Origin of the sequence: Pseudomonas fluorescens (genome assembly GCF_001307155.1) — a bacterium.
GTDB lineage: Bacteria > Pseudomonadota > Gammaproteobacteria > Pseudomonadales > Pseudomonadaceae > Aquipseudomonas > Aquipseudomonas helvetica.
Genome location: NZ_CP012830.1, coordinates 3120727 through 3176859, shown reverse-complemented (window position 1 = coordinate 3176859; position 56133 = coordinate 3120727). Strand labels below are relative to the sequence as shown.

Genomic DNA, 56133 nt, shown 5'->3' with positions numbered 1-56133 from the left:
GGGCTCACCACCGAAGCGATCCTGGTCGAAGACGACAAGCTCAGCGACGCCATCGAGAAATTCTTCGACAGCCACAGCACGGGCCTGGAAGACATGGCCGATATCGACCTCGGGGGCCCGGACATCGAAGCCGTCGACGACCAGCGCCAGGACGCTGTCACCGGCCAGGACTCCGACGATGCCCCGGTGGTGCGCTTCGTCAACAAGATGCTGCTAGACGCGATCAAGGGCGGCTCCTCGGACCTGCATTTCGAGCCCTACGAAAAAATCTATCGGGTGCGGGTACGGACCGACGGCATGCTGCGCGAAGTTGCCAGGCCGCCGACTCAATTGGCCAACCGCATCGCTGCCCGTCTCAAGGTGATGGCCAGCCTGGACATTTCTGAACGTCGAAAACCCCAGGACGGGCGGCTCAAGATGCACCTGTCGAAAAGCAAATCCATCGATTTTCGGGTCAACACCCTGCCAACGTTGTGGGGCGAAAAAATCGTGATCCGGATTCTCGACCCCTCCAGTGCACAGATGGGCATCGACGCGCTGGGTTACGAGCCCGATCAAAAAGACCTGTATATGGCGGCGCTCAAGCAACCTCAAGGGCTGATTCTGGTCACCGGGCCGACGGGTTCAGGGAAAACCGTGTCGCTGTACACCGGGTTGAATATCCTTAATACCGTCGACATCAACATCTCCACCGCCGAAGACCCGGTGGAAATCAACATGGAAGGCATCAACCAGGTCAACGTCAATCCCAGGCAGGGCCTGGATTTCGCTCAGGCGTTGCGCTCATTTCTGCGCCAGGACCCGGACGTGATCATGGTCGGCGAGATCCGCGATCTGGAAACCGCCGAAATCGCGATCAAGGCTGCGCAAACCGGACACCTGGTGCTTTCCACCCTGCACACCAACAGCGCGGCTGAAACCCTGACCCGGCTGCACAACATGGGCATCCCGGGGTTCAACATCGCCACGGCCGTGCACCTGATCATTGCCCAGCGCCTGGCCCGCAAGCTGTGCAGCCACTGCAAAAAAAACCTCTCGATTCCCGACGAAACCCTGATCAAGGAAGGCTTCCCACGGGAACGCATCGGCTCCTTCACGATCTACGAACCCGTCGGTTGCGATCTCTGCAACAACGGCTACAAAGGGCGAGTCGGAATCTATGAAGTGGTGAAAAACACCCCGCAGCTGCAACGGCTGATCATGGCTGAAGGCAATTCTCTGGAAATCGATACGCAAATGCGCAAGGACGGCTTCAACGACCTGCGCACCTCGGGCTTGCTCAAGGCCATGCAGGGCATCACCAGCCTCGAAGAAATCAACCGGGTCACCAAGGATTGAGTCATGGCGGTCAAAGCAATCAAGGTCAGCGTCTACGCCTGGGAAGGCACCGACAGGAAAGGCAGCAAGGTAACCGGCGAGCTGAGCGGTCATAACCCGGCCTTGATCAAGGCGCAGCTACGCAAACAAGGGATCAACCCGGGCAAAGTACGGAAAAAAACCGCTTCGCTGTTCAACCTCGGCAACCGTATCAAGCCGCTGGACATTGCTCTCTTCACCCGGCAAATGGCGACCATGATGAAAGCCGGTGTGCCGCTGCTGCAGTCGTTCGACATCATCGGCGAGGGCTTCGACAACCCGAACATGCGCAAGCTGGTGGACGAGGTGAAACAGGAAGTCGCCGCCGGCAACAGCTTCGCCACCGCACTGCGGAAAAAGCCGCAGTACTTCGATGAGCTCTACTGCAACCTGGTCGACGCGGGCGAGCAGGCCGGCGCGCTCGACACGCTGCTGGAGCGGATTGCGACCTACAAGGAAAAAAGCGAAAGCCTCAAGGCCAAGATCAAAAAAGCCATGACCTATCCGCTGGCCGTGGTCTTTGTCGCAATCATCGTCACCGGCATTCTGCTGGTCAAAGTGGTCCCGCAATTTCAGTCGGTGTTTTCCGGATTTGGTGCAGAACTCCCGGCCTTTACCCTGATGGTGATCGGTCTGTCCGAGTTCATGCAGGCGTGGTGGTGGCTGTTACTCGGCGGCCTGATCATCGGGGCCCTGAGCTTTCGCCATGCGCTCAAGCGCTCGCAACGCTTTTGCGATTGGCTGGATGCCAAACTGCTGAAAATGCCGATACTCGGCGCACTGCTCTACAAATCGGCGGTGGCGCGCTTTGCCCGTACCCTGTCGACCACCTTCGCCGCAGGCGTCCCCCTGGTCGAAGCTCTGGATTCGGTAGCAGGTGCTACTGGCAATATCGTGTTCAAACGGGCGGTTCTGCGCATCAAACAGGATGTCTCCACCGGCATGCAATTGAACTTCTCGATGCGCACCAGCAGGATTTTCCCCAACATGGCGATTCAAATGGCCGCCATTGGCGAGGAGTCTGGCGCACTCGACGATATGCTCGACAAAGTTGCGATCTACTATGAAGCTGAAGTCGACAATATGGTCGACAGCCTGACCAGCCTGTTGGAGCCGTTCATCATGGTGGTGCTCGGCGTCATTGTCGGCGGGCTGGTGGTTGCCATGTACCTGCCCATTTTCCAACTCGGTTCAGCGATTTGAACATGCCCTTGAGTGAATTCATGGCCGGTTACCCACTGGCATTCGTTGTCACTGCGCTAGTGCTTGGGCTGGTGATCGGTAGTTTTCTCAACGTGGTAGTCTGGCGCCTGCCGAAAATGCTTGAGGGCGACTGGCGGCAACAAGCCCTGGATGTACTCGGTTTACCCCCTGAAGCACCGGGCCCGACCTACAACCTGATGTTGCCGCATTCACACTGCCCGCAGTGCGCCCATCGAATCCGCGCCTGGGAAAACATTCCGCTGCTCAGTTACCTGGCACTGCGCGGCCGGTGCTCAAATTGCAAAGCGCCGATCAGCGCCCGCTATCCCTTGACCGAACTGGCCTGCGGCGTGCTGTCGGCGTTTGTCGCCTGGCACTTCGGCTTCGGTTGGACAGCTGCGTGGGTGCTGGTCCTGAGTTGGGGGTTATTGGCGATGTGCCTGATCGACGCCGACCACCAATTGCTGCCGGATGTGCTGGTGTTGCCGTTGTTGTGGCTGGGTCTGATCGTCAACAGCTTCGAGCTTTTCGTGCCTTTGCAGGCGGCGATGTGGGGGGCGGTGGCCGGCTATCTGCTGCTGTGGTCGGTGTATTGGCTGTTCAAACTGATAACCGGCAAGGAAGGTATCGGTCACGGCGACTTCAAGCTCCTGGCGCTGCTCGGTGCCTGGGGCGGTTGGCAGATTCTGCCGCTGACGGTCCTGCTTTCATCGCTGGTGGGTGCTGTGGGGGGAGTGATTTTACTGCGCCTGAAAGATACCAACACCTCGACGCCGATCCCCTTTGGACCCTATCTGGCAATTGCCGGCTGGATTGCCTTGCTCTGGGGTGGTCAAATAACCGGCTTCTATTGGCAGTTTGTCGGTTTCAAATGAATACCCCTGTGGAAAAACCCTGGATTCTCGGTCTGACCGGTGGCATCGGCAGCGGCAAAAGCGCGGCGGCCCAGCACTTCATTGATCTGGGTGTGCACGCGGTGGATGCCGATCATGCCGCGCGCTGGGTGGTCGAACCCGGTCGCCCGGCGCTGGCGCAGATTGCCGAGCACTTCGGTGTCGGCGTGCTGCAAGCCGATGGCCAATTGAATCGCGCGGCACTGCGCAAGCTGATCTTTGAAGTCCCCGAAGAACGCCGCTGGCTCGAAGCGTTGCTGCATCCGCTGATCGCTCAGGAAATCGCCGCTCACCTGGCACGCGCACAATCACCTTATGCGATTCTGGTGTCGCCGCTGTTGATCGAATCCGGGCAGTACAAAATGACCCAGCGAGTGCTGGTGATCGACGCACCGGAACACTTACAGATCGAACGAACCTTGCAGCGCGACCAGACTAGCGAACAGCAGGTCCAGGCGATCCTCAAGGCCCAGTCCAGCCGTCAGGACCGCCTCAGCCATGCCGACGATGTGGTGGTCAACGACCGCGACCTCGCCTGGCTGCACAGCGAGGTCGAACGCCTGCATCACTTTTACCTTACTTTGCGTGGAGGCCAGTCATGAGCCAACCCCCTGTCGTCGAATGTCCAACTTGCGGCGCCCCTGTTGAATGGAGCGCGACCAGCACCTTCCGGCCGTTTTGCTCGGACCGTTGCAAACTGATCGATCTGGGCGCCTGGGCCTCGGAAGAACACAAGATTCCGGTCAGCCCCGACTCTGAAGACGAGTTGTTCTCGGAAGATTTCGACCCGCGCCACTGATCCCGTCCCTCAGGGCCGCATGAACCCGTAGTCCTGGCTGTCGTCGAGATTCTCCGCCAGAAACTGCAACTCATCGGCCAGATCCTCGACACTGCGTACGCCCTTGCTCTGCTGCACCACCGCACTGAGCAAGGCACGCAGGCTCAACCCCGGTTCAAACCCCGCCTCATGCGCCGACTCGAGACTGTTGCGCAATTCCTGCCTTGCCCATTCGTAAACGCTCATGCCACTGCTCCTGAGGATTTTCCAGAGCATGGAATCGCAGCCGATTCGAACATTTGATATGGATCAAGGCTTGTCGTCGTCCTTCCACGGCGCCGACAAATAACGCGTGCGGTTGAAGGTCTCCAGCCACTCGGGACAGAACACCACCAGCGAACTGATCACCATGCCGTTGATAAACGCCTCGGGGAAAATGATCAGCCACAGGTAACCGACAAAATCCTCCAGCCATTCCGGCATCGCAAAACGCTCGTCGAACCACAATAGCCCCAGCGCCGCCAGCAGGCAGAGCAACGCCGAAAGCCCGGCGGCCAAAAAGCCCGAGCAAAAGATATACACAAAGGGATTACGCGGTTGCGCCCGCTCCACCAGGATCGCGCAGCCTTCGGTGACCAGCACCGGCAACAGAATCAGCAACGCACCATTGACCCCCATCGCGGCCAGGTCCTGACGCCCGAGCAGCACCAGCCCCGCCTGCGCCACCAGCCCGCCGACAATCGCCAGCGGCCAGTCCAGCAATAACGTCACCGCCGTCATGCCGATGATGTGATAAGACACGCCGGTGTCGAAGTCCCGTCGCACCAGCCAGAGGACGAACAACGCGAACACCGTACCGAACAGCAAATGCTGACGCCGACTGTCAGTGAACAACTCGACCCACGGTGCTCGGGCAACGGCCCAGATCAGCACTGGCACGTAGATCAGCCAGCCGACCGTGAGGGTTTCGGGCGAGAGCAATGCGGCACCGATCATCGCGGCAGGCACTCCCACGCCCACAACGGCACAAAACCCGGTAACCCTACTGAGCAGACCTTCACTCCAGACTCCTTCCTGAACCGAAACAAGCCTTGAGTCTACACCGCCCTGCGCGCGCCCTCAGATCTCAGGCCCAGTGGCGTGGATCGCTCATCACTGCCTCATGCTCGGCGAACAGGCGCGGTAACTCCGCCTTGAGAAAATCCACCCAGGTTCGGACCTTTGCATCGAGAAAGCGCCGCGACGGGTACAACGCGTAGACATTGCGCTCACGCGGGCGATAGCTCGGCAGCAGGCGCAGCAACGTGCCGTCGCTCAACGGCCGTGTCGCGGTATAAAACGGCAACAGACTGACCCCCATCCCCGCCTCGGAAGCCTTGACCATCGACTCGGCAACATTGCACTGAAAGGTCTTCGCCGGGCTGACGCGGTGCTCACCTTGCGCGTCATGGAACACCCATTGATCGCTGTACAACGGATCCAGCATGCGCAGGCAGCGATGATCGTTCAGGGCCAGCGGCTTGTCTGGCACCCCCTGGCGTTGCAGGTAGTCGGGGGAGGCGCAGGGCACGCTGTAGATCTGCCCGACGACCTGGGCGACAAACTGCGAGTCGGCCAGCTCATGGGCAATCGAAATCACCACGTCATGGCCTCCTTCCAGCGGATCCGGATTGCGTTGCGACAAGGTCAGCTCGAACACCACATCAGGATAGAGTTCGGTGTATCGAGCGATCAGCGGCGTGATCAGCACACCCAGGCCATGCATGCTGTGAACCCGCAACCGACCGCTGGGCTTGAGATGAGCGCCACGCGCTTCGGCCGTGGCCTCTTCCATCTCTTCGAGTATTTGCCGACTGCGCAGCAAAAAGCGCTCGCCGGCCTCGGTCAGGCTCAAACGCCGAGTGGTGCGTTGCAGCAGGCGCGCCTGCACATGTTGCTCCAGATCCGCGACCAGTCGGGACACTTGCGCGGTCGAGAGTTCGAGCGCGTCGGCGGCGGCGGTAAAGCTGCCGCTGTCCACCACGCGGACAAACACCCGCAAGTTATTGAGCAAATCCATAGGCCCTCCTCGGGCACTGACTGTTGCGTTTCACGTAAGGCTGCATCAGGCACTTGCCCCTTTATCGGTAGCGGGCAAGGCATAGACTTCAAGCATCGGAACCCACACGGAGTACACAAAAATGAAAACCTTGATCAGCCTGTTTCTGACCGTTGTCGCCACCTCCGCCATAGCCGCCGGCAACGAACCCGCCACTCCGTACAACCCGGCGCAACCGCTGGACATCGCCAAAGTGGTATCGGTGACAAACACCGCCACCGCCTGCGACGTGGTGCCGGCGACCATGGTCTACATCGATCATCAAGGTCAGACCCATCGCGTGACTTACCAGGTCATGGGCAGCTGCACGAGCGACCTGTGATCGCTGGCTCGCTGCACGACTCAAACGACCATCCGTTTCGCCTGCAAGGCCAGATCATGCAGCCCGGCCAAGCGCGCCATGATGCGCTCGACCACTTCGACCCGGGCCAGCGCACCACTTTGCAGTTCGCCCATCGAGTGCAGCGCCACTTCGGCCTTTTCCAGCCCCAGACGCGTTGAACCGGCCAACTGCTCGATACCTTGGCGCGCATGCTCGGCGGACTGTTCCAGGCCCGTCGCGATCTGCCTGATCTGCGCACTGGAATCCGCCGCCTGACGTGACAGATTGCGCACTTCGTCCGCCACCACCGCAAAGCCTCGACCATGGCTGCCCGCCCGCGCCGCCTCGATGGCTGCGTTCAACGCCAGCAGATTGGTCTGACGGGAAATGTCCTGAATGCTGCCGACAATTGCACCAATGCGCATCGACTGAGCGCCGAGTTCATCGAATACTTGATCGAGACGCTGCATATAGAGGTTCAGGTCCCCCAGCACACTGGCCGAAGACTGCATGCTCAGCGCACTCGCCTTCACCCGCTCACCGGCCGTGCGCGCCAGCTGATTGGCAAAACGCATGTCTTCCTCGGTTTGCAGCACCGACTCGGTCAATTGCTCCAGCGTGAGGTGCACAATCGCACCGGGCCATTCGCGCTCGGGTTGCACTGCCGGGGTCGGGGGCTCGATCAGCTCCACGCTCGGCACGGGAGTTTCAGACTCAAGCGGCAGCGTCACTGTCACCGGTGGCTGTCGACGATACAGCGCCGCAGCGAACAGCAATGCGAGGTTGATCCCTCCAGCCAGCAGCAGCTGCTCGTTATCGCCCCAGGCCAACATCACAGCGCCCACGCCAGCACTCATCAACAGTAAACCCGCACCGATCTTGCGCGGCCCGCGCTCTTGCGCGCCGGTCATAGCAGCGTCCAGGTGTAACTGAGGATCAAGCGGTTTTCGTCGATATCACTGCGGTAGTTGGAACGCGCCACGGCGTTGCGCACGCGTATCCCGAGACCTTTGAGGGTGCCGCTCTGCAGCACATAACCGAGATCGAGATCGCGTTCGCGGTCCTTGCCTTCGAAACCCTTGCCGGTGTCGACGTTGTTGCCGGTGATGTAACGCACAGTGCTGGTCAGCCCCGGCACCCCGAGAGCGGCGAAGTCGTAGTCATAGCGCGCCTGCCAGGAGCGTTCGTCGGTGTAGGCAAACTCGTAGGTCGGCACCTCGTTGCCCAGCGGCGAGATGTTGGCGAAGACTCGTGGGAAGGCACTATCACCATACATCCCCTGATAACCGACATAGAACGTATGGCCGCCATGCTTGGCCGACAGCAAGGAGAAGAACGCCCGGTTGTCGATGTTACCCAGCAATTTTTTGCCGTCCTCATGGGAGTCGTAGTAACCGAGGTTGGCGCCCAGGGTCCAGTCGCCCATCGGTTCGCTATGTTTGAGACCAAGGAAGCGCTGGTTGTAGATATCTTCCAGTTGCCCGTACCAGGCACTGACCGAGGTGCGTTTGTCATTGAAGGCGTAATCGGCGCCCGCAAAGTTGAAGCCGTCACTGCTGGCCTGGCGCTGCGGCACATGACCGAGCATGGCCTGCATCTTTTGCTCGCCGGACTCGTTGCGCAGACTGGTCGAACTCAAATGCCCTGCCTGCAAGGTCAGGCCGCTGATCTCGCTAGAGCTGATGCTCGCCCCTTGGTAGGTCGGCGGCAGCAAGCGAATATCGCTGAAGGCCAGCACCGGCAGGTTGGGTTGCAATTCACCGACCTTCAATTCGGTCTTTGAGTAACGCAGCTTCAACGCACCGGCCAGACGACTGTAATCATCCGCTGCGCGCCCATCACTCTGTACCGGCAACAGCCCGGTATTGACCCGGTCCGGGCTGCTGTCGAGCTTGAGGCCGAGCAAGCCGATGACATCCACACCGACACCGATAGTGCCTTGGGTGTAACCGGATTTGACGTTAAGGATGAAGCCTTGGGCCCACTCTTCGGCCTTCGACTGTTTGTTGGCCCCGACAATGTCGGAAAAGTCCCGGCTGAAGTAGTAATTGCGCGCCTGCAAGGTGGCGCTGGCGTCTTCGATAAAGCCGCCCTCGGCAGCCATCAGGCCACTGGAAAAACCCGAGACGACCGCCAGGGACACCGCTGAACCCAGTGTGGGGAGAATCTGTTTCATCGCTTTTCTCTTATTGTTATTGATCGACAGGTTGGTGTGCGCCACCCGTAGCCTTTCGACGCGGGTGGTGAAGCGCAATAGAGATGTGGAGTACAGTCGCCGACGAACTCAGCGCGCCACCTCCTGCGTATTGCTTGCCTGAGTGACAGTCACGGGACGCCGGACGCTCAACAACAGGTGCGTGAGCATGCCGAAAATCAGCCCCCAGAAAGCGGCGGACAAACCGCACAGCGACATGCCCGACGCAGTAGTGAGAAAGGTCACCAGTGCCGCCTCTCGGTCACCCGGCACCGCCATCGCGCTGGCCAAGGCCCCGGCAATCGCGGCGAATAACGCCAGCCCCGCCAGTGCCGCAATCAGCTCTTTGGGAAAGGCTGAAAACAGCGAAACCAGAGTGGCGCCAAAGATCCCCAACAGCAGGTAACAGAGCCCGCCCACGACCCCGGCGACGTAGCGTTTGCGCGGATCTTCGTGGGCCTCGCGCCCGGTGCAGATGGCCGCGGTAATCGCCGCCAGATTCAGTCCATGACAGCCAAACGGTGCCAATAACGCAGTACCCAGCGCACTGCTGGCAATAATCGGGCTCGCGGACGTGGCGTAACCGCTCGCGCGCAACACCGCCATGCCCGGAACGAACTGCCCGGTCAGCGCCACCATCACCAGCGGCAAGGCGATATTCAGGGTCGCGCTCAGACTGAACACCGGCGTGATCCACACCGGTGTCGCGAAACCGATCACCAACGCTTCGCGGTGCAAGTCACCCGCGAGCAAGGCGATCGAGCAACCGACCAGCAGCACCATCAACACCGCATAACGCGGCATCACCCGCTTGCAGACCAGGTAAGTGGCAAACATCGCCAGCACCAGCACCGGTTTACCCTGCAAGGACACAAACAGCCCGGTACCGAAACTGAACAGAATCCCTGCCAGCATCGCCGCTGCAATGGCTGCAGGCAGTCGGCTGATGATCCGGTCAAAGGCGCCCGACACTCCGACCAGAAATATGATCAGGCTACTGACCAGATAGGCACCTACCGCCTCATGCATGGAAATCCCCGGCAACAGCGCCACCAGCAACGCCGAGCCCGGCGCCGACCACGCAATAATCACCGGCACGCGGTAACGCAGGCTCAAGCCAATCCCCAGCACCGCGCTGCCGATGGAAATCGCCCAGACCCAGGACGACAGCACCTCCCGCGAGAGGTGCGAGGTCTCAGCGGCCTGGAAAATGATCACCAAGGGACCGGCATAGGAAATCACCGTGGCGATAAATCCGGCGACCGCAGCAGACAGGGAAAAGTCGTGGAACAACGCTTTCATGGAACCTCGCCGCAAGACTCATCAGGCGATCCGTGACACAGGGCCGGTCGCTGTTGTTCGGGGACATCAATGGGTTGGCAGGCACGCTGAATTCAGACGCTGGTCGGCACCAGTCTCGAGGCGACGCCTTTGCTGCTGCGTTGGCAGCTGATGGCGAACACGGCCATGGCGATGGCGGCGATCGCCCCCGGCAAGGCGAACGCCATGAAATTCAGTTGCAGCGGCAGACTGATTCCCAGCAACGCACCGCCCAGCAGCGGGCCGACGATGGCCCCGTTGCGGCCGATACCCGAGGCCCAGCCCAAACCGGTGGAACGAATGGCCATGGAGTAAAACTGCGCGGCGCAGGCATACAACAGGATCTGCGAGCCGATCGTGGTGGCACCGGCAATGGCGATCAGCAGGTAGAGCACCGGCGTCGGGCTGTTGAAGCCGAGCAAGGTGATGGATACGGCGGCGATGCTGAAGAACACCGCCAAGACCCTCGGCAGGTTGAGTTTGTCACCCAACACGCCGCCGCCGACCGCGCCGAAGATGGCCCCGAAGTTCAGTACCAGCAGGAATGACAGACTCGAACCCAGGCTATAACCGGCGTTGGCCATCAGTTTCGGCAGCCAGGAGCTCAAGGCATACACCGTCAACAGGCAGCAGAAAAACGCCAGCCACAACATCAACGTGCGCATCGCCCGGCCTTCACGAAACAGCTGTAAAACCGGGGTGCCGCTGCCCTTCACTTCGGTCATGTGCAGTTGATCGGTGGCTTGCGCAACATAAGCCGGGTCAACCCGTTGGAGCACCTTGCGCGCCTGTTCATTGCGACCCTGACGCAGCATGAAACCTACCGACTCGGGCAAGAAACACATGATCAGTGGCAACAGTAGCAACGGCACAATCGCCACATAAAACACCGACTGCCAGCCAAAGCTCGGGATCAGCACGATACCGAGCCCGGCCGAGAGCATGCCGCCCACCGAGTAGCCGCTGAACATGATCGCCACCAGGGTACTGCGGATCTTTTTCGGCGCGTACTCGTTCATCAGCGCCACCACGTTGGGCATCACCCCGCCAATCCCCAGCCCGGCGATGAACCGGCAAATGCCAAATTCAGTAGGGTTGCCGGCAAAACCATTGAGTACGGTAAAACCACTGAAAAGCATCACGCACAGGGTGATGGCTTTTTTGCGGCCGATCCTGTCCGACAGCGGGCCGAAAAACAGCGCCCCGAACATCATGCCAAACAGTGCATAACTGCCTAATGCACCTGCCTGCAGAGGACTCAGCCCCCAGTCCTTCATCAACATCGGCAGCACCACGCCGTAGATCACCAGATCGTAACCATCGAAGATGATGATCAGGGCACACCAGCACAGCACCCTCCAGTGAAAACGGTTGAAGCGTGCGTTGTCGATAACCTCATGTACGTCGATCGTGCGCATGGCATCTTTTCTCTTGTTGTTGTTTTTTTAAGAGCTTCGGTAACGCGGTAAACGTCCGTAAAGCCGAGGGTAGGGACGTCTGGCGCGCGGCAATATCCGCTTTGTGCAGATCGCTATCCGTTTTGTGCAGTGCCCTGGACCGGGCCTTGGAGGAAGATCGCTGGATGCTTGCAACGATGAAGGCTCGGGAAAGTTTTTCCTCTCCGACAAACTGTCTTCTTTGCGATCGCATTTGAACGCTAAGCTTGGCCTATGGATGACTCAGATTATTTGCGCCTGCTGACCATCGCGGCCGAGCAAGCCAACGCGTTCCTTTCCAATGCCCGCAAATGGGAGCGTGAGCGTTGGGTTTGCCAACGCCTGCTGCAAGGCTTGAACATTCCCTACCGCGTCGACGAATTCACCCCCGCCGGTGAGCCGCCGGATGTACTGTTTCGCGAGGCAAATTTCGAGGTGTTCTTCGTGCTCGACGAAGGTCGACGGTTGAATGACGAGTGGCGCGACGAGCTGCAACGCCGGCGCAGTGCATTCTCCCTGAGCCAACTGGTGCGCCGCGAAGCCAAGCCCAGGCGTATTCCAGCCAACGAGTTCTTGCTGAGACTGGCACCGACCTTGCGCAAAAAAGCCCATAACTACAAAGAACGCGGGATGGACCTGGGCGAACTGGACATCATCGCCTTCGCCAGCCTCAAGCGCGAAGTGCTCGACCTCAACAGCCATTTCCCGCCGCCCACCGAATACCTGCGCCAGGGGTGGCGCTCGTTGTCGCTGGTCGGCCCGACCTTCGCTCGAGTGCTGTTCGCTCACCCGGATGCACCGGACTTTTTGCGCGGTAACCTGGGACGCAGCATCCTCTTCGACGTCGGGATCAGCCTGTGAACTCACGACAGCAATTGTTGGCGCCCCCGCTGTAGCTTCTATACATTTAGCAACGTCTACCTGACGAGGCCTTATCATGACCAGCCGCCTGAAACCCGACGACCAGCAGCATGTCGAAGAGTATCTGCAACTGTCGCAGAACCGAGTCGAGCGCCGGCCTTTCCGGCCGTGGATGCTCCTCGTGGTGGTATTGGCAGTGACCATTGGCCTGGGCCTTGTGAGCCGACTTATCAGTTACCTGACGCTATGAGCAGCGTGGCGCTCGCTCGGGTAATTGCACCGATTTCCTTTAGCCTTGCGAGATATCCCCATGACTCATCGTATTGTCATCGTTGGCGGCGGCGCCGGCGGTCTGGAGTTGGCTACCCGTCTGGGTAAGACTCTGGGCAAGCGTGGCACGGCCAGTGTGATGCTGGTCGACGCGAACCTGACGCACATCTGGAAACCGCTGTTACATGAAGTGGCGGCAGGTTCGCTGAACTCTTCCGAAGACGAACTCAACTATGTTGCCCAGGCAAAATGGAACCACTTCGAGTTCCAGCTGGGGCGCATGAGCGGGCTCGATCGCGCACAGAAAAAAATCCAGCTGGCGGCTACCTACGATGAAAATGGCCGGGAACTGGTGCCGGCACGCGAAGTGGCTTACGACTCGCTGGTGATTTCGGTCGGCAGCACCACCAACGATTTCGGCACCCAGGGCGCGGCGCAACACTGCCTGTTCCTCGACACCCGTAAACAGGCCGAGCGCTTCCACCAGCAATTACTCAACCACTACCTGCGCGCCCACGCCGGGCAATCCGATGCGGTGCAACAGATCAGCGTGGCCATCGTCGGCGCGGGTGCCACCGGCGTCGAACTGGCGGCGGAACTGCACAACGCGGCCCACGAACTGGCGGCATACGGCCTGGACCGGATTCTTCCGGAAAACATGCACATCACCCTGATCGAAGCTGGCCCACGGGTGCTGCCTGCCCTGCCGGAGCGGATCGGCGGACCTGTGCATAAAACCCTGGAAAAACTCGGCGTCACGGTGCTGACTAACGCAGCCGTCAGTGAAGTCACCGCCGATGCGCTGATCACTGCCAGCGGCCAGGAGATCAAGGCCAGCCTGAAAGTCTGGGCAGCCGGGATCCGTGCGCCGGGTTTCCTCAAGGATATCGACGGCCTGGAAACCAACCGGATCAACCAGCTGCAAGTGCTGCCGACCCTGCAAACCACCCGCGACGAAAATATCTTTGCTTTCGGTGACTGCGCGGCCTGCCCACAACCGGGCACCGATCGCAACGTGCCGCCACGTGCGCAAGCCGCGCACCAACAAGCCTCGCTGCTGGCCAAATCGTTGAAACTGCGCATCGAAGGCAAGCCGTTGCCGACGTACAAGTACACCGATTACGGCTCCCTGATCTCGCTGTCGCGTTTTTCGGCAGTGGGTAACTTGATGGGCAACCTGACCGGCAGCGTAATGCTCGAAGGCTGGCTGGCGCGGATGTTTTACGTGTCGCTGTACCGCATGCACCAGGTCGCGTTGTACGGCCCGTTCCGCACAGCGATGCTGATGCTCGGCAGCAGGATTGGTCGCGGCACTGAACCGCGGCTCAAGCTGCATTAAGATCCTCTCGTCCGTTAATTGATCGTTCCTACGAGTGCGTGGGAACGATCATTTGTAGCGATACCGGATTTCAGCAGGCAAAAAAAATCCCCGTATCTTTCGATACGAGGATTTTTAATATGGTCGGGGTAAGGGGATTCGAACTCCTGACATCCTGCTCCCAAAGCAGGCGCGCTACCGGACTGCGCTATACCCCGGTAAAAAAAAGGCACCCTTTTAAAAGAGCGCCTTCTTCGATCAGCGCTTTTGGCCTCTGATCTTAAGATTCGATTCCAGCGCTAACTGGTTTCAAAAATGGTGGGTCGTGTGGGATTCGAACCTACGACCAATTGGTTAAAAGCCAACTGCTCTACCAACTGAGCTAACGACCCAAAAATGGTCGGGGTAAGGGGATTCGAACTCCTGACATCCTGCTCCCAAAGCAGGCGCGCTACCGGACTGCGCTATACCCCGGTTTGAAATTGGCTCCGTGACCAGGACTCGAACCTGGGACCCAATGATTAACAGTCATTTGCTCTACCGACTGAGCTATCACGGAACTACATATTTCAATTACAACTGTGAAGCTTGCTTCACCTCTTCGACCCGTTCGCATCGCTGCGTTCGTGTGTCTGAGGCGCGCTATTTTACAATCTTAAGCACCTCTGTCAACCCCCTAAATTGCTTTCAAGACAATGATTTGCAACTTATTTCAGATTTCTCCTTGGGGAGAAGAAACCGCTGGGGTGACTTACTGCGGGGCGCACTTTACAAGCCTTTTCCTTACAGTTCAACACCCTAAGAAAAAAAAGGCCCCGCGATGCGGGGCCTCCTTCATTACCGTGCAGCGAACGGTCAGTTGAAAACGATTTCGTCGTTCGCCACAGTGGCCGTCACAGTGGTGCCCGGCAGGAAGCTGCCGGCCAGAATCAGCTGTGCCAGCGGGTTTTCGATCCAGCGCTGGATCGCTCGTTTGAGCGGCCGTGCGCCATAAACCGGGTCGTAACCCACCGCAATCAACTTATCCAGTGCCTCGCTGCTCAGCGTCAGTTTCAGCTCGCGCTCGGCCAGACGGCTGCGCAGGCGACCCAACTGGATCTCGGTAATGCCGGCAATCTGATCCCGTGCCAATGGCTCGAAGATCACCACTTCGTCGATCCGGTTGATGAACTCCGGACGGAAGTGCGTCGACACTGCATCCATCACCGCAGCACGCTGCGCTTCACGATCACCGACCAGTTCCTGGATCTGCACCGAGCCCAGGTTGGAGGTCATGACGATCACCGTATTGCGGAAATCCACCGTACGCCCATGGCTGTCGGTCAGACGGCCATCTTCCAGCACTTGCAGCAGCACGTTGAACACGTCCGGGTGGGCCTTCTCGACCTCGTCCAGAAGGATCACCGAATACGGCTTGCGACGCACCGCCTCGGTCAGGTAACCGCCCTCCTCATAGCCCACGTAGCCTGGTGGCGCACCGATCAGTCGCGCCACGGAATGTTTCTCCATGAACTCGGACATGTCGATCCGCACCATCGCCTCTTCGGTATCAAAGAGGAATTCGGCCAAGGCTTTGCACAACTCGGTTTTACCGACACCGGTCGGGCCGAGGAACATGAACGAGCCGCTTGGGCGATTCGGGTCGGACAACCCGGCACGCGAACGGCGCACGGCGTTGGCCACCGCCACCACCGCTTCGTTCTGACCGATCACGCGCTGGTGCAACAGGCTTTCCATCTTCAGCAGCTTGTCGCGCTCGCCTTCGAGCATTTTCGACACCGGAATACCGGTCCATTTCGACACGACTTCGGCGATCTCTTCTTCAGTCACCTTGCTGCGCAGCAACTGGTTTTCGCTCTTGCCGTGCTGGTCGACCATTTGCAGGCTGCGTTCCAGATCCGGGATCACCCCGTACTGCAACTCGGCCATGCGGTTTAGGTCGCCTTTGCGGCGGGCAGCTTCCAGTTCCTGACGGGACTGTTCGATTTTCTGCTGGATCTGCGCAGAACCCTGCACTTCGGCTTTTTCCGAATTCCAGATTTCTTCGAGGTCCGAGTACTCGCGCTCGTGACGAACGATTTCTTCCTGAAGCTTTTCAAGACGCTTCTTCGCCGCTTCGTCGCTTTCTTTCTTCAGCGCCTGGGATTCAACCTTCAGTTGAATCAAACGCCGCTCCAGACGATCCAGCACTTCCGGCTTGGAGTCGATCTCCATGCGAATGCGGCTGGCCGCTTCGTCGATCAGGTCGATAGCCTTGTCCGGCAACTGACGGTCGGTAATGTAGCGATGGCTCAACTTGGCCGCCGCAATGATAGCGCCGTCGGTGATCGCCACCTTGTGGTGAACCTCGTAGCGCTCTTTCAGACCACGCAGGATCGCGATGGTGTCTTCTTCGCTCGGTTCATCCACCAAGACCTTCTGGAAGCGCCGCTCAAGGGCCGCATCCTTCTCGATATATTGGCGATACTCGTTGAGCGTGGTGGCGCCGACGCAATGCAGCTCGCCACGGGCCAGGGCCGGTTTGAGCATGTTGCCGGCGTCCATCGAGCCTTCGGCTTTACCGGCGCCGACCATGGTGTGCAGTTCGTCGATGAACAGGATGATCTGGCCTTCCTGCTTCGACAGCTCGTTGAGCAGGGATTTCAGGCGCTCTTCGAACTCGCCACGGTACTTGGCACCGGCAATCAGCGCGCCCATGTCCAGTGACAGCAGGCGTTTGCTTTTCAGGCCATCCGGCACTTCGCCGTTGATGATGCGCTGGGCCAGGCCTTCGGCGATGGCGGTTTTACCCACGCCAGGCTCGCCGATCAGCACCGGGTTGTTCTTGGTGCGACGCTGCAACACCTGGATGGTCCGGCGGATCTCGTCGTCACGACCGATCACCGGGTCGAGCTTGCCTTCTTCGGCGCGCTTGGTCAGGTCAATGGTGTATTTATCCAGCGCCTGACGCGACTCCTCGACGTTGGCGTCATTCACCGCTTCGCCGCCGCGCAGGTTGTTGATCGCGTTTTCCAGGGCTTTCTTGCTGACGCCCTGACCGAGCAGCAACTTGCCAAGCTTGCTGTTCTCGTCCATGGCGGCGAGCAGTACCAGCTCGCTGGAGATGAACTGGTCACCCTTTTGTTGAGCCAGGCGATCCGCCTGGTTGAGCAGACGTGCCAAGTCCTGCGACATGTTTACGTCGCCGGTGGGATTCTGGATTTTTGGTAGACGGTCGAGCTCTTTGCTCAACTCTTTGCGCAGGCTGTTGATGTCAAAACCGACTTGCATCAACAACGGCTTGATCGAGCCGCCCTGCTGCTCCAGCAGCGCTTGCATCAGGTGCGCAGGTTCAATACCCGGATGGTCGAGGCCGACAGCCAGGGATTGGGCGTCGGACAAGGCTAACTGCAACTTACTGGTTAAACGGTCTATACGCATTGGTCACCTTCCTTTGAGCAGGCCGGAGCGATGGACACACCTAAATAGAGAAACCTGCCAGATACCCCACTAGATGCGGTCAATTCTGGAGGATTCAAGCAGCGTTTGATTGATGCAGATCAGATAAGTCTAGCGTTCGAGCCAGACCAGGGAAGCAAACCGACCGGTGCGCGGACTGCGGCGGTAAGAGAAGAAGCGTGGATCGGTCACGGTGCAGAAGCCGCCACCGTAAACAGCAGTAACACCGCAGGCTGCCAGGCGCAGGCGCGCCAGCGTATAGATGTCGGCCATTAACTTGCCGGCGTTATGGCTCGGGACGAAGGCCTGATCGGTTTCCGCGAGTTGCCGGACAAAGGCTTCGCGAACTTCCGGGCCGACTTCGAACGCTTTCGGACCAATGGCCGGGCCGAGCCAGACCAGCACCTCGGCAGGGTCTACGGCCAGGCTTTCGACGGTGGCCTCCAGCACACCCGCCGCCAGACCGCGCCAACCGGCGTGAGCGGCAGCGACACGGGTGCCAGCGCGATCACAGAACAACGCTGGCAGACAATCCGCCGTCATTGCAGTACAGGCGATGCCCGGCGTGGCCGTCCAGCTGGCATCGGCCGTCGCCACTGCAGTCGGGTCGGCATAGGCCACGGTAACTCCGTGAACCTGTTGCAACCAGGCCGGTTGAATAGAGAAATGATCGGTGAGGCGACGGCGGTTCTCGGCAACCGCTTCAGGGTTGTCGTCGACGTGATCGCCCAGATTGAGGCTGTCGAACGGCGCCAGACTGACGCCGCCCGCCCGGGTGGTGACGCAGGCTTTTACCCCGGCCGGCGCGGGCCAGTCAGGAATCAGCCAGTCATTCATCCGATGAACGCCTCACGGTCTTGCTTGAGCAGCGACAGCAACCAGACGAAATCGTCCGGCAGTGGCGATTCCCAGCTCATGCGCTTACCGGTGGTCGGATGATCCAGTTCCAGGAAACGCGCATGCAGCGCCTGACGCGGGAAATGTTTCAGCGATTCAACCATGGTCACACTGGCTGCCGGCGGAATACGGAAGCGACCGCCGTAGGCAGGATCTCCGACCAACGGGAAGTTGATGTGGGCCATGTGCACGCGAATCTGGTGCGTACGACCGGTTTCCAGCTTGACCCGCACGTGAGTGTGGGAGCGGAAACGCTCGAGCACGCGGTAATGACTGACCGCCTGCTTGCCACCTTCCATCACCGCCATGCGCTGGCGTTGCTGGCCGTGACGACCGATCGGCGCGTTGATCTTGCCGCCGGCAGTGACCACGCCGATCACGATGCATTCGTAGATCCGGCTGACGCTGCGGCTCTGCAACTGCGTAACCAGCTGCGTCTGCGCCTGAATGGTCTTGGCCACCACCATCAGACCGGTGGTGTCCTTGTCCAGACGGTGCACGATACCGGCGCGCGGCACATTGATGATGTCCGGCACGTGGTGCAGCAAGGCGTTGAGCAAGGTGCCGTCGGCGTGACCGGCGGCAGGATGCACCACCAGGCCCGCAGGCTTGTTGATCACCAGGATGTCGTCATCTTCATAGACGATGTCCAGCTCGATGTCTTGAGCGATCCATTCGCCCTGAGCTTCCTGCTCGGCAGTGAGTTCAAGAATGGCGCCGCCGTGGACGATGTCTCGCGGGCGGATAACCGCTCCATCCACAGTCAGGCGGCCGTCTTTGATCCAGGCGGAAAGGCGCGAGCGCGAGTGCTCAGCGAATAATTGTGCGGCGACTTGATCGAGGCGTTGGCCGCCCAGTTCGGACGGCACCTCTGCGCGAAGTTCAATTTTATCGGACATGCTCAGACTAGGCGTCGGCTACAGCCTTTGGTTTCGGCTGCGCGCTTGTGGTTAAATACGGCGTCTTTTGCCCCGAGGCTTTTCAACGGGGCACTCATCATAACAGGACGGCCCCGCCCAAGACAGCGGCCGTCATAGGGACGCAAGCCGCCATGCAAGTGAAACACCTGCTGCTGATCGCCATCCTCGCATTGACCGCTGCTTGCTCATCGAAGGAAGTCGTCGACGAAAACCTGAGCGAGGTCGAGCTGTACCAGCAGGCCCAGCACGATCTGGATAACAATAGCTATACCAGCGCCACCGCCAAGTTGAAGGCTCTGGAATCGCGTTATCCGTTCGGCCGCTATGCTGATCAGGCTCAACTCGAACTGATTTATGCGAACTACAAGAACGCCGAGCCGGAGGCTGCCAAGTCTGCCGCCGAGCGTTTTATCCGCCTGCACCCGCAGCACCCGAACGTCGACTATGCGTACTACCTCAAGGGCCTGACCTCCTTTGACCAGGACGTCGGCCTGCTGGCGCGCTTCCTGCCGCTGGACATGACCAAGCGTGACCCGGGCGCCGCACGTGACTCCTACAACGAGTTCGCCCAGCTCACCAGCCGTTACCCGAACAGCCGCTACGCGCCAGACGCCAAGCAGCGCATGATTTATCTGCGCAACCTGCTGGCGTCCTACGAGATTCACGTAGCCGACTACTACCTGACCCGTCAGGCGTACGTTGCAGCAGCCAACCGTGGTCGTTATGTAGTGGAAAACTTCCAGGAAACCCCTTCGGTCGGTGACGGCCTGGCGGTGATGGTCGAGTCCTACCAGCGCCTGCACCTGGACGAACTGGCCAACACCAGCCTCGAAACCCTGAAGCTCAACTACCCGAACCACCCGACCCTGGTCGACGGTCAGTTCGTACCACGCGTTGCCGAAGCCGACAACCGTTCGTGGCTGAGCAAGGCCACTCTGGGCCTGATCGAGTCCCGCCCACCGCTGCCGCCGGGCGAAACCCGCGCCAACCAGGACGTGATGAAGCAGTTCCAGGATGCCAAGGACGCGATCCCTGCCGAGCTCAAGCCTAAAGAAGGCGATGCGGTTGAAGAACAGCCGCACGAGGCCGAAGGCAAAAGCAGCGACCGCTCATGGTTCAGCCGCCTGACCTTCGGTGTGTTCGACTGACACCTTGGGGCACCAAAAAGGGAGACTTTCGAGTCTCCCTTTTTTATGCCCGCGTTTTATTGCGCTGTGCGCTTCTCCAGTCCTTGGCTAAACTGCCGGATTATTCATTGCAAAGCGGTTCATCATGCTTCGTTTACTGTTCTGGATTGCCCTGATTGCTGCAGCAGTATGGTTCTGGCGCAAGTTCAAGCGCCCAGACGAAACCTCCCATACGTCCAGCGAACTCGATGCACCGCCCATGGTTCGCTGCGCCCATTGCGGCGTACACCTGCCACGCGACCGCGCGCTGAGCCTTCAACAACAGTGGTATTGCAGCCAGGCTCACCTCGAGCAAGGCCCGAGTTCACGTGATCGCTGAGATCTCGAGCCCTGGCGACAAACAGGCCCAGCGACTGCTGCGCCTCTATCATCTCTACCGTTTAAGCATCGGCCTCCTTCTGGTGCTGCTGATCTCCAGCAACATGGACAACCAGTTGCTGGAGTTCACCAACGACGACCTGCTGCGCAATGGCAGTTGGTTGTACCTGATTCTGAATATCCTGCTGGTGGTATTTGCGGGAAACCCCAGACAACCCGCACAGATCTTCGGCCTCACGCTGGTTGATATCCTGCTGTTATCAGTGCTGTTCTATGCCGCAGGTGGCGTCCCCAGCGCCATCGGCAATCTGCTGATCGTGTCCGTGGCGATCGGCAATACACTGCTGCGCCGGCGCATCGGCCTGCTGCTCGCGGCAGTCGCCGCCATCGGTATCATTTCCCTGACTTTCTCCCTGAGCGGCAGCCACCCGACTGGCGCCAATCACTACTTGCAAGCCGGCACCCTGGGCGCCCTGTGCTTTGCCGCAGCCTTGCTGGTGCAAGGCCTGACCCGACAACTGGAGGTCAGCGAGAGTCTGGCCCAGCAGCGCGCCAGCGAAGTGGTCAGCCTGGAAGCGCTCAATGCGCTGATCCTGCAACGCATGCGCACCGGCATCCTGGTACTCGACAGTGAGCGCCGGGTTCAGTTGGCCAATCACAGCGCCTTGAGTCTGTTTGGCCAGACACACCTCGACGGCCAACTCATCGACGATTATTCGACAGCCTTGGTCGAGCGCCTGCAACTCTGGTTCAACAACCCGACCTTGCGCCCACAAAGCCTGAAAGTCGCCCGCACTGGCCTGGAACTGCAACCGAGCTTCATCGCGCTGGGCCTGAACGAACAACGCCAGACCCTGGTATTTCTCGAAGACCTTGCCCAGGTCGCGCAACAAGCCCAGCAACTCAAGCTTGCAGCACTGGGGCGGCTGACCGCAGGCATTGCCCATGAAATCCGCAACCCATTGGGTGCCATCAGCCATGCGGCGCAGTTGCTGAACGAGTCTGAGGAACTGATCGGCGCCGACCGGCGTCTGACGCAGATTATTCAGGACCATTCTCAACGCATGAACCGAGTGATAGAAAACGTCCTGCAGCTTTCACGGCGCCAGCAAGTCGTACCGCAACGGCTCGACTTGAAGCAGTGGCTGGAGCAGTTCGTGTGCACGGTGCGCGAAGGAGCAACGGATCGCCAACAGATTCATCTGAACGCCGGACCAGGCCCCTTCACCACCTTGATAGACCCAGACCAACTGACTCAGGTGCTCGATAACCTGTTGCGCAATGCCTGGCGCCACAGCGCCCTTGCGCATGAACAGGCCGAAGTCTGGCTCACGCTGTTTATCGACCCCGACAGTCAGCTTCCAACCCTGGATGTGCTGGACAATGGGCCCGGCGTTTCAGCGGAGCAGCAAGCACATTTGTTCGAACCGTTCTTCACCACCAGTAGCCAGGGTACTGGCCTGGGTCTCTATCTGTCCCGTGAGCTGTGCGAAAGCAACCAGGCCCGCCTAGACTTCAAACCACGCCAAGGCGGCGGCTGCTTTCGCATCACCTTTGCTCACGGACGGAAACAAAGTTGAAGACAAGCCCACGGCAAAAAGTCCTGATCGTCGATGACGAACCGGATATTCGCGAACTTCTGGAAATCACCCTCGGCCGAATGAAACTCGATACGCTGAGCGCGCGTAATGTCGGCGAAGCGCGGTCGTTGCTGGCCCAGGAGCGGTTCGACCTGTGCCTGACCGATATGCGGTTGCCCGACGGTACCGGCCTGGAGCTGGTGCAGCACATTCAGCTGACCCATCCCTACGTGCCTGTGGCGATGATCACCGCTTATGGCAGCCTTGATACCGCCATCAACGCGCTGAAAGCCGGTGCCTTCGACTTCCTGACCAAACCGGTGAACCTCACCCGACTGCGCGAGCTGGTGGTCAGCGCCCTGCGCTTGCCGGTCGCGGGCGACGCTGCCAGTGCCATCGATCGCCGGCTGCTCGGCGACTCAGTGCCCATGCGCAACCTGCGCACACAAATCGACAAACTGGCGCGCAGCCAGGCACCGGTGTACATCAGCGGCGAATCCGGCAGTGGAAAGGAGCTGGTCGCCCGACTGATTCATGAACAAGGTCCACGCAGTGGCCAGCCATTTGTGCCGGTCAACTGCGGGGCAATTCCGTCCGAATTGATGGAAAGCGAGTTTTTCGGTCATCGCAAAGGCAGTTTCAGCGGCGCCATCGAAGACAAACCCGGGCTGTTCCAGGCGGCTAACGGTGGGACGTTGTTTCTCGATGAAGTGGCCGACTTGCCGCTGGCGATGCAGGTCAAGTTGCTGCGCGCGATTCAGGAGAAGGCGGTACGCAGCATCGGCGGACAGCAGGAAGCCATCATTAATGTGCGAATACTCTGTGCGACCCACAGGGATCTGGACGCCGAAGTGGCCGCTGGGCGCTTTCGGCAGGATTTGTACTATCGGCTGAATGTCATCGAGTTGCGCGTCCCGCCGCTACGCGAGCGCCGTGACGACATCGAGCTGCTGGCCAGTCATGTACTCAAGCGTCTCGCGGCAGGCAGCGGCTTGCCGGCCGTCCATCTCCAGCCGCAAGCCCTCGATGCACTCAAGCACTACCGTTTTCCGGGTAACGTCCGCGAGCTGGAAAACATGCTCGAACGCGCGTACACCCTGTGCGAAAACAAGCAGATCGAAGCCAGCGACCTGCGCCTGACTGATGGCAATTGCAGCGCCGATACGGGATTGCCGGACCTGACGAAAATCGACAACCTTGAGCAGTATCTGGAGAACGTCGAACGCAAACTGATTCTCCAGGCGCTCGAAGAAACCCGCTGGAACCGCACAGCGGCGGCCCAACGGCTGAACCTGTCGTTTCGGTCGATGCGTTACCGGCTGAAAAAGCTGGGGCTGGACTGAGGCCGTTTTATATAGACGACCCTCGCCACAGGCTGTGCTTTTGCCTGAAGGACTAGATTCGCCCGGTCGGTGCATAAGGCGCCGGATCGATAACCGGTTCGCGCCCCAGCATTACATCCGCAAATAACTGGCACGACGCCGGCGCCAGCACCAACCCGTTGCGGTAATGCCCGCAATTAAGCCATAACCCGGAAAATCCGGGCACTGCGCCAATGTACGGAATCCCTTCCGGCGAACCCGGCCGCAGCCCCGCCCAATGCCCGACCACTTCGGCCTCGGCCAGCGCCGGAATCAGCTCGACCGCCGAGGCCTTGAGGCTTTCCAGCGCGGACTCGGTCGGTGTCTTGTCGAACCCTTCATGTTCCAGTGTACTGCCGATCAGGATATGCCCGTCTCGGCGCGGAATGGCGTAACGGCCCTTGGCCAGAATCATGCTCGACAGGAAGTCAGACGCGCACTTGTAGAGAATCATCTGCCCCTTGACCGGCTCGACCGGTAGATCCAGGCCCAGGGTTTTCAGTAAATCACCGCTCCAGGCGCCAGCGGTCAGTACTACCTGATCGCCATGGATCGAGCCTTTTGAAGTCTCGACGCCCACTACCGCATCGCCTTCACGGATGAACGCGCTGACCTCGCACTGTTCGTGAATAGTCACGTTAGGCAGCGCCAGCAAGGCTGCCTTGAGCGACTTCACCAGTCGCGGGTTACGCACATTAGCGACATCGGCCATGTAGATTGCCCGCGAGAACCCCTGCCCCAATACCGGCACGGCATCGTGAGCAGCCGAAATATCCACAGGGCTCAGCGGACGATTTTCGCGTTTTGCCCAGGCCAGCGCCTCAGCCTCGTCATCCAGATCCAGCCAGTACAGGCCCGTGGTGTGCACCTCGGGATCGACCCCGGTGCTCGTAAACAGACGTTCAGCCAGTTGTGGATAAAAATCCTGGGACCAGTGGGCCAATGCGGTGACCGCCGGGCTGTAGCGCCACGGGTACAGCGGCGAAACGATGCCGCCACCGGCCCACGAAGATTCCTGCCCCACGTTCGAGCGATCCAGCAGGACCACGCTCTGCACGTGCGACGCCAGATTAAACGCGGTCAGCAGGCCGATCACCCCACCGCCGACAATCACCACTTGCTGTTGCTTGGCCATCATCTGATCCAACGATAAAAAAGACAGGGGGCGCCAAACGCGCCCGAGGAAAGGTACTCAGCGACCCCAGCAATCCTTGGTGGTCAGCCCGGTCGTCGCATTGTTCATGCCTCTGACGCCGGTGTTGCTGAGGGTGAAATCCCCACATTTGTCACTGGCCATCGTTGACCCGGCCTTGCGCACGGCGGTGAGCAAGAAGGTCTGATCGGTCAGTGTCGGGGTAATGGTGTAGTAGTCATTGCCGGCACTCAGCCCGGTAGCGTTGCTGTACACATTGTTTTTCGAATAGAACCGTTCAAGGTTTTGCGCCTGCTCGGACAGCAGCCCGGCAATTTCGGTGCGATGGCTTCGCTTCACGTACTCGGTAAGGAGTGGAGCGGAAATGGTCACCACAATCCCGATGATCGCAATCACGATCATAATTTCGATCAGGGTAAAACCTTGGTTGGATCTGCGCATTGCCTCAACTCTCACTTACTGTATTTGTCGCCACATGATTCGACGGCTACCACCGCCGGATTTTTCAACCAGAGTGGTGATGCCACCACTGGAGTCGTTCACGATCTTGCGGGTTGCACTGTTGACGATCGCATTCAGCGTCGGAATACCACCGGTAAAAATCACCCCGCTGGAGATCGTGTCGTTCGTGTCGACCAGGCCATCGCCATTGGTGTCGAGCACCGCATAGTTGAGCATCTTACCGCTGAACGCATCGAGTTCGACCAGTTTGCCGTTGCCAAAGCTTGAACAGGGGTCCGTGGTGTCGATGCTGGCCGTGGTAAATACAATTCGCCCGAGCACCAGGGCCGCCTGGTTGATCACCCGCTCACCGGTCAGGGCATTGTTGTACACCAGCGGCAAGTACCAGCCGTTCTGCGCCGGATAGGTCACGGGGTTCTGTGAGGTAGTGATGAACTGCCCCCCGGCGGTCCCCGTGAAAACCCCGGTCACAGCCTGCGCCTGCAAGCTCGACACGCTGATCTGCCCCGAACCTCCATCAGCATCCCACACCCCATAAAACGCTTGCTGGTCCTTGCTGAGCTTGTCAGCAGTCTCGTTGAATTTCCCGGTACCGAAAAACACCTCCTTGCCGTTGATCGGATGGTCCGCCAGCAACGGTTGCGCAGTAATCGGCTGCGTCGCGCCGCCCGGTGCAGTGAATAGCGGCTTACCGGAAAAGGCCACGCCCCAGCTGGCGGGGTTCGAGCTGCTCAAGTCGAACTTCCACATCCGGCCTTTCAAATCACCGCCATAGGCCGCCTGCACAATGCTTTGCGAGTCGACCTTGAGCTTGACCGATGACAGGCCATTGGTGGTTTCGGTGCTGTCGATAACGATTTTCCTGATCAGCGAACCATCGCGAATATCCACCACGTACAGCGCGGCAACACCCGAATTGCTGCCGTAGCCATTGGAGATGAAGGCCGCCCAGCGACCATCGGCCAAGCGTGCCACTTCCGGCCGCGCGTAGGCATAACCCAGATCATTGAAAGCGTTCGCAGTGTTGGCGGTGGTCGGCGCGCTGATTTCCCACAAGGCGTTGGTCACGTTCCCCGCCGTCCCATCAAACAGCTGCACGGCGTAAAAGGTCTTGCCGCCCGCCCCCACGCCACCCAGGGCCAGGGTTTTCCAGGCGTTGTTGAGTTGGGCATCGAATACACCGACCTGGCCATCGTTGAGGAACTTGTGGCTGGTGCCATTGATGTAGGCGGTATCGGCGATGAAATGCAGCGACGACAGCACGCTGGAAGGCATGTAGCCGTAGAGCCGTGCACCGTTGCCGGCGTTGATGACATTGACGAAGCCATCGTTGGCATTCACCACCAGGCTGGTGTTCATGTTCGCGGCTTTGCTGGTCAGGAACGTGCTGTAACTGGTACTCCCGGCCAGGTCCGAAGCGGTTTTGTCAGTGGGCGATGCCAGCGTCAATGGCGAGTTGATGATGTCCCCAAGCAGCACGGCACGAGTCTTCAAACCGGTTTTATTGGTGCCCTTGCTCCACTCCACCAGATCGCTGCCGCTGATACCGGTCGGCAAGTTCTGGCTGAGGCTGGTTTGCTGGGTGCTGGAAAAGTTGCCGTAGGCCAGGGTAACCGCGGCGTTGGTTGTGGTGTTCCAGGACTGATAAGTCGGCGCCGTCGCGCCGGGAACAATGGCTGTGTCGGTGGTCCACAGCACAGAAGTGGTGTCCACGGCTCCGCTTGAGGTGAAGCCAAAGGCCTTGATCGTGCCACGCCAGTCCTTGGGGTCGTAGCCGGTCTGAAAATAGCTGGAGCCACTGGTCAGCGTGTTGCTGCTGGCGACGCCGCTGCCACCCGAGCCAGCCTTGGTGGAGATGTCGCTCAAGGCTGCCGATAACGCGGTGTTGAGGCTGGCGCTGTCGGTTGCCTGATAGTACTTGCCCTGCCCGTAACGGGCGGCATCCGCCAACATCTGATTGGCGGTCGTGAACCCCACCGTGTAGGTGTTCAGGTTCTGCTTGGGGAAGTCCGGTGAACTCCAGCTTTTGCCCGCCAGATCCGTGCCGGTGGAGCGCATATCGATATCGAACGCGAATTTGGCGATATCGTCCAGGTACAGGGTGTCACCCTCGTCATCGCCGTTTAGGTCGTTACCGTCATTGTTGATCCCGTCCCAGTTGGGCAGCCGGGTGCCACCGAGTGGATCGTCGTTCGGAAAACTCCGGTCGTACGTCGGCAGACCATCAGTGATGACCACCCCGTAGTTCTTCTGGCAGCGGTACTGGATCGGACTGGTGTAGGTGGCTGGCCCGGAGTTGTAGTACGGCGTCATGCCGCGAAAATAGCGGGTGATTTCGTAGTAGGTTTCTGCCAGTGGTGTATTGGATATCGCGCTCAGGGCGCCGACAGAAGAGATCAGCGCGTTGTAGTTGGCGTCCGCCTGGGCCTGGGTCACGCTGCCGCTGACCACCGTCAGATCACTGATGTCGTTGACGATGTAACCGCCATTACCGGCATTATTGTTGCCGATACCACTGCCAACGCCGTTGCCATGATTACCATCACTGTTGCCATGGGTATTCGGCGAGTTATAGGTTGCCAGACCGAAACGCAGCCCGCGATTACTGGTGATCAGCGCCGTGGCTACGTTGCGCGCCACGTTGATTCGGTAGTCATTGGGTATCGAGCCGTCGGTGAAGTCGCGATTGTTGCCGTTGGCCAGGCTCACCAGGTAGGAAATGTAGTTATCGGAATAACGGGTGTTGCCGCCGCCCACCGGGTCAGGGAGCTTGAGGCACAGCGGCGTCAGGCTGTTTTTGTAGAACGCGTAGTAACCGCTGGAACATCCCGACTGGGGCAAACTGGACAGCAGGATCGGATCGCCAACGATAGCCGAGCCACTAAAGCACAAGCCAAAGAGCGCGTTACATTGCTGGGCCGGAGTTCGTGAAACGGTCGGGGCAAACCCCGAGGCATAGATGATGCTGTTCATGCTCCCCGAATCATCGAGCAGCAGCAGTACGTTTGGCGCGACTGCCGACGCGCCGAGCAGTGGTGAATCCGATGGCGTGAAGGCATACGCCGGTGCGGCCAGATAAAGCCCCAGCAGCCAGCCGCAGACTAACTGCGTCAACCAACGGCGCGGCTCCCGACGACGAGCCTCAGTATTTCGCATAGATGCTCTCCACCACACTGCGCGAAGTACCCGCCAACCCGACGGCGGTGACCCGATAGAGCGTCGCCGAAGTGTTGCTCGGGATATTCACGGCGCTCAACGTAGTGCCCAGGTTCTGCACACCGTAAAAGCCGCTGCCGGCAGCGATCCAGGTCACCCCGGAGGTGGCGTTGAAGCCAGCAGCCGTGATCACTGAAGATTCGGCCGGCGGGGCACATTGGGTGGTGTTGGCGCAGGCCGCCAGGGTGTATGCGCTCAGTTGTACGGCGCTTTCACCGATCCGCAACGCTGCCTCTGCGCCCTGGAAAGATTGATTGCGCAGCGTCACGCTGCCGGCCATTTTTTCCTGGAGCGTGGCGTTCTGCATCGACGAGATACCAATCAGCGTCAACAGCAGCAGAAACACCAGGCTCATCAGCAGTGCCATGCCGCGCTGGGCGTGTGCCTTGAGGGGCGAAAGAATCATTGGCATCGCCCCTACATCAACCGGTTGCGCAAAGCGGCAACCACGTTGAAAGTCTGATTGCGCACGCGGTTGTTGGGGTCCGTCAGGGTCAGGGTCAAACGCACACTGCGGATTCGCGTCGGGTCGGTCGGATTGCTGCTGTAACTCGACGCGGCAACATCGGTGGCGCTGGTGGCCATGCCGAAGGTCACGTTGAAAGCACTGACGTTGTTCACCAGTACCGCCGATGCACCGCCGGTGCCAGAGGTCATCAGGATCTGGCCATTGCTCAGGCTATAGGCCAACCGCCGGATCGGAAACGCCAATTGCCCGGCTACGGGGGTGTGCGCCCCTGAGTAGGCCGTTGCGCTGGTTCGGCAGTCAGACACCACAGTCCAGGTAGGCACGCCACCGTTGCCGCCGACATCCGACGTCACCAGGGTCAGTTTGAGCGCGGTGTTGTCCCAACTGATGGGGGTGATCTGGCTGGCATTGAAGTCGCCGGCCGAGCTCGCGTCGGTAATCGTCCCCAGGCAACCGAACATCCCGACCATGCGAATTTCCTGAATCATTTTGCTCAGGACAAACCGCGCATCCTCCTGCATCCCGGCAGAAGTGCTCTGGCTGATGTAGGTGCTTTTCGCCGATATAAAAATCTGCGCCACGCCGAGCACCACGATCAAGCTGATCGCCATGGCGATCATCAGCTCGATCAGACCAAACCCTCGGGAAGAACGATTCATGGCGTCGTCACTGGATCGACGGTGGCGCGGCTGCTCAGGACAAAGCTGCGAGTCGAAGTAGCGGCGGCTGCCCGCGAGTCATCCCAGGTAATGGTGATGGTATACACCCGCTGGTTCAGGCTAATGCTGCCCGTAGCGGTCGGGCCGCCGAAGCTGATGATATTGGTGGTGAAGTCATACAGGTCCTGATCCCGGGTGACATTCAAATTGCCCGAGGTCGGCGGCGTGACGGTGTAGTCGGCCGCAGAATTGGCGCGAATCCGGTCCATCATGTCGTAGGCGATAAAGCTCGCCTGGCTGCTCATGAGCGAGCTGTCGGTGTACTTCAGCGCATTCAGCTGAGTCGCCGCCGCGCCCAATAGCCCTACGCTCAGAATCAACAGCGCAACCAACACTTCGATCAGTGTCATGCCGTCCTGTGCACGCGATCCCGCTCCTGTCATCCGCAACTTCCACCCAAGACAATCCGTCCGTTTAAACACACGCTGAGCGTCCGGCTCTGCGCCCCTGATACGTAATTGAACAGCACTGCCGTGGCCGGCGCCGACAACCCACCCAAGTTGTTGAAATCGATGCTGGTCACTCCAGAGGTTAGCGTCAGAGTGGCGCCGCTGCTCATCGCCGGAATAACCCGCAATACATTCGCCGGTGAACCGGTGCTGTCGTACACCGTCAACTCCCCGGTCCAGACGCTGCCGCCGGCTGTTGGCCGGATGCGCGTGGTGATGCCCCGGTCGATCGCCTCCAGGCGGGCGTAATTGAGTCCTCGCTGCAAATCACTGATTTCGGTATCGGCCTTGGCGTTCTGTATTGAACTGTTGAACGCCGGTACCGCCAGGGTGAGCAGAATCGCCATGACCGCAAGGATCACCAGCAATTCGACCAGCGTGAAACCTTTTGTACGATGATTCATCGCTGCCCTCCGCTGCCAACGACTACACCTAGATGTATCAAGCTAGAACATTCAACCGGTAGCCGCAGGGTTGTTTTGACATTCGTTGCACAACCCAACGCCCTCTCCAGGGAAGGAGATGCCATGCATCAGAAGGGTTTCGGTCTGATAGAACTGCTTATCGGACTGGCAATCGCAGCGATCGTTCTGCACCAGGTCAGTCCGGTGCTCAGCGAGTACACGCAATCAGTGAGTCGCGAGACCGCGGCGCAAACACTCGCCAGCGGCATGCGCAACGCCCGCACCGAGGCCATCCTGCGCAATCAGACCCTTGTCATCCACGCGTTGAACGACGATTGGGGTCAAGGCTGGCGAATCATTCTGGACATTAGTGGCGAGGGGCATCAGGACAGCAGCAACCCGCTGTTGCTCGAGCGCCAGACAAGCGTCGGGGTGCCGATTGTGGGCAATCGGCCGGTGAGGAGTTTTGTACGGTTCAGCGGTCTGGGCGAGCCGCAGTTGCCCAGCGGTGCCTTTCAGGCCGGGACGTTGCACATCTGCGCGGACCGCGAGCCGGTCAGTCATCACCAGGTGGTGCTGTCCAGAAGCGGCCGCGTCAGCCTGCGCAGCGACAAGGCCGAGCAGGCCTTGTGTGCGGGAGGTGAGGAATCAGAGCAGGGAGCGAACGCGTAGCTCTTTGGGCATGGAGAAGGTGATGTTCTCCTCGCGACCGGCCAGTTCATCGGCACCGATCGCGCCCCAGACCTGCAGTTGCTCGATAACGCCACGAACCAGCACTTCCGGTGCCGAGGCCCCGGCGGTGATGCCGATACGCTCGACGCCATCGAACCAGCTGCGCTGCATGTCTTCGGCACCGTCGATCAGGTACGCCGGGGTAGACATGCGCTCAGCCAGCTCGCGCAAGCGGTTGGAGTTGGAGCTGTTCGGGCTGCCGACCACCAGCACCACGTCACATTCGTCAGCCAGTTGCTTGACGGCGTCCTGACGGTTTTGCGTGGCGTAGCAGATGTCGTCCTTGCGTGGGCCGCCAATGGCCGGGAAACGAGTGCGCAAGGCATCGATCACACGGCTGGTGTCGTCCATCGACAAGGTGGTCTGAGTGACGAAGGCGAGTGTTTCAGGATTGCGCACATTCAACGCGGCAACGTCCTTTTCGTCTTCGACGAGGTAGATCGCACCACCGTTGCTAGCGTCGTACTGGCCCATGGTGCCTTCGACTTCCGGGTGACCGGCGTGGCCGATCAGAATGCACTCACGACCGTCGCGGCTGTAGCGCGCCACTTCGATGTGCACTTTGGTCACCAATGGGCAAGTCGCATCGAAGACCTTCAGGCCACGGCCTGCAGCTTCGGTACGAACGGCCTGGGAAACCCCATGGGCGCTGAAAATCACGATGACGTCGTCCGGCACCTGATCCAGTTCTTCAACGAAGATTGCCCCGCGTGCGCGCAGGTCTTCAACGACGAATTTGTTGTGGACCACTTCGTGGCGCACATAGATTGGCGGCCCGAAGACTTCCAGGGCGCGGTTGACGATTTCGATCGCCCGGTCCACGCCGGCGCAGAAACCACGGGGGTTGGCGAGTTTGATTTGCATGCTGTGCCTCGTGTCTTGCGCGCAAGAAATTAGATCATTTGTAGGAGCTGAGCTTGCTCGCGATGACTGATTGTCATCCAACATCAATGTTGAATGTCAGGCCCTCATCGCGAGCAAGCTCAGCTCCTACAGGTTACAGCGCTTTGACGTTGATGATTTCTACGTCAAAGGTCAATGTCTTGCCAGCCAGCGGGTGGTTGAAGTCGATGGTCACCTGAGCGTCATCGAATGCCTTGACCACACCGGGCAGCTCAGTATTCGCCGCATCGTTGAAGATCACCAGCAAGCCTTCGGACAGTTCCATATCCTGGAACTGCGAACGCGGGATGATCTGCACGTTTTGCGGGTTGGGCTGGCCAAAGGCGTTTTCTGGCTGAATCGTCAGATTACGCTTGTCACCCGCCTTGAAGCCAAACAGCGCAGCTTCGAAACCTGGCAGCAGGTTGCCGTCGCCGACCTTGAAGGTCGCCGGGGCTTTGTCGAAGGTACTGTCGACGGTGTCGCCGTTCTCCAGGCGCAATGCAAAGTGCAATGTGACTTCCGTGTTCTGGCCGATGCGTTGCTCAGCCAATACCTGTTCAGTCATGAACGGCTTCTCCGGTCTTCTTGCTTTTGAACATATCCAGCGCGAGCATCACAGCCCCGACGCTGATGGCGCTGTCGGCAAAGTTGAACGCCGGGAAATACCAGCGGTTCTGCCAATGCACCAGAATGAAATCGATCACATGGCCCAGGGCAATGCGGTCGTACAGGTTACCCAGCGCACCGCCGAGCACCAGTGCCAGCGCAATCGCCAGCCAGGTGTCGTTGCGCCCCAGACGCTTGAGCCAGACCACCAGCACCGCACTGACCACGACCGCGATCAGGGCAAACAACCAGCGCTGCCAGCCGGAGCTGTCAGCCAGGAAACTGAAGGCCGCGCCTGTGTTGTAGGCCAGGGTCCAGCTGAAATAATCAGGGATCACCACGATTTGCTGGTACATGGTCAACGAGCTTTCGAAGTGGAACTTGCTGGCCTGGTCAATGACCAGAACCAGCACGCTCAACCAGAGCCAGCTCAGCCGTCCGAAACGGCTAGCAGCATTAGGCATAGTGACGAACCTCGCCAGCACCGCTGATGTTGTCGACGCAACGACCGCAGATTTCCGGATGCTCGGGGTTCACGCCAACGTCTTCACGGCAGTGCCAGCAACGGGCGCACTTGGCGAAGCTCGACTTGACCACTTTGAGTTTCAGACCGCTGACTTCGGTTTCAACCGCGTCGGCCGGCGCTTGCACGAACGGTGCAATGCTCGCGGTCGAGGTGATCAGCACGAAGCGCAGTTCGTTGCTCAGCTTGGCCAGGTCGGCGCTCAGCGCCTCTTCGGCGAACAGCGTCACTTCGGCTTGCAGGTTACCGCCCACGGCCTTGGCCGCGCGCTGGATTTCCATTTCCTTGTTGACCGCGACCTTGACCGCCATGATCCGCTCCCAGTAGGCGCGGTCCAGTTCGAAGCCTTCCGGCAACTCGCTGAGGCCTTCGTACCAGGTGTTGAGCATGACCGATTCATTGCGCTCGCCCGGCAGGTATTGCCACAGCTCATCAGCGGTGAACGCAAGGATCGGCGCGATCCAGCGCACCAGCGCTTCGGAGATGTGGAACAGCGCGGTTTGCGCCGAACGGCGGGCCTTGCTGTTGGCGCCAGTGGTGTACTGACGGTCCTTGATGATGTCGAGGTAGAAACCGCCCAGCTCCTGCACGCAGAAGTTGTGCACCTTGGAGTAGACGTTCCAGAAACGGTATTCACCGTAGTGCTCTTGCAGCTCGCGTTGCAGCAGCAAGGTACGGTCCACGGCCCAACGGTCCAGCGCGAGCATTTCTTCTGCCGGCAGGATGTCGGTGGCCGGGTTGAAACCGGTCAGGTTGGAAAGCAGGAAGCGCGCGGTGTTACGAATCCGCCGGTAGGCGTCCGCACTGCGTTGCAGGATCTGGTCGGAAACCGCCATTTCGCCTGAATAATCGGTCGAAGCGACCCACAGGCGCATGATATCGGCGCCCAGGGTGTCGTTGACTTTCTGCGGCGCGATCACGTTGCCCAGGGACTTGGACATCTTGCGACCGGCTTCGTCGACGGTGAAACCGTGGGTCAGCAGTTCGCGGTACGGCGCGTGGTTGTCGATGGCGCAACCGGTCAACAGCGACGAGTGGAACCAGCCGCGGTGTTGGTCGGAACCTTCCAGGTACAGGTCGGCACGCGGACCGTTCTCGTGGCCCATCGGGTGCGAACCGCGCAGGACGTGCCAGTGCGTGGTGCCCGAATCGAACCAGACGTCGAGGGTATCGCTGATCTTGTCGTACTGCGGCGCTTCGTCACCGAGCAGCTCGGCCGCGTCCATCTTGAACCAGGCTTCGATACCTTCGACTTCGACGCGCTGGGCGACCTCTTCCATCAGCTCGACGGTGCGTGGGTGCAGCTCGCCGCTTTCCTTGTGCAGGAAGAACGGGATCGGCACGCCCCAGTTGCGCTGACGGGAGATGCACCAGTCCGGACGGTTGGCGATCATCGAGTGCAGGCGCGCCTGGCCCCAGGCCGGTACGAATTTGGTGTCTTCGATGGCTTTGATCGCGCGTTTGCGCAAGGTGTCGCCAGTTGCCGGCTGTTTGTCCATGCCGATGAACCACTGCGCCGTAGCGCGGTAGATCAGCGGGGTCTTGTGACGCCAGCAGTGCATGTAGCTGTGTTCGATGATGCTGGTGTGCAGCAGCGCACCGACTTCCGTCAGCTTGTCGACGATAGCCGGGTTGGCCTTCCAGATGAACTGGCCGCCGAAAAACTCCAGCGACGGCACGTAAACGCCGTTGCTTTGCACCGGATTGAGGATGTCGTCGTTGACCATGCCGTAAGCTTTGCAGGTCACGAAGTCGTCTACACCGTAGGCCGGCGAGGAGTGAACCACGCCAGTGCCGGCGCCCAGTTCGACGTACTCGGCCAGGTAAACCGGCGACAGGCGATCGTAGAACGGGTGGCGGAAGTTGATCAACTCCAGCGCCGCGCCAGTGGCTGTGGCGATGACCGAACCTTCAAGGTTGTAGCGAGCCAGGCACGACTCGACCAGCTCTTCAGCCAGCACCAGCAGTTTGTCGCCGACGTCGACCAGGGCGTAGTTGAACTCAGGGTGAACGTTCAGCGCCTGGTTGGCCGGGATGGTCCACGGGGTGGTGGTCCAGATCACGATCGAAGCCGGTTTGCCCAACGATGGCAGGCCGAAGGCGGCAGCCAGTTTGGCTTCGTCGGCAATCGGGAAGGCGACGTCGATGGTCGAGGACTTTTTGTTCTCGTATTCAACTTCGGCTTCAGCCAGGGCCGAACCGCAGTCGAAGCACCAGTTCACAGGCTTGAGGCCCTTGAACACGAAACCACCCTTGACGATTTCCGCCAAGGCGCGGATTTCGCCGGCCTCGTTCTTGAAATCCATGGTCTTGTACGGGTTGGCGAAGTCACCCAGCACACCCAGGCGGATGAACTCGGACTTCTGGCCTTCGATCTGCTCGGTGGCGTAGGCACGGCACAGCTCACGGGTTTTATCCGCCGTGAGGTTCTTGCCGTGGGTCACTTCGACTTTGTGCTCGATCGGCAGACCGTGGCAGTCCCAGCCCGGAACATAAGGCGCATCGAAACCCGAAAGGGTCTTCGAGCGGATGATCATGTCCTTGAGAATCTTGTTGAGCGCATGACCGATATGAATGGTGCCGTTGGCGTACGGAGGACCGTCGTGCAGAACGAACTTCGGACGATCCTTACCAATCTCACGCAACTTCTGGTACAGGCCAATGCTGTCCCAGCGCTGCAGAATCTGCGGTTCGCGCTGAGGCAGGCCGGCCTTCATTGGGAAGGCGGTGTCCGGAAGGTTTAGCGTGGCTTTATAGTCGGTCATTTAAGGCTCTTCATTAGCGATTGGCGCTAGGTGCGGCTAGGGCACGGGCGGCGGCGACATCCGCATTGATCGCCGTCTTAAGCGCCTCCAGAGAGGCGAAACGCTGCTCTTCGCGCAGCTTGTGGTGGAAAACCACCGTCAAACGCCGGTCATACAGATCGCCGGCAAAATCTAGAATATGGACTTCAAGGTGGGCTTTGCCATCACCTTCAACCGTTGGCCGAACACCAATATTGGCGACGCCCGGCCAGGTCTTGCCGTCGACTTCGACGCTCACCAGGTAAACCCCGGTCAGCGGTACACGACGACGCTTGAGTTGCACGTTGGCGGTTGGCGTACCCAATTGGCGCGCCAGCTTCTGCCCGTGCAGGACCCGCCCGGCAATCCCGAACGGATGGCCGAGCAAGCGCTCGGCCAAGGTAAAATCAGCGGCGGCCAAGGCATTACGCACTTGCGTGCTGCTGACACGCAACCCGTCCAGTTCAACGGTCTGCGCCGCTTCGACGGTGAACCCCTGGACGGCCCCGGCCTGTAGCAGGAAATCGAAATCCCCTACCCGATCACAGCCGAAACGGAAGTCGTCACCGACCTCCAGATGCTGCACACCCAGGCCATCGACCAGAATGGTGTCAACGAACTCGGCAGCGCTGAGCTTGCTCAAACGATGATTGAAAGCCAGGCACAGAACCCGGTCAACCCCTTCGGCGGCCAGCAACTGCAGCTTGTCGCGCAAGCGCGCCAGACGGGCGGGAGCCGTGTCCGGGGCGAAAAACTCACGCGGCTGCGGCTCGAAAATCACCACGCAGCTGGGTACACCCAACTCGAGCGCACGCTCACGCAGTCGGGCCAGGATAGCCTGGTGACCACGGTGAACACCGTCAAAGTTGCCAATAGTGGCGACACAGCCCCGATGCTGGGGGCGCAAATTGTGGAGGCCTCGAACCAGCTGCATAACGCGCTTCTTGCTCATAAAGTGGTCGATTATAACCACACCCGGCGGCCGACAACAGGCAACACCGTAACCCAAAGTGATCGAACCGACAAAACTGGCGCCCGACCCGCGATTATTGATGCCGCGTCTTCAGTTCAACGCCTTGCGATTGAAGTCCCGCAGACGGAAGCCCATCAACGCCAACATACCGAAATAGGTCACCACACCAGCACCGACCAAAGCCCCCAGACGCAGGAAGCGCCCCGGCATGTGCCCTTCGCCCCAGGCCGGCATGAAATGCATCGCCCCCAGCAGAACCACGGACATCACCGTCACCGCAACCACCAGTTTGAGCCCGAACAGGCCCCAGCCTGGCTGTGGCTGATACATCTTCTGTTTGCGCAACTGATAGAACAACAAACCGGCGTTGATACATGCACCCAAGCTAATGGCCAAGGCCAGCCCTGCGTGTTTCAACGGGCCGATCAAGGCCAGGTTGAACAACTGAGTGACGACCAGCGTGAAAATCGCGATTTTTACCGGTGTGCGAATGTTTTGTTGCGCATAGAAACCCGGCGCCAGCACTTTAATCACGATAATCCCGAGCAAACCGACCGAGTAGGCAATCAGGGCACGCTGGGTCATCGAGGCATCAAATGCGCTGAATTGACCGTACTGGAACAGCGAAACGGTCAGCGGCTCCGCCAGAATCCCCAGCGCCAGCGAGCACGGCAGCACCAGCACGAAGCACAGGCGCAGACCCCAATCGAGAATACGCGAGTATTCGTGGCGATCCTTGCTGGCGTAGGTTTTGGCCAGCGTCGGCAGCAAAATCGTGCCCAATGCCACACCGAGAACGCCGGATGGCAATTCCATCAGGCGGTCGGCGTAATACATCCAGGACACCGAACCCGCCACCAGAAACGAGGCAAAAATGGTGTTGATGATCAACGAAATCTGGCTGACCGAGACCCCGAGGATCGCCGGCAGCATCTGTTTCATCACCCGCCAGACACCGGTGTCGCGCAGATTAAGGCGTGGCAACACCAACATGCCGATTTTTTTCAGGTGCGGCAGTTGATAGAGCAATTGCGCCAGGCCACCGACCAGCACGGCCCAGCCCAGCGCCATTACCGGCGGATCGAAGTACGGCGTCAGGAACAATGTGAAGACGATCATGCTGACGTTGAGCAGCGTCGGCACGAAGGCCGGCACCGAAAAACGGTTCCAGGTATTGAGGATCGCCCCGGCCAGCGAGGACAGCGAGATCAGCAATATATAAGGAAAGGTCACTCGTAACAGGCTGGAGGTCAGCTGGAATTTTTCCGGCGTATTGGTAAACCCCGGGGCCGTTGCCCAGATGACCCAGGGCGCCGCGACCATCCCCAGAATCGTGACCAGCGCCAGTACCAGCGTGAGCAAGCCCGACACGTAAGCGATGAAAGTTCGTGTCGCCTCCTCGCCCTGCTGACTTTTGTATTCCGCCAGGATCGGCACAAAGGCCTGGGAAAACGCCCCCTCGGCGAATATTCGCCGCAACAGATTGGGCAGTTTGAAGGCGATAAAGAAGGCGTCTGTGGCCATCCCGGCGCCAAATATGCGTGCGACGAGCGTGTCACGGACGAACCCCAGAACCCGGGAAAGCATCGTGATAGAGCTGACGGCGGCCAACGATTTAAGCAGGTTCATTGAAGAGTTTTTGCCTGTCGATAAACAGCAGGCGAACAAACCGCCCACTTATGCGATACTCCGCGCCGCAACAGCACAGAGCCAAAGCTCGCGAGTTTACAGGTCAAGCGCCGGAAATAAATATCCCGCCTCTTTAGATCGACCACTCAGCGGAACGCATCACCCGCCCTTGACAAGACTTCAACTCATCGGCATGATTCGCGGCCTATTTTGTTTGCTATTTCCTAAAAAGTCTTTCGAGGAGCTCGACGGTGGCCAACACACCTTCCGCCAAAAAACGTGCAAAACAGGCTGAGAAGCGTCGCAGCCACAACGCCAGCCTGCGTTCCATGGTTCGTACCTACATCAAGAATGTAGTTAAAGCCATCGACGCAAAAGACGCTGAAAAAGCGCAAGCCGCTTACGTTCTGGCCGTGCCAGTTATCGACCGTATGGCCGATAAAGGCATCATCCACAAGAACAAAGCTGCTCGCCATAAGAGCCGCCTGAATGGCCACGTCAAGGCTCTGAACGTTGCCGCTGCTGCCTAAGCGACACGCTCATTAAAAAACCGACCCCAGGGTCGGTTTTTTATTGCCTGCGATTTAGCGAATGCAGTGCAAAAAAAGTGGGCGCGAGCCCGCTCGCTCCCACACTGGATTTGCATCAGATTACTGAGCGTGTGCCCACGGCAAAATCGGAATCGCGGTCACGGCATTCTGCGGACTGCCTTCGATCAGGCGATCGCTGTAGACCAGGTACACCAGGGTGTTGCGCTTCTTGTCGAGGAAACGCACCACCTGCATGGTCTTGAACACCAGCGATGTGCGCTCCTTGAACACCTCTTCGCCATCCTTGAGCTCACCCTTGAAGCTGATCGGGCCGACCTGACGACAAGCAATGGACGCTTCCGACCGATCCTCGGCCAACCCCAGACCACCCTTCACACCACCCGTCTTGGCTCGCGACAGGTAGCAGGTCACGCCATCGACCTTCGGATCATCAAATGCCTCGACGACAATGCGGTCATTCGGCCCGACAAATTTGAACACGGTCGATACTTGACCGATTTCTTCAGCCGAAGCCAGCAGCGGCATCGCCAACAGCAACCCCAACAATCCTTTTGCCATGCGCATTCGCGTTTTCCTTAAACCAGAATCAGGTTATCGCGGTGAACCAGCTCCGGTTCCGCCATGTAACCCAGCAAACCGACAATCGCCTCAGACGATTGACCGATGATTTTTTGCGCCTCAAGCGCACTGTAGTTGGCCAAACCACGAGCAATCTCACGACCGTCCGGCGCCACGCACACCACCATTTCACCGCGACGGAAGCTGCCCTGAACCAGCTTGACGCCAACCGGCAGCAGACTTTTATTACCCCGAGACAACGCCGTGACCGCCCCCTCATCCAGCACCAGCGTGCCGCGAGTCTGCAAGTGCCCGGCCAGCCACTGCTTGCGCGCCGCCAGCAGGCCGCGCTCAGGCGACAGCAAGGTGCCGATGCGCTCGCCCGCCTTCAGACGATCCAGCACACGCTCAAGACGCCCGCCCACGATGATCGTGTGAGCCCCCGAACGCGCCGCCAGACGCGCCGCGCGCAATTTGGTCTGCATACCGCCACGACCCAACGCACCGCCAGTGCCGCCCGCGACCGCGTCCAGCGCCGGATCATCGGCGCGCGCTTCGTAAATCAGCTTGGCATCAGGGTTGTTGCGCGGATCGGCGTCGAACATGCCGTCACGATCAGTGAGGATCACCAACAGGTCAGCCTCGACCAGGTTGGCCACCAGCGCCGCCAGCGTATCGTTGTCACCGAAACGGATTTCGTCGGTGACCACCGTATCGTTCTCGTTGATCACCGGAATGACCTTGAGATCGACCAGCGCACGCAAGGTGCTGCGGGCGTTGAGGTAACGCTTGCGATCAGACAAGTCATCGTGAGTCAGGAGAATCTGCGCCGTGTGCCGGCCATGCTCGGCAAAGCTCGACTCCCAGGCCTGCACCAACCCCATCTGACCGATGGCGGCAGCCGCCTGCAACTCGTGCATCGCACTGGGTCGTGCGGTCCAGCCAAGGCGACTCATACCTGCCGCCACCGCCCCCGAGGACACCAGCACCAGCTCGACACCCGCCTCATGCAGCGCGACCATCTGCTCAACCCAGACGCTCATTGCTGCGCGATCCAGACCCTTGCCGTCAGCCGTCAGCAAAGCGCTGCCGATCTTCACGACCCAACGCTGCGCACCTGTCACCTTGCTCCGCATCATCTTCAACCTTAGCTTGAGGACAGCGCGACCCAGCGCTGCCCGTAACGTTATTCGTGACTACCGATTTCCAGATACCAAAACGCCGCTCGATAGAGCGGCGCTTAAGTTTACTGCAACGAATCAGTCGCGCACGTAAATGATTTCCGGACCATCTTCATCATCCACATCTTCTTCATCCCAGTCATCGTCACCGATGTCATGGACCGACTTCACGCCGCTGCGGCGCAGGGCACGCTGGTCATCCAGCGCCTGCAACTGGGCACGGGCTTCGTCTTCGATGCGCTGATCGAGATCGGCCAACTCTTCCTTGTAGACCGGATCGTTAGCCAGACGATCGGCACGATCCTCCAGGTAACGCATGATGTCGCGCGTCAGGCGCTCGGTGCCTTCTTTGGCAATGGCCGAGATCACGTAGACCGGACCGGTCCACTCCAGACGATCAACGATCTCCTTGACCCGCTCTTCGTGCTCTTCTTCAAGGATCTGGTCGCACTTGTTCAGCACCAGCCAGCGATCACGCTCTGCCAGCGAAGGGCTGAACTTGGTCAGCTCGCTGACAATGACTTCAGCTGCGTCCGGAGCACTGGTGTCATCCAGCGGCGCCATGTCGACGAGGTGCAGCAACAGGCGAGTACGCGACAAGTGCTTGAGGAAGCGAATCCCCAGGCCCGCGCCATCGGACGCACCCTCGATCAGACCCGGAATGTCGGCAATGACGAAGCTCTTCCAGCGATCGACGCTGACCACGCCGAGGTTTGGCACCAGCGTGGTGAACGGATAATCGGCAACTTTCGGCTTGGCCGCCGAGACCGAACGGATAAAGGTACTTTTGCCGGCATTCGGTAAGCCCAGCAGACCCACGTCGGCCAACACCTTCATTTCCAGCTTGAGATCACGCTGCTCGCCCGGCTTGCCTGGCGTAGTCTGGCGCGGTGCGCGGTTGGTACTGGATTTGAAACGGGTGTTACCCAGACCGTGCCAGCCGCCATGCGCCACCAACAGACGCTGACCAGCCTTGGTCAGGTCGCCAATGACTTCTTGCGTAGCAGAGTCAATGACCGTGGTGCCGACCGGAACCCGCAGGACCAGCTCCTCACCTTTTTTACCGGTGCAGTCAGTGCTGCCGCCGTTGGCGCCACGCTCGGCATCAAAGTGCCGGGTGTAACGGTAGTCAACCAGGGTGTTGAGGTTTTCGTCGGCGATCATGTAGACCGAGCCACCGTCACCACCGTCACCGCCGTTAGGACCGCCGTTTTCGATGAATTTTTCCCGACGGAAACTCATGCAGCCATTGCCGCCGTCGCCAGCCTTTACTCGAATCGATACTTCATCAACAAACTTCATAACAAAACGCCTCTCGCCATACGGACGAGCCGAAAAACACTAAGACATAAGACTCTTGCAAAAATGAGCGCAGCGACCTCAATCAACGACCGCATAATCCAGCGCCGGCAGCCCATACAAACAGTTTTGCAAGAGACTCACCCCACAAACGAAAAAGCCCCGTCGCAAGACAGGGCTTTTCCAGCGATCGCGCAATTAAGCCGCGACAACGCTCACGTAACGGCGGTTGAACGCGCCTTTTACTTCAAACTTGATCACGCCTTCGATTTTCGCGAAGAGGGTGTGATCTTTACCCATGCCAACACCGTAACCGGCGTGGAATTGGGTGCCGCGCTGACGCACGATGATGTTGCCCGGAATGATTTTCTGGCCGCCATACATCTTCACGCCAAGGCGTTTGGCTTCTGAGTCGCGACCGTTACGGGTACTACCACCAGCTTTTTTGTGTGCCATGAGTTCAATTCTCCTAGTGAGGAATTAGGCTGAAATTAAGCCTGAATACCGGTGATTTTGATCTCGGTGTACCACTGGCGGTGGCCCATACGCTTCATGTGGTGCTTACGACGACGGAACTTGATGATGCGGACTTTATCGTGACGACCTTGGGAGATCACTTCAGCCACAACGGTAGCGCCAGCAACAACTGGAGCGCCGATATTCACATCATCGCCATTGGCGACCAACAGAACGCGATCAAAAGTTACGGATTCGCCGGTAGCGATTTCCAGTTTCTCGATCTTCAGGTATTCACCTGGGGCGACCTTGTATTGCTTGCCACCAGTAACGATTACTGCGTACGACATGGTATTTCTCCGATAATCCTGCTCACCCAGCTCTTTATAAGAAGAGGTATTGGCTGGCATGGCTGCATGGGATGGAACGACCCAAATGCAATTGCGTAAGGCAGGTGCTGCCCAGGAAGTTCAGGGTGCGCGATTGTACGCAAGCCACGAGCGCGTTGCAAGTGGCCGTCCATCGCGCCTTGACAGGCCCGGACGTGGGTCCTAGCATGCCGCGCAACCCTTCTGGAGCGACTGTCGCTGATGCAACCCCAAGCTTTCTACCGCGCGGTGGCGGACGATTTTAACGCCGTCGACGGCATCATCAAGAAGCAGCTGACTTCCCGAGTGCCGCTGGTATCGAAAATCGGCGATTACATTACCTCGGCTGGCGGTAAACGCCTGCGCCCTTTATTAGTGTTGCTGTGTGGCAAGGCCCTGGGGCGCGAAGGCGACGACATGCGCTTGCTGGCCGCCACCATCGAATTCCTGCACACCGCCACCCTGCTGCACGACGACGTGGTCGACATGTCCGGCATGCGCCGTGGCCGCTCGACCGCCAACGCCATGTGGGGCAATGCCCCGAGCGTGCTGGTGGGTGACTTCCTGTACTCGCGCTCGTTCGAGATGATGGTCGAACTGGGCTCGATGCCGGTGATGAAGATTCTCTCGCAAGCCACGCGGATCATCGCCGAAGGCGAAGTCCTGCAACTGTCCAAGGTGCGCGACGCCAGCACCACCGAAGAAACCTACATGGAAGTCATCCGCGGCAAAACCGCGATGCTTTTCGAGGCTTCGACCCACAGTGCTGCGGCCCTGGCTGGCGCTACACCAGAACAGAGCGAAGCCTTGCGCACCTTTGGCGACCACCTCGGTGTGGCCTTCCAGCTGGTCGACGACCTGCTGGATTACAAAGGCGACGCAGAAACCCTGGGCAAGAACGTCGGTGACGATCTGGCCGAAGGCAAGCCGACCCTGCCGTTGATCTACACCATGCGCGAAGGCACGCCGGAGCAAGCGGCACTGGTGCGCCGGGCGATTCAGAAAGGTGGTATCGAAGACCTGGAAAGCATCCGCGCTGCCGTGGAAGCCTCGGGCTCGCTGGACTACACCGCACAACTGGCCCGCGATTACGTGGCCCGTGCGATCAAATGCCTCGAAATGCTGCCTGCCAGCGAATACCGGGATGCATTGGTCGAGCTGAGCGAGTTTGCGGTCGCCCGCACGCACTGACCCGCTCTTTGCAGGAGCAGAGCTTGCTCGCGATAGCGATCTCAAGAACGCCATCGCTGGCAAGCCGTGCTCCTACAGATGCCTCTATCCGATAGTGCGACATCGAAGACAGCCTGCTGCAAGTGTTGACCCCATACCCGCCTAAAACCCTATATAATGTGCGCTTTTAGCCATCCTGAATCCAAGGAGCTTTAGTGAGCACGTTGCCACCCTGCCCGAAATGCAATTCCGAATACACCTATGAAGACGGCGCCCAACTGATCTGCCCAGAGTGCGCCCACGAGTGGTCCGCCAACGGCGAAGCCGACGCAGCGTCCGATGAAACCGTGAAAAAGGATTCGGTCGGCAACGTCCTGCAAGATGGCGACACCATCACCGTGATCAAGGACCTCAAGGTCAAGGGCACATCGCTGGTGGTCAAGGTCGGCACCAAGGTCAAGAACATCCGCCTGTGCGATGGCGACCACGACATCGACTGCAAGATCGACGGTATCGGCCCGATGAAGCTCAAATCCGAGTTCGTCAGAAAAGTCTGAACCTGCTGTATTCCATCCTGCGCCCTGCGTGGGATGGAGCCTCACCCTCGCCCGATCCCCCAGCAATCCTGCCCAATAGCAAAACGCCAGCCGTTTTGACCCTCAGCAATTCCCCTACAGAAAACAGCAGAAACCGCCAATAGGTACTTGCTATTAATTGAATAGGAATTATTCTCATCAAACCATTAAAAAGGAGATGAGCATCATGACTTACTTGATCGATGCATGGCTGGATCGTCCACACCCGTACCTCAGGATCCTGCATCGGGAAACCGGGGAAGTGTGTGCGGTATTGGAAGAAGAAGCCTTGAGTGAGCTGCAGGACCAGGGCGACCTCGACCTCAATGGCCTGAGTTCCAGCGAGCCAGTGGTGCTCAAGGAGCTGGTACGCAACCTGTTTCTATTCTGCTACGCCCGGGCATTGCGCCCGATGAATGATTCGAACACCAAGTTCGAAATATGAGTGACGTAAACCCCGTAGGAGCAAAGCTTGCTCGCGATGTGCCGGGGTCGCACCCGACCGACCCGGCTCAACGGTAAAACCGCGGTGATGCGATCGCTAGCAAGCTCTGCTTCTACACATTCGGGGGCTTACAGAACGTCGAGCAGCTCGACGTCGAACACCAGAACGCTGTGCGGCGGAATGCTGCCAACGCCTTGTGCGCCGTAAGCCAGTTCGCTCGGCACGTACAGGCGCCATTTGCTACCGGCGTTCATCAGTTGCAGAGCTTCGGTCCAGCCGGCGATTACGCCGCCAACCGGGAATTCTGCAGGCTGACCACGATCGTAGGAGCTGTCGAACACAGTGCCGTCGATCAGCGTGCCGTGGTAGTGAGTACGCACTTGATCTTCACGGGTTGGCTTGGCGCCTTCACCTTGAGTCAGTACTTCGAACTGCAGGCCGGAAGCCAGAGTGGTGATGCCGTCACGCTTGGCGTTTTCAGCCAGGAATGCCAGGCCTTCGCCAGCGGCCGCTTCAGCCTTGGCAGCAGCTTCGGCTTGCATGATTTCGCGGATGACCTTGAAGCTGGCAGACATTGCTTCCTGGCCAACGCGGCTTTCCTTGCCGGCGAATGCGTCGGTCAGACCGGCCAGGATCGCGTCCAGGCTAACGCCCGGTGGCGGGTTGTCGCGCAGTTGGTCGCCCAACTGACGGCCGATGCCGTAGCTGACGCGGGTTTCGTCGGTGGACAGATTTACTTCGGACATGACACTGCTCCGCTGTGCGGACGGCTCGGGACATTGCCGTGCGTGCACAGCGCATCCCGGAGCGCCCGGAACCAAAAGGGCGAGCAGACTAGCACAGATGCCATTGCGGTGATCAGGGCTGTCAGCGCTATTGGGATATGGGCAACTTCAGGCTCTCTTCCCCGCTGGTGCCCAGACCGCACATCTCATCGTGCACCGAGGTGTGAATCAGGTTGAACGTCAGCTTGGGAAAGGCATGAAGGACTTCACGAGCATGCTCTACCGAACGCAAATGCAGTGTTTGCCCATGGGTGTCGTCGATTGGATGAGCGGCGCCATGTATCCGTGCCTCTAACAGATAGATCCCGCCTTCCATCGAAATCAGATTCAGCTCATCGACCTTCCCGGCGATGGCATAGGCGTTCAACTCTTGCAGGTTCATGAGCGCACCCCGCGCGATGGCGAGCCAAGACATTTACAGGGATATGCCTCGGCGCACAAAAGCACAAGCCAGAAACGCCGCCGCCCGTCCGTTTCACAATGGCTGTGGCGAGCGAGCTTGCTCGCGCTGGGGCGCGAAGCGGTCCTGAAACCTGCCAATGCAGTTAATCAGGTAAATCGCGCCCTCAGGTTTTACGACTGCTGCGCAGCCGAGCGCGAGCAAGCTCGCTCGCCACAGGGGACATTCCAAAGCGGATCAGTGCTTGGTCAGCTTGTCCAGGTAGCCCATGGCAAACGCCGAGATCACGAAGGTCATGTGAATGATCACGTACCACTTCAGGTGCTCGGGATCGACGTTCCTGGCGTCCATGAAGATGCGCAACAGGTGAATCGAGGAAATCGCCACGATCGAGGCCGCGACTTTCATCTTCAGGGAAGAAGAGTCCATCGTGCCCAACCAGTTGAGCTTCTCCTTGCCTTCATCAATGTCGAGTTCGGACACGAAGTTTTCGTAGCCGGAAATCATCACCATCACCAGCAAGCCGCCCACCAGCGCCATGTCGATCAGCGACAACAGCACCAGAATCAGATCGGACTCGGCCATCGAGAACACGTTGGGAATAACGTGGAAGACTTCCTGAAAGAATTTCAGCGCCAGGGCCAGCAGGCCCAGGGACAAACCGAAGTAGATCGGCGCCAGCAGCCAGCGCGAGGCGTACATTGCATTTTCGACAAAACGTTCCATTGAATCTCACACAAGGGTTTTAAACGGCGGCGAGTATATCAGCCGCTCAAAACCCCATAAACCGCAGACAAATCCGCAACCTGCGAGCCTGCCAAAGCGTTTTTCTGCTAGTGTCCAAAGCATTCGCATCGTTTATTTGCGTTGTAGAGGAAAACCGGAAAATGGATTTGCGATTGCCTTTAACGACTGTCGGCCTTTGCCTCGCGGTACTGATCGGCGGCTGCTCACCCAGCGATGAGAAGCGCCCGCAAAGCCTCGAGGAGAAGACTGCACAGTTCGAGAAGTCGCTGGACGCGATTCAGGATCCCCAGCTCAAGGATGCCGTGGCCAACCTCGGTGGCTCGTTGCTGCTGCTCGAGCGCGCACAGCAAAAGCTTGCCATCAAGCCGATCGCCACCGAATACGGTGAAGATGCCATGGCCCTGCTCAAGCACTATCCCAGCCCACAGGCGCTGGTCGACACCTACATCAATGGCCTGTTCGTATTGCGCAAGGACTCCAGCTCCGAGTATCTGACCGACTTGCAGCCGGTGTTTCCCTTCAGCTTCAACATGCCTTCCGAGTTCCCCTTTCCGCATGGGTTGGAATGGCAGTCGGTCACGCTAAGCAACAAGAAGGTCGTCCCTTTCCAGCCCGAATGGTCGGAAACCGATCCCGGCATTCAGTTGAGCCCTTCAAGCGCCGGCCTGACCAATCCGGATGACCTGACCGTGGCCTACCCTTTTGTCGAGGGCGAGAACATCGACAGCAAAAGCCAGCCGCAACCGACAACCCTGAAAGGTAAAGTCGAGGTCATTGCACCGCGCAAGGTATTCACCTTCGACCTGACGAAAAAGGACGTGGGCCAGACCCGCACTGACGACAACATCAGCGTCACCCTGAAGGCCCTCGAAAAGAACTACGCCGAGGTCGAAGTCAACAACAGCGCAGCACTGGCACCAGACGTCAGCGATACCCCGCTCAATCCGCTGATTGTCCAGGCCAGGGACACGACCGGGCAGCTTCTCTCACGCTCGGGCTCGATCAACGAAGATGCCGCCCAAATCGGGTTCTATCAAAAACAACTGGCCGAGATGCAGAAGCAGACCGCCTGGAGCGATGCGTTCGAAAAACAGCTAGAAGACGAGCAACAGGCGTTCGAGCACAAGCAGACTCATCATTACACCAAGGTGTACTTCAACGGTCCCATCGAAAACCTCGAAGTCAACGTCCTCGACTTCTCGGCCGTCACCGTCACCCGCAAAGACCTGGAACTGCCAGTACGCCGCTTCGACCGCAATACCACGGATAAAACCATCCAGAGCCTGAACCTGCCCGTGGTCGTGTACGACGATCAGGCCGCAACCTGGCTCAAAGGCGCCGCACTGGATGAGGAACAGCTGAAAAAGAACATCCACGTCAATCAGTCCGTCGAGGACGCCAGTGCGGCACGTATCGAATTCGATCACCCGAAAACCTTCAACGACGAACTGCTCGGCTCCTCCTTCAGCCCTGGCGACACCCCCGTGACCTTCTTCACCCAGGACGATAAGGGTAAACGTGGCGAGCCCATCGAATTACCAGCCGAGGCCTTCGAAATCGACCCGCTACGCGCCACCATCACCTACGACCTGACCTTGTTCCCCGAAACGCCGGCGTATGCTGTCGGCTCGATGCCGTTGTTTCTGGCCAATATTGCAAAAGACAACCTCGACACCCAGAAACTGCCCAAAGGCCTGGAGCTCAAGGGCAACGCCCTGGTGGTTGACCAGAAAGTATTCCCCGCCCAGAACTGGCGCTTCTTCGCCAAGGACGCGAGCGGAAATTACCTGAAGGAGATTCTTGCGGTCAGCCACGACGCCAGCGCAGAAGGCCCGGCGCTGGTTGAGGTGCATTATTTCTACGGCCAGCCGAGCAGCCTGGAAACCTACCAGCGCACCAACCTCAATACCGTCGAATACGGATTCGAGGTCAAGCTCGACAAGGCCGAAAACCCCAACCCTGTCGAATAGTCACTAATGCTCGGGGTTGAACTGGAAACCACCCGGATTTCGGCAGCGTCCACCATTGATTTCCCGCAATTGGGCTTGCAAGTGCAAACACCAGATTTGCGGGTCATCGGCCAGCTGATAGCCGTGCAGAGTCAGGCTTTCAACGATGGTATCGAGTATCGACTCGGCCACGAAAGGACCATGAAACGGGCCTTGGGCCTTGATGGCGGAAGGTTGTTCACCGGCCATTCCGGCGGCAAACAACAAGGTCCACATACCGGTGTCCCCGGCAAGCGGACGAATACTGCATTCAATACGGGTAACCAGGCCCAGGCATTGGCGGGTGAGGCAGAGGTTGCGCGGCATGGCGGCGACCCTCGGTAAATCGGGTATTCAGCCTCCACGGGAAGGCTGTCTCGATCCAGTGATGACTGTCGATGTCCTTGTCCTGAGCATAGAAGAAAAGTCGAGTCAGCAAGTTGACGGAGCTTAGAAGGCGCCGAATGGTCGTTGTTGGTTTTTTGACGCCATGCGGGCGGCAAAAAGCGCTATCACAATGACGACCCAGTACCATGCACAAACCCCGTGGCGAGGGAGCTTGCTCCCTCGCCACAATGGCTGTGTACAGCTTCGGGTGTCAGGCAGGCTTGGCCGCAGCCAATATTTCCTGCGCCTGCACATGTTCCTTCTCGGCCTCTTTCAAGTCATCTTCGCTGATCATTTCCGCGATCACCCGCAAACGCTCCACCACGCGCGCGTTGACGCTGCCCTCAGGGAACTGACCCTCTTCGTCCGGCTCGCCGGCGGCCTCGCCCACCAGCAGGCTCAGTGCCTCATCGGCCTGACGCACCGCATAGACATGGAACTGCCCGGCACGCACAGCCGCCAGCACCCGCTCATCGAGCATCAACGTGGCAACGTTGGCCTGAGGAATGATCGCGCCCTGCTCGCCGGTCAAGCCACGCGCTTCGCAAAGACGGAAGAAGCCTTCGATCTTCTCGTTGACCCCGCCCACCGCCTGCACTTCACCGAACTGGTTGATCGAACCGGTAATCGCGAAGCACTGCTTGAGCGGGGTTTTCGACAATGCCGAAATCAACGTGCAGGCCTCGCCCAGCGATGCACTGTCACCATCGACGTAACCGTAGGATTGTTCCAGCGCGATACTGGCCGAAATCGCCAACGGGAATTCCTGGGCGTAGCGGCTGCCCAGATACCCGGTGAGGATCATCACACCCTTGGAGTGGATCGGCTGCCCGAGGTTGACCTCACGCTCGATGTCGACGATGCCGCTGCCACCGGGGTAAACCGTGGCAGAGATTCGCGCCGGTATGCCGAACGCCGAGTCGCCGACCTCCAGCACCGTCAGCCCGTTGCACTTGCCGACCGCAGCTCCAGCGGTGTCGATCAGGATGATCCCGGCCAGCATGTCATCGAGAATCCGCGCCGACACACGCCCGGTGCGGGTGGCCTTGGCCTTGAGCGCACGTTCGATGTGCCCGGCATCAGTCATCTCGTCACCGGCCAGATCGCGAATGAAGTCCGCCTCGCTGACCAACTGGAACAGATCGCCAATGCGCGCCGACAAACGGCCCTGATGCTCGGCCAGCCGCGCACTGTAGGTCGCCAGACGCGCCACCGCATCGGCGGTCAGCGGGGCCATGCCTTCTTCCGAGGTCCGGGTCTTGAGCAACTGAGCAAACTGCTCGAGGCTCTCATCGACCATCGGGATGTCTTCATCGAAGTCCACCAGAACCCGGAACATCTCCTGGAAATCCGGATCGAGGTCTTGCAGCGTGTAATACAGCTGGCGCGCGCCGATGATGACGACTTTGACCTGCAGCGGAATATGTTGCGGCGTCAGGGTCACCGTGGCCAGTCGGCCCAGCTCGCCCAGCGGCGATTCCATTTTCAGTTTGCGTGATTGCAAGGCCCGCTTCAGCGCATCCCAGACAAAGGGTTCGCTGAGCATTTTTTCGGCTTCCAGAATCAGGAAGCCGCCGTTGGCCCGGTGCAGCGCGCCCGGACGCAACTGCCGATAAGTGGTGTAGAGCGCGCCCTGATCAGTGCTGTACTCGATACGGCCGAACAGGTTGTCGTAAGTCGGGTGCGGTTCGAACACCACAGGGGCACCGCCACTGTGCGGATGACCGACCACCAGGCTCGGGCCATATTGTTCTTCGAGCAACTTACGGGCGACCGCGTCGGTCTTGCTGTCATCGACCAGTTGCTCGACCACCGTCTTGAGCAGATACACCTGCATCGCTTGCAGGTAACCGCACACCGCCGCGTTTTCTGCGTACTTTTCCGACAGCGGCGAAAGCAATGGCTGCAAGGCCAGCGTGATGGTTTCTTCGTTGAGCTGGCGCAGCTGATTGCTCGACTCGCGCTTCCACTGCGGCAAGCTGGCCAACTCTTCGTTCAGCCGTTCTTCCAGTCCGGAAATGTCGTCGTGGAAGCGCTCGCGAACGGCCTCCGGCAACTGGGCGAATTCCGCTTCGTCCAGCGCCTTGCCTTCGCTCATCGGGGTGAAAGCGATGTTGGTGCTGTCACGGTACAGCGCGACTTCTTTCTCCAGCGCCAGGCGCTCGATCACGTCCAGTGCACGGTCGTAGCGCTGATTGAAGGCGCGGTCGATGGCACTCTTCTTTTGCTGGTAGGACGGGTGTTCGAAGACTGCTGGAAACGTCGCCAGCAGGTTGTCGATCAGGCCGTTGATGTCGGTGATGAACGCACCGGCCGTCCCCGATGGCAACTCCAGTGCGCGAGGTTCGCGCGGCTCATCGAAATTGTTGACGTAGACCCAGTCCGCCGGGGTCTGCAGGCGTTTGCCTTCGGCTTTCAGGTAGCGTTTGACGAAAGAGAACCGGCCGGTACCGGGCTCACCCATGACAAACACGTTGTAACCGGGGCGTGGCATGGCCACACCAAACTGCAAGGCTTCAACCGCACGTTCCTGGCCGAGCACGCCGCGAAAAGGCTCCAGCTCATTGGTGGTAGAGAAGCTGAACTGTTCAGCGGAAAACGGACGGGTCAGCGCTTCAGGCGCTAGACGCAAGCTGGCAGCAACAGGATCGGGCATCGGGCTTCCTTACATCAGGCGGGGCAATTGAAGGCATTCTGGCGCTGCCCGTGCCCGACTGGCAAGGCGCGCCTTGGGTAAAAGCATAGTCAAGCGCCAAACCCTGGACGGGCCAGGGCTAAATCAATGGTTACTGGGAATGTTTGGCAAAAAATCACGGAACCCCCGGATCGTGCCTAGACTCCAAACTGCGCGGCTGGACCAATCACCAGCCAAATGGCGTCGGAGCGGCGCCAGAACCCCTGCCCATTGGTACGCAAACAAAAGAGAACACAGCTATGAAACGGATTCTTCTTGGTACTCTCTTCACCGTTGCATCCCTCAACGCCATGGCCCAGGCGCCAGGCGGCCCGGATTGCGGTTGGGGCAACATGCTGTTCGAAGGTCAGCGTGGCACCCCGGCACACTTCCTGGCATCCACCACCAACGGCACTTCTGGCAACGCCACTTTCGGCATGACATCCGGCACCAACGGTTGCGCAACCAATGCCGCGCTGACCTATGGCGGCAAATCCTGGATCGCCATGAACGGCATGATGAACGAACTGTCCGAAGACATGGCCAAGGGCTCCGGCGAAGCGCTGACCACCTATGCCGTGGTACTGGGCGTCGCACCGCAAGACCGTGCGTATTTCGCCACCGTCACCCACGAGCACTTCCAGCAGATTTTCAGCAAGGCTGATGTGACTGCTGAAGACGTGCATACCAATACCCTGGCGGTACTCAAAGGCGATGCTCGTCTGGCCAAATATGCCACCCCGGCTTAAGCTCGGCCTCACCCGCCCCTCACCCGGGCGGGTTTTGTTTTTTGAACCCGACCTGCTTTGGGTTTTTTTAATTAAGTAGCCCACCATGCTCAAACGCCTTGCCTGTCTGGCGCTGTTTGCCTGCGCCCCGCTGTCCGCCGCGCCTCTGATCGACAACCAACGTTTGCAGCAACTGGCCAACGACCCGTTCTGGATTTCCCTGGGCCATTACGAAAGCGCAAAACTCGGCGGCTGGCGCAGCTATGTCAGCGACAAGAAGTTCTTCCTGGCAGCCAATGGTGCCGAACATCCCGACGCAGAGCTGGCGGCCACCGTACAAGCGCTCTATGCCCCGGCCAGTAAAGGCCAGCAGCACGCGCAATGTATTTACCCGGCGCGTACCCGCTGGTTGAAAGCCCAACTGAACCTGAACGATTTGCCGACGGTGGATTGCAGCGAGTTCAAACAATGGTTCAAGGACGTATCACCCCACAGCGCGGTGATGATTTTTCCGGCAGCCTATCTGAACAGCCCGTCATCGATGTTCGGTCATACCTTGTTGCGCATCGATCAGGCTGACGTGCAAACCGACCACACGGCCCTGCTCAGTTACGCGATCAATTTCGGTGCCTATATCGAAGGTTCGGACAACAGCATTCTGTATGCCTGGAAAGGCCTGATGGGCGGCTATCCGGGGTTGTTCGCGCTGGTGCCCTACCAGGAAAAACTCTCGGAATACCGCAGCCTGGAAAACCGCGATCTGTGGGAGTACCGGTTGAACCTGAGGCAGGCAGAAACCGAGCGCATGGTCGAGCACGTCTGGGAGCTCAAGCAGATTCAGTTCGATTATTTCTTCTTCGATGAAAACTGCTCCTACCGCTTGCTGGAGTTGCTGCAAGTCGCAAGACCGAGCCTCAGGCTCACCGAACAATTCCCGCTGACGGCGATTCCCACCGACACCGTCAAAGCCGTGAAAGACGCCGGGCTGGTGGAAAAAATCGATTACCGCCCATCCCGCGAACGTGAGCTGTTGAGCCGCGCCAAACCGCTCTCAGGCGATGAGCAGCAATGGGTGTTGAAGGTCAGCACCGACCAGAAACGCTTGCAGGAGCCGACCTTTAAGGCGCTGCCACGTGATCGTCAGGCATTGATTATCGACGCGGCCTACCGTCTTGAGCGCTACCGCGCCAACGGCCAGGAACGCGATCCACAGCGCGCGCAACGCAGCTTCGAGCTGCTGCGGGCGATCAATCAGAACCCGCCACCGGAGTTGTCCATCGAACGCCCGGGCTTGCCGGAAAACGGTCACGAATCGCGCACCTGGCAGGCCGGCATCGGCACCCGTGGCGACAAAGCCTTTGGTGAATATGGCCTGCGCATGGCCTATCACGACCTCAACGACAACGCCGAAAGCTTTCCACTCGGTGCGCAGATTGAAATTCTCCAGATGAAGCTGCGCCAGTACGAAGGCAATCACTGGCAATTGCAGCAACTGGACCTGGCGACCATCCGCTCATTGACCCCGCGCAACGAGCTGCTGCAACCGTGGTCCTGGCAGGTGACCGGCGGCCTGGAGCGAGTACCGGGAAAGCACGACGATGAAACCCTGGTCAGCCATGTCAACGGCGGTGCCGGTGGCACCTGGCAACTGGGCGACGACGTACTGGGCTTCGCCCTTGGCACCGTGCGCATTGAGCACAACAGCGACTTTGCCGGTTTCATCGCGCCCGCCGCCGGCTTCAACAGCGGTGTTCTGTGGAAGAACCCGCTGGGCAATCTGAGCCTGGAAACCAAAGGTGATTACTTCACCAACGGTGAAGTGCGACGTAGCCTGAGTCTGAACCAGCAGTGGGAACTGTCGCGTAACCTCGGCCTGCGCCTGAGCGCCCAACGGGAGTTCAGCCACATCGCGTCCCCCGAAAACGAGGTTATGCTGGAAGTGAAGTGGTATCACTATTGAACCCCGCTCCCTTGTAGGAGCACAGCTTGCTGGCGAAGGGATCACTGCCGTTCTACTGGCAGACCGAGGAGCCTGCATCGCCAGCAAGCTGTATTCCTACAAGGGGAGTGTGAATCCCCCGACGTTAAAGACTATGTTTATACAAGGAGCTCAAACTACATGGATGCCAACTGCCGCTCCCTCGAGGAAGCACGCGAAAACATTGACCGGCTGGATCGGCAAATTGTCAGCCTGTTGGCCGCGCGCGGCGCTTATGTGTCGCAGGCCGCCCGCTTCAAGAAAGACAGCGACGCGGTGAAAGCACCGCAGCGTGTTGAACAGGTCATCGCCAAAGTCCGGGCACTGGCTGAAGAGGTCGGTGCCAACCCGCAGGTCATCGAGCAGGTGTATCGAGCCATGATCGCCGCGTTCATCGAACAGGAACTGGCTGAACACGCTCACCTTGCAACCACGACGATGGATTGATCAGCACCCTTCCACGGGTGTAGCAAGGGGCTATCGCTCGCAGCAGGTCGTTTTCGGACAACCTTGGAAACCAGAAGCCTGCGACGATGGCCAAAACCCCATTCAGGGAGAACCGCCATGAGCCGCGCTTTCGTCAATGAAGATAACGCCACCCCACAAGCCGACCAGCCGGTAGAACGCCAGGTCAGCACGCAGCCCAACTACGTCACGCCCGAAGGCCTCGCCCTGCTGCAGGCCAAAGTCGCCGAGTTGCAAAACCAGCACGGCGAACAATCGGCCCGCGAGGAGGCTGACCCACAGTGGCTGGCCGATCTCGAGCGTGATCTGCGTTACTTCAAGCAACGCCTGCAAAGCGCTCAAGTGGTGCCACCGGCCACTTCCACCAAGAAGGTCCAGATTGGCAGTTGGGTGACCTACGCCGATGAACGGGGCACCGAACGACGCGTGCAACTGGTTGGCGAAGATCAGGCCAATGCCGCCAAAGGCCTGATCAACTGGAGTTCGCCGCTGGGACGTGCGCTGCTCGGCGCACAGCTGAATGACGAAGTGCTCTGGCAACGACCCGCCGGCGATCAGTTGATCGAAATCATCCGCATCGAACCGAACTGAACCGCGCCCAGAGCCAGAGAAAGCTCACGCAAAA

General features: G+C 59.3%; 56 protein-coding genes and 4 tRNA genes (1 of these 60 only partly in view). 23 read left to right on the top strand and 37 right to left on the bottom strand.

Going from position 1 to position 56133, the window contains the following annotated elements; translation table 11 throughout:
- The 5 genes in view from pilB to yacG are tightly spaced (at most 3 nt apart) and all read left to right on the top strand, a layout consistent with a single transcriptional unit that may run on beyond the window.
- Window positions 1–1338 carry the 3' portion of a type IV-A pilus assembly ATPase PilB gene (gene pilB / locus AO353_RS14330; RefSeq protein ID WP_054595547.1) on the top strand. The gene continues 363 nt to the left of window position 1, outside the view, so the window shows 1338 of its 1701 coding nt (coding positions 364–1701); its start codon lies off the left edge, out of view; its stop codon occupies window positions 1336–1338.
- Between the two features lie 3 nt (window positions 1339–1341).
- A complete protein-coding gene (locus AO353_RS14325) occupies window positions 1342–2559 on the top strand; it encodes a type II secretion system F family protein (protein WP_054595546.1) in 1218 nt (405 codons plus the stop codon).
- Between the two features lie 2 nt (window positions 2560–2561).
- Window positions 2562–3434, top strand: coding sequence for a prepilin peptidase (locus tag AO353_RS14320; protein ID WP_054595545.1), 873 nt, complete (start codon window positions 2562–2564; stop codon window positions 3432–3434).
- The gene (gene coaE / locus AO353_RS14315) at window positions 3431–4054 is read left to right on the top strand and encodes a dephospho-CoA kinase (protein ID WP_054595544.1); all 624 of its coding nucleotides are present in this window, start codon (window positions 3431–3433) and stop codon (window positions 4052–4054) included. Before AO353_RS14320 ends, coaE begins: the two co-directional genes overlap by 4 nt.
- The gene (yacG, locus tag AO353_RS14310; protein ID WP_054595543.1) at window positions 4051–4251 is read left to right on the top strand and encodes a DNA gyrase inhibitor YacG; all 201 of its coding nucleotides are present in this window, start codon (window positions 4051–4053) and stop codon (window positions 4249–4251) included. The genes coaE and yacG overlap by 4 nt, the downstream gene beginning before the upstream one ends.
- A gap of 9 nt (window positions 4252–4260) precedes the next feature.
- On the opposite strand, the gene AO353_RS14305 is transcribed toward yacG, so the two are convergent.
- The 3 genes from AO353_RS14305 to AO353_RS14295 all read right to left on the bottom strand — a co-directional run bounded on the left by AO353_RS14305 (window position 4261) and on the right by AO353_RS14295 (window position 6289).
- Entirely contained in the window at window positions 4261–4476 is a 216-nt protein-coding gene (locus tag AO353_RS14305) for a hypothetical protein (RefSeq protein WP_054595542.1), read from the bottom strand.
- A 63-nt stretch (window positions 4477–4539) separates the two neighbouring features.
- The gene (locus tag AO353_RS14300) at window positions 4540–5226 is read right to left on the bottom strand and encodes an energy-coupling factor ABC transporter permease (protein WP_054595541.1); all 687 of its coding nucleotides are present in this window, start codon (window positions 5224–5226) and stop codon (window positions 4540–4542) included.
- Between the two features lie 130 nt (window positions 5227–5356).
- On the bottom strand, window positions 5357–6289 hold the full coding sequence (locus tag AO353_RS14295) for a LysR family transcriptional regulator (RefSeq protein ID WP_054595540.1): 933 nt from the start codon (window positions 6287–6289) through the stop codon (window positions 5357–5359).
- A gap of 121 nt (window positions 6290–6410) precedes the next feature.
- Here AO353_RS14295 and AO353_RS14290 point away from each other — a divergent pair, with 121 nt between their 5' ends.
- Window positions 6411–6650, top strand: coding sequence for a DUF2790 domain-containing protein (locus tag AO353_RS14290; RefSeq protein ID WP_054595539.1), 240 nt, complete (start codon window positions 6411–6413; stop codon window positions 6648–6650).
- Window positions 6651–6670: 20 nt separating this feature from the next.
- On the opposite strand, the gene AO353_RS32150 is transcribed toward AO353_RS14290, so the two are convergent.
- The 4 genes from AO353_RS32150 to AO353_RS14270 form a co-directional block, all read right to left on the bottom strand.
- The gene (locus tag AO353_RS32150; RefSeq protein WP_371917641.1) at window positions 6671–7120 is read right to left on the bottom strand and encodes a methyl-accepting chemotaxis protein; all 450 of its coding nucleotides are present in this window, start codon (window positions 7118–7120) and stop codon (window positions 6671–6673) included.
- 437 nt (window positions 7121–7557) lie between these two features.
- Entirely contained in the window at window positions 7558–8826 is a 1269-nt protein-coding gene (locus tag AO353_RS14280; protein ID WP_054595538.1) for an OprD family porin, read from the bottom strand.
- Between the two features lie 108 nt (window positions 8827–8934).
- Window positions 8935–10146, bottom strand: coding sequence for a benzoate/H(+) symporter BenE family transporter (locus AO353_RS14275; protein ID WP_054595537.1), 1212 nt, complete (start codon window positions 10144–10146; stop codon window positions 8935–8937).
- A gap of 92 nt (window positions 10147–10238) precedes the next feature.
- Complete coding sequence (locus AO353_RS14270; RefSeq protein WP_054595536.1) at window positions 10239–11582, bottom strand: aromatic acid/H+ symport family MFS transporter; 1344 nt, start codon at window positions 11580–11582, stop codon at window positions 10239–10241.
- 252 nt (window positions 11583–11834) lie between these two features.
- Here AO353_RS14270 and AO353_RS14265 point away from each other — a divergent pair, with 252 nt between their 5' ends.
- From AO353_RS14265 to AO353_RS14255, 3 genes are all read left to right on the top strand, one after another.
- Window positions 11835–12461 (top strand): DUF1780 domain-containing protein, encoded by a 627-nt coding sequence (locus AO353_RS14265; protein WP_054595535.1) that lies wholly within the window; start codon window positions 11835–11837, stop codon window positions 12459–12461.
- A gap of 76 nt (window positions 12462–12537) precedes the next feature.
- Window positions 12538–12711 (top strand): DUF3094 family protein, encoded by a 174-nt coding sequence (locus AO353_RS14260; protein ID WP_054595534.1) that lies wholly within the window; start codon window positions 12538–12540, stop codon window positions 12709–12711.
- Between the two features lie 60 nt (window positions 12712–12771).
- Entirely contained in the window at window positions 12772–14070 is a 1299-nt protein-coding gene (locus AO353_RS14255; RefSeq protein WP_054595533.1) for an NAD(P)/FAD-dependent oxidoreductase, read from the top strand.
- Window positions 14071–14190: 120 nt separating this feature from the next.
- Here AO353_RS14255 and AO353_RS14250 read toward each other — a convergent pair.
- The 7 genes from AO353_RS14250 to rluD form a co-directional block, all read right to left on the bottom strand.
- Window positions 14191–14267, bottom strand: a tRNA-Pro gene (locus tag AO353_RS14250).
- 98 nt (window positions 14268–14365) lie between these two features.
- Window positions 14366–14441, bottom strand: a tRNA-Lys gene (locus tag AO353_RS14245).
- 5 nt (window positions 14442–14446) lie between these two features.
- Window positions 14447–14523, bottom strand: a tRNA-Pro gene (locus tag AO353_RS14240).
- Window positions 14524–14532: 9 nt separating this feature from the next.
- Window positions 14533–14608 (bottom strand) — tRNA-Asn (locus AO353_RS14235).
- A gap of 296 nt (window positions 14609–14904) precedes the next feature.
- Window positions 14905–17469 carry an ATP-dependent chaperone ClpB gene (gene clpB / locus AO353_RS14230; RefSeq protein WP_054595532.1) on the bottom strand — a complete coding sequence of 855 codons (2565 nt, stop codon included), beginning with the start codon at window positions 17467–17469 and terminating at the stop codon, window positions 14905–14907.
- 129 nt (window positions 17470–17598) lie between these two features.
- Window positions 17599–18324 (bottom strand): peptidoglycan editing factor PgeF, encoded by a 726-nt coding sequence (pgeF, locus tag AO353_RS14225; protein WP_054595531.1) that lies wholly within the window; start codon window positions 18322–18324, stop codon window positions 17599–17601.
- Window positions 18321–19283: a 23S rRNA pseudouridine(1911/1915/1917) synthase RluD gene (rluD, locus tag AO353_RS14220; RefSeq protein WP_054595530.1), complete on the bottom strand. Its 963-nt coding sequence runs from the start codon at window positions 19281–19283 to the stop codon at window positions 18321–18323. The genes pgeF and rluD overlap by 4 nt, the downstream gene beginning before the upstream one ends.
- Window positions 19284–19435: 152 nt before the next feature.
- Between rluD and AO353_RS14215 the strand changes: the two genes are divergently transcribed.
- The 4 genes from AO353_RS14215 (at window position 19436) to AO353_RS14200 (ending at window position 23732) form a co-directional block, all read left to right on the top strand.
- On the top strand, window positions 19436–20452 hold the full coding sequence (locus tag AO353_RS14215; RefSeq protein WP_054595529.1) for an outer membrane protein assembly factor BamD: 1017 nt from the start codon (window positions 19436–19438) through the stop codon (window positions 20450–20452).
- Window positions 20453–20576: 124 nt separating this feature from the next.
- Window positions 20577–20810 carry a PP0621 family protein gene (locus AO353_RS14210; protein WP_054595528.1) on the top strand — a complete coding sequence of 78 codons (234 nt, stop codon included), beginning with the start codon at window positions 20577–20579 and terminating at the stop codon, window positions 20808–20810.
- Window positions 20800–22389 (top strand): sensor histidine kinase, encoded by a 1590-nt coding sequence (locus tag AO353_RS14205; RefSeq protein WP_054595527.1) that lies wholly within the window; start codon window positions 20800–20802, stop codon window positions 22387–22389. Before AO353_RS14210 ends, AO353_RS14205 begins: the two co-directional genes overlap by 11 nt.
- Entirely contained in the window at window positions 22386–23732 is a 1347-nt protein-coding gene (locus tag AO353_RS14200) for a sigma-54-dependent transcriptional regulator (protein ID WP_054595526.1), read from the top strand. The genes AO353_RS14205 and AO353_RS14200 overlap by 4 nt, the downstream gene beginning before the upstream one ends.
- Before the next feature lie 52 nt (window positions 23733–23784).
- Here the strand turns inward: AO353_RS14200 and thiO are convergent, their stop codons facing one another.
- From thiO to AO353_RS14165, 7 genes are read right to left on the bottom strand one after another with little or no spacing between them, the layout of a single operon-like run.
- Complete coding sequence (gene thiO / locus AO353_RS14195; RefSeq protein WP_054595525.1) at window positions 23785–24885, bottom strand: glycine oxidase ThiO; 1101 nt, start codon at window positions 24883–24885, stop codon at window positions 23785–23787.
- 57 nt (window positions 24886–24942) lie between these two features.
- Window positions 24943–25344 (bottom strand): type IV pilin protein, encoded by a 402-nt coding sequence (locus AO353_RS14190; protein ID WP_054595524.1) that lies wholly within the window; start codon window positions 25342–25344, stop codon window positions 24943–24945.
- A gap of 15 nt (window positions 25345–25359) precedes the next feature.
- Complete coding sequence (locus AO353_RS14185; RefSeq protein WP_054595523.1) at window positions 25360–28521, bottom strand: pilus assembly protein; 3162 nt, start codon at window positions 28519–28521, stop codon at window positions 25360–25362.
- On the bottom strand, window positions 28508–28993 hold the full coding sequence (locus AO353_RS14180) for a pilus assembly PilX family protein (protein ID WP_371917639.1): 486 nt from the start codon (window positions 28991–28993) through the stop codon (window positions 28508–28510). The genes AO353_RS14185 and AO353_RS14180 overlap by 14 nt, the downstream gene beginning before the upstream one ends.
- A gap of 5 nt (window positions 28994–28998) precedes the next feature.
- Entirely contained in the window at window positions 28999–29709 is a 711-nt protein-coding gene (locus AO353_RS14175; RefSeq protein ID WP_054595522.1) for a PilW family protein, read from the bottom strand.
- Window positions 29706–30152: a type IV pilus modification protein PilV gene (pilV, locus tag AO353_RS14170; RefSeq protein WP_054595521.1), complete on the bottom strand. Its 447-nt coding sequence runs from the start codon at window positions 30150–30152 to the stop codon at window positions 29706–29708. The genes AO353_RS14175 and pilV overlap by 4 nt, the downstream gene beginning before the upstream one ends.
- Window positions 30149–30622, bottom strand: coding sequence for a GspH/FimT family pseudopilin (locus tag AO353_RS14165; protein WP_054595520.1), 474 nt, complete (start codon window positions 30620–30622; stop codon window positions 30149–30151). The genes pilV and AO353_RS14165 overlap by 4 nt, the downstream gene beginning before the upstream one ends.
- Before the next feature lie 123 nt (window positions 30623–30745).
- Between AO353_RS14165 and AO353_RS14160 the strand changes: the two genes are divergently transcribed.
- Window positions 30746–31294 carry a GspH/FimT family pseudopilin gene (locus tag AO353_RS14160; protein WP_054595519.1) on the top strand — a complete coding sequence of 183 codons (549 nt, stop codon included), beginning with the start codon at window positions 30746–30748 and terminating at the stop codon, window positions 31292–31294.
- Here AO353_RS14160 and ispH read toward each other — a convergent pair.
- The 6 genes from ispH to murJ form a co-directional block, all read right to left on the bottom strand.
- Window positions 31271–32218: a 4-hydroxy-3-methylbut-2-enyl diphosphate reductase gene (ispH, locus tag AO353_RS14155; protein WP_054595518.1), complete on the bottom strand. Its 948-nt coding sequence runs from the start codon at window positions 32216–32218 to the stop codon at window positions 31271–31273. The genes AO353_RS14160 and ispH overlap by 24 nt on opposite strands.
- 133 nt (window positions 32219–32351) lie before the next feature.
- On the bottom strand, window positions 32352–32789 hold the full coding sequence (gene fkpB, locus AO353_RS14150) for an FKBP-type peptidyl-prolyl cis-trans isomerase (RefSeq protein ID WP_173860013.1): 438 nt from the start codon (window positions 32787–32789) through the stop codon (window positions 32352–32354).
- A gap of 7 nt (window positions 32790–32796) precedes the next feature.
- Entirely contained in the window at window positions 32797–33309 is a 513-nt protein-coding gene (lspA, locus tag AO353_RS14145) for a signal peptidase II (RefSeq protein WP_019691622.1), read from the bottom strand.
- Window positions 33302–36133, bottom strand: coding sequence for an isoleucine--tRNA ligase (gene ileS, locus AO353_RS14140; protein ID WP_054595516.1), 2832 nt, complete (start codon window positions 36131–36133; stop codon window positions 33302–33304). Before ileS ends, lspA begins: the two co-directional genes overlap by 8 nt.
- A 13-nt stretch (window positions 36134–36146) precedes the next feature.
- A complete protein-coding gene (gene ribF, locus AO353_RS14135) occupies window positions 36147–37085 on the bottom strand; it encodes a bifunctional riboflavin kinase/FAD synthetase (RefSeq protein ID WP_054595515.1) in 939 nt (312 codons plus the stop codon).
- Window positions 37086–37214: 129 nt separating this feature from the next.
- A complete protein-coding gene (gene murJ / locus AO353_RS14130; RefSeq protein WP_054595514.1) occupies window positions 37215–38753 on the bottom strand; it encodes a murein biosynthesis integral membrane protein MurJ in 1539 nt (512 codons plus the stop codon).
- A 251-nt stretch (window positions 38754–39004) separates the two neighbouring features.
- Between murJ and rpsT the strand changes: the two genes are divergently transcribed.
- Window positions 39005–39283: a 30S ribosomal protein S20 gene (gene rpsT / locus AO353_RS14125; protein WP_003185593.1), complete on the top strand. Its 279-nt coding sequence runs from the start codon at window positions 39005–39007 to the stop codon at window positions 39281–39283.
- A gap of 120 nt (window positions 39284–39403) precedes the next feature.
- Here rpsT and AO353_RS14120 read toward each other — a convergent pair whose 3' ends face one another.
- From AO353_RS14120 to rplU, 5 genes are all read right to left on the bottom strand, one after another.
- Window positions 39404–39868, bottom strand: coding sequence for a CreA family protein (locus AO353_RS14120; protein WP_019691618.1), 465 nt, complete (start codon window positions 39866–39868; stop codon window positions 39404–39406).
- A gap of 11 nt (window positions 39869–39879) precedes the next feature.
- A complete protein-coding gene (gene proB / locus AO353_RS14115; protein ID WP_054595513.1) occupies window positions 39880–40998 on the bottom strand; it encodes a glutamate 5-kinase in 1119 nt (372 codons plus the stop codon).
- A gap of 123 nt (window positions 40999–41121) precedes the next feature.
- The gene (gene cgtA / locus AO353_RS14110) at window positions 41122–42345 is read right to left on the bottom strand and encodes an Obg family GTPase CgtA (protein WP_019691616.1); all 1224 of its coding nucleotides are present in this window, start codon (window positions 42343–42345) and stop codon (window positions 41122–41124) included.
- A gap of 195 nt (window positions 42346–42540) precedes the next feature.
- Window positions 42541–42798 (bottom strand): 50S ribosomal protein L27, encoded by a 258-nt coding sequence (gene rpmA, locus AO353_RS14105; RefSeq protein ID WP_003176049.1) that lies wholly within the window; start codon window positions 42796–42798, stop codon window positions 42541–42543.
- A 35-nt stretch (window positions 42799–42833) separates the two neighbouring features.
- Window positions 42834–43148 carry a 50S ribosomal protein L21 gene (gene rplU / locus AO353_RS14100; protein ID WP_003176051.1) on the bottom strand — a complete coding sequence of 105 codons (315 nt, stop codon included), beginning with the start codon at window positions 43146–43148 and terminating at the stop codon, window positions 42834–42836.
- Window positions 43149–43388: 240 nt separating this feature from the next.
- Between rplU and AO353_RS14095 the strand changes: the two genes are divergently transcribed.
- The 3 genes from AO353_RS14095 (at window position 43389) to AO353_RS14085 (ending at window position 45356) form a co-directional block, all read left to right on the top strand.
- Window positions 43389–44357, top strand: coding sequence for a polyprenyl synthetase family protein (locus AO353_RS14095; RefSeq protein WP_054595512.1), 969 nt, complete (start codon window positions 43389–43391; stop codon window positions 44355–44357).
- A gap of 194 nt (window positions 44358–44551) precedes the next feature.
- Window positions 44552–44893: a zinc ribbon domain-containing protein YjdM gene (locus AO353_RS14090; protein WP_054595511.1), complete on the top strand. Its 342-nt coding sequence runs from the start codon at window positions 44552–44554 to the stop codon at window positions 44891–44893.
- A gap of 205 nt (window positions 44894–45098) precedes the next feature.
- The gene (locus AO353_RS14085) at window positions 45099–45356 is read left to right on the top strand and encodes a hypothetical protein (RefSeq protein WP_054595510.1); all 258 of its coding nucleotides are present in this window, start codon (window positions 45099–45101) and stop codon (window positions 45354–45356) included.
- A 128-nt stretch (window positions 45357–45484) separates the two neighbouring features.
- Here the strand turns inward: AO353_RS14085 and AO353_RS14080 are convergent, their stop codons facing one another.
- The 3 genes from AO353_RS14080 to AO353_RS14070 all read right to left on the bottom strand — a co-directional run bounded on the left by AO353_RS14080 (window position 45485) and on the right by AO353_RS14070 (window position 47267).
- Window positions 45485–46102 (bottom strand): FKBP-type peptidyl-prolyl cis-trans isomerase, encoded by a 618-nt coding sequence (locus AO353_RS14080; RefSeq protein ID WP_054595509.1) that lies wholly within the window; start codon window positions 46100–46102, stop codon window positions 45485–45487.
- A gap of 127 nt (window positions 46103–46229) precedes the next feature.
- Window positions 46230–46523, bottom strand: coding sequence for a DUF6482 family protein (locus AO353_RS14075; protein ID WP_054598231.1), 294 nt, complete (start codon window positions 46521–46523; stop codon window positions 46230–46232).
- A 255-nt stretch (window positions 46524–46778) separates the two neighbouring features.
- Entirely contained in the window at window positions 46779–47267 is a 489-nt protein-coding gene (locus AO353_RS14070; protein ID WP_019691610.1) for a TIGR00645 family protein, read from the bottom strand.
- Between the two features lie 161 nt (window positions 47268–47428).
- On the opposite strand from AO353_RS14070, the gene AO353_RS14065 reads away from it, so the two are divergent.
- Window positions 47429–49258: a hypothetical protein gene (locus tag AO353_RS14065; RefSeq protein ID WP_054595508.1), complete on the top strand. Its 1830-nt coding sequence runs from the start codon at window positions 47429–47431 to the stop codon at window positions 49256–49258.
- 3 nt (window positions 49259–49261) lie between these two features.
- Here AO353_RS14065 and AO353_RS14060 read toward each other — a convergent pair whose 3' ends face one another.
- Window positions 49262–49603 carry a hypothetical protein gene (locus tag AO353_RS14060; protein ID WP_019691608.1) on the bottom strand — a complete coding sequence of 114 codons (342 nt, stop codon included), beginning with the start codon at window positions 49601–49603 and terminating at the stop codon, window positions 49262–49264.
- 271 nt (window positions 49604–49874) lie between these two features.
- On the bottom strand, window positions 49875–52319 hold the full coding sequence (locus AO353_RS14055; RefSeq protein WP_054595507.1) for a Lon protease family protein: 2445 nt from the start codon (window positions 52317–52319) through the stop codon (window positions 49875–49877).
- Window positions 52320–52597: 278 nt separating this feature from the next.
- On the opposite strand from AO353_RS14055, the gene AO353_RS14050 reads away from it, so the two are divergent.
- The 4 genes from AO353_RS14050 (at window position 52598) to AO353_RS14035 (ending at window position 56099) form a co-directional block, all read left to right on the top strand.
- Window positions 52598–53086, top strand: a complete 489-nt coding sequence (locus tag AO353_RS14050) for a DUF3015 domain-containing protein (RefSeq protein WP_054595506.1) — start codon at window positions 52598–52600, stop codon at window positions 53084–53086.
- 85 nt (window positions 53087–53171) lie between these two features.
- Window positions 53172–55025, top strand: a complete 1854-nt coding sequence (locus AO353_RS14045; protein WP_054595505.1) for a DUF4105 domain-containing protein — start codon at window positions 53172–53174, stop codon at window positions 55023–55025.
- Between the two features lie 159 nt (window positions 55026–55184).
- On the top strand, window positions 55185–55490 hold the full coding sequence (locus AO353_RS14040; RefSeq protein WP_054595504.1) for a chorismate mutase: 306 nt from the start codon (window positions 55185–55187) through the stop codon (window positions 55488–55490).
- Window positions 55491–55607: 117 nt separating this feature from the next.
- Window positions 55608–56099, top strand: a complete 492-nt coding sequence (locus tag AO353_RS14035) for a GreA/GreB family elongation factor (RefSeq protein WP_054595503.1) — start codon at window positions 55608–55610, stop codon at window positions 56097–56099.
- Window positions 56100–56133: the final 34 nt, after the last annotated feature.

What these genes read in the sequence shown, in the direction of transcription:
- AO353_RS14325 (WP_054595546.1), top strand. Translation starts at nt 1,342, where the DNA reads ATGGCGGTCAAAGCAATCAAGGTCAGCGTCTACGCCTGGGAAGGCACC.
- AO353_RS14320 (WP_054595545.1), top strand. Translation starts at nt 2,562, where the DNA reads ATGCCCTTGAGTGAATTCATGGCCGGTTACCCACTGGCATTCGTTGTC.
- coaE (WP_054595544.1), top strand. Translation starts at nt 3,431, where the DNA reads ATGAATACCCCTGTGGAAAAACCCTGGATTCTCGGTCTGACCGGTGGC.
- yacG (WP_054595543.1), top strand. Translation starts at nt 4,051, where the DNA reads ATGAGCCAACCCCCTGTCGTCGAATGTCCAACTTGCGGCGCCCCTGTT.
- AO353_RS14305 (WP_054595542.1), bottom strand. Translation starts at nt 4,476, where the DNA reads ATGAGCGTTTACGAATGGGCAAGGCAGGAATTGCGCAACAGTCTCGAG.
- AO353_RS14300 (WP_054595541.1), bottom strand. Translation starts at nt 5,226, where the DNA reads ATGATCGGTGCCGCATTGCTCTCGCCCGAAACCCTCACGGTCGGCTGG.
- AO353_RS14295 (WP_054595540.1), bottom strand. Translation starts at nt 6,289, where the DNA reads ATGGATTTGCTCAATAACTTGCGGGTGTTTGTCCGCGTGGTGGACAGC.
- AO353_RS14290 (WP_054595539.1), top strand. Translation starts at nt 6,411, where the DNA reads ATGAAAACCTTGATCAGCCTGTTTCTGACCGTTGTCGCCACCTCCGCC.
- AO353_RS32150 (WP_371917641.1), bottom strand. Translation starts at nt 7,120, where the DNA reads ATGCAGCGTCTCGATCAAGTATTCGATGAACTCGGCGCTCAGTCGATG.
- AO353_RS14280 (WP_054595538.1), bottom strand. Translation starts at nt 8,826, where the DNA reads ATGAAACAGATTCTCCCCACACTGGGTTCAGCGGTGTCCCTGGCGGTC.
- AO353_RS14275 (WP_054595537.1), bottom strand. Translation starts at nt 10,146, where the DNA reads ATGAAAGCGTTGTTCCACGACTTTTCCCTGTCTGCTGCGGTCGCCGGA.
- AO353_RS14270 (WP_054595536.1), bottom strand. Translation starts at nt 11,582, where the DNA reads ATGCGCACGATCGACGTACATGAGGTTATCGACAACGCACGCTTCAAC.
- AO353_RS14265 (WP_054595535.1), top strand. Translation starts at nt 11,835, where the DNA reads ATGGATGACTCAGATTATTTGCGCCTGCTGACCATCGCGGCCGAGCAA.
- AO353_RS14260 (WP_054595534.1), top strand. Translation starts at nt 12,538, where the DNA reads ATGACCAGCCGCCTGAAACCCGACGACCAGCAGCATGTCGAAGAGTAT.
- AO353_RS14255 (WP_054595533.1), top strand. Translation starts at nt 12,772, where the DNA reads ATGACTCATCGTATTGTCATCGTTGGCGGCGGCGCCGGCGGTCTGGAG.
- clpB (WP_054595532.1), bottom strand. Translation starts at nt 17,469, where the DNA reads ATGCGTATAGACCGTTTAACCAGTAAGTTGCAGTTAGCCTTGTCCGAC.
- pgeF (WP_054595531.1), bottom strand. Translation starts at nt 18,324, where the DNA reads ATGAATGACTGGCTGATTCCTGACTGGCCCGCGCCGGCCGGGGTAAAA.
- rluD (WP_054595530.1), bottom strand. Translation starts at nt 19,283, where the DNA reads ATGTCCGATAAAATTGAACTTCGCGCAGAGGTGCCGTCCGAACTGGGC.
- AO353_RS14215 (WP_054595529.1), top strand. Translation starts at nt 19,436, where the DNA reads ATGCAAGTGAAACACCTGCTGCTGATCGCCATCCTCGCATTGACCGCT.
- AO353_RS14210 (WP_054595528.1), top strand. Translation starts at nt 20,577, where the DNA reads ATGCTTCGTTTACTGTTCTGGATTGCCCTGATTGCTGCAGCAGTATGG.
- thiO (WP_054595525.1), bottom strand. Translation starts at nt 24,885, where the DNA reads ATGGCCAAGCAACAGCAAGTGGTGATTGTCGGCGGTGGGGTGATCGGC.
- AO353_RS14190 (WP_054595524.1), bottom strand. Translation starts at nt 25,344, where the DNA reads ATGCGCAGATCCAACCAAGGTTTTACCCTGATCGAAATTATGATCGTG.
- AO353_RS14185 (WP_054595523.1), bottom strand. Translation starts at nt 28,521, where the DNA reads ATGCGAAATACTGAGGCTCGTCGTCGGGAGCCGCGCCGTTGGTTGACG.
- AO353_RS14180 (WP_371917639.1), bottom strand. Translation starts at nt 28,993, where the DNA reads ATGCCAATGATTCTTTCGCCCCTCAAGGCACACGCCCAGCGCGGCATG.
- AO353_RS14175 (WP_054595522.1), bottom strand. Translation starts at nt 29,709, where the DNA reads ATGAATCGTTCTTCCCGAGGGTTTGGTCTGATCGAGCTGATGATCGCC.
- pilV (WP_054595521.1), bottom strand. Translation starts at nt 30,152, where the DNA reads ATGACAGGAGCGGGATCGCGTGCACAGGACGGCATGACACTGATCGAA.
- AO353_RS14165 (WP_054595520.1), bottom strand. Translation starts at nt 30,622, where the DNA reads ATGAATCATCGTACAAAAGGTTTCACGCTGGTCGAATTGCTGGTGATC.
- AO353_RS14160 (WP_054595519.1), top strand. Translation starts at nt 30,746, where the DNA reads ATGCATCAGAAGGGTTTCGGTCTGATAGAACTGCTTATCGGACTGGCA.
- ispH (WP_054595518.1), bottom strand. Translation starts at nt 32,218, where the DNA reads ATGCAAATCAAACTCGCCAACCCCCGTGGTTTCTGCGCCGGCGTGGAC.
- lspA (WP_019691622.1), bottom strand. Translation starts at nt 33,309, where the DNA reads ATGCCTAATGCTGCTAGCCGTTTCGGACGGCTGAGCTGGCTCTGGTTG.
- ileS (WP_054595516.1), bottom strand. Translation starts at nt 36,133, where the DNA reads ATGACCGACTATAAAGCCACGCTAAACCTTCCGGACACCGCCTTCCCA.
- ribF (WP_054595515.1), bottom strand. Translation starts at nt 37,085, where the DNA reads ATGCAGCTGGTTCGAGGCCTCCACAATTTGCGCCCCCAGCATCGGGGC.
- murJ (WP_054595514.1), bottom strand. Translation starts at nt 38,753, where the DNA reads ATGAACCTGCTTAAATCGTTGGCCGCCGTCAGCTCTATCACGATGCTT.
- AO353_RS14120 (WP_019691618.1), bottom strand. Translation starts at nt 39,868, where the DNA reads ATGCGCATGGCAAAAGGATTGTTGGGGTTGCTGTTGGCGATGCCGCTG.
- proB (WP_054595513.1), bottom strand. Translation starts at nt 40,998, where the DNA reads ATGCGGAGCAAGGTGACAGGTGCGCAGCGTTGGGTCGTGAAGATCGGC.
- cgtA (WP_019691616.1), bottom strand. Translation starts at nt 42,345, where the DNA reads ATGAAGTTTGTTGATGAAGTATCGATTCGAGTAAAGGCTGGCGACGGC.
- rpmA (WP_003176049.1), bottom strand. Translation starts at nt 42,798, where the DNA reads ATGGCACACAAAAAAGCTGGTGGTAGTACCCGTAACGGTCGCGACTCA.
- rplU (WP_003176051.1), bottom strand. Translation starts at nt 43,148, where the DNA reads ATGTCGTACGCAGTAATCGTTACTGGTGGCAAGCAATACAAGGTCGCC.
- AO353_RS14095 (WP_054595512.1), top strand. Translation starts at nt 43,389, where the DNA reads ATGCAACCCCAAGCTTTCTACCGCGCGGTGGCGGACGATTTTAACGCC.
- AO353_RS14085 (WP_054595510.1), top strand. Translation starts at nt 45,099, where the DNA reads ATGACTTACTTGATCGATGCATGGCTGGATCGTCCACACCCGTACCTC.
- AO353_RS14080 (WP_054595509.1), bottom strand. Translation starts at nt 46,102, where the DNA reads ATGTCCGAAGTAAATCTGTCCACCGACGAAACCCGCGTCAGCTACGGC.
- AO353_RS14075 (WP_054598231.1), bottom strand. Translation starts at nt 46,523, where the DNA reads ATGAACCTGCAAGAGTTGAACGCCTATGCCATCGCCGGGAAGGTCGAT.
- AO353_RS14070 (WP_019691610.1), bottom strand. Translation starts at nt 47,267, where the DNA reads ATGGAACGTTTTGTCGAAAATGCAATGTACGCCTCGCGCTGGCTGCTG.
- AO353_RS14065 (WP_054595508.1), top strand. Translation starts at nt 47,429, where the DNA reads ATGGATTTGCGATTGCCTTTAACGACTGTCGGCCTTTGCCTCGCGGTA.
- AO353_RS14060 (WP_019691608.1), bottom strand. Translation starts at nt 49,603, where the DNA reads ATGCCGCGCAACCTCTGCCTCACCCGCCAATGCCTGGGCCTGGTTACC.
- AO353_RS14055 (WP_054595507.1), bottom strand. Translation starts at nt 52,319, where the DNA reads ATGCCCGATCCTGTTGCTGCCAGCTTGCGTCTAGCGCCTGAAGCGCTG.
- AO353_RS14050 (WP_054595506.1), top strand. Translation starts at nt 52,598, where the DNA reads ATGAAACGGATTCTTCTTGGTACTCTCTTCACCGTTGCATCCCTCAAC.
- AO353_RS14045 (WP_054595505.1), top strand. Translation starts at nt 53,172, where the DNA reads ATGCTCAAACGCCTTGCCTGTCTGGCGCTGTTTGCCTGCGCCCCGCTG.
- AO353_RS14040 (WP_054595504.1), top strand. Translation starts at nt 55,185, where the DNA reads ATGGATGCCAACTGCCGCTCCCTCGAGGAAGCACGCGAAAACATTGAC.
- AO353_RS14035 (WP_054595503.1), top strand. Translation starts at nt 55,608, where the DNA reads ATGAGCCGCGCTTTCGTCAATGAAGATAACGCCACCCCACAAGCCGAC.